The sequence below is a fragment of the Oribacterium sp. NK2B42 genome (assembly GCF_000424445.1).
Classification (GTDB): Bacteria; Bacillota; Clostridia; order Lachnospirales; family Lachnospiraceae; genus Oribacterium.
Genome location: NZ_AUJX01000003.1, coordinates 115,343 through 170,466, shown reverse-complemented (window position 1 = coordinate 170,466; position 55,124 = coordinate 115,343). Strand labels below are relative to the sequence as shown.

Genomic DNA, 55,124 nt, shown 5'->3' with positions numbered 1-55,124 from the left:
GGCACCGGTGGATGACCCGGCGGATAGTAGGGGCTTTTAGTTGTTTTTGAATTTTTTACGGTATGAAGCTGAATTTCGCTTCAGCGATTTTTCCGTCATCCTCAGCATAGCTTATTTCAACTGTGCCGGTCAGTTCCTTCATGGGAAGTACAGCCTCCAGCTCTGCCCAGTCCAGTTCGAGATAGAAGGTTCCCTCAGTTCCTGAAGGAAATACGAAGCTTCCGGTTCTTTGATAAGGTGTACCGTTTACTGCGGCTTCCTTCTGGCTGATCAGGATATCACGGTCTGTGCTGTTTTTCACATAAAATCCCACTGCACTGCTGGCATCGGTGTAAGCCGGGAAAAGGCTTGTGGTTGCCAGCTTGATACCGTCCTTTTCGTAAAAAGTGTTTACCGAGTAGGGATACTTCGGTTCATCTGCCTTTTTCGCCTTACTGGTTTTGATGGTTAGAGGACCTGAAGAATAGAGGACATTACCGGAACCTTTTTCACAGGCCGAGAGCTTTGCCACTATCTCCCCCACAGTTCTTATCTGAAGATCGTAAAGGCTTCTGCGATCCAGAGGCAGGGCTGTATCAACCACATTTCCTGCAGCTGCTTCTGCTGCCAATGCTGTATGCATGGCAGTATTGTTTACCGAAAGTGCATCGCACCGAAGTACAAGATCCTGTGATGTACCGTTATTTATCTTCAGAAACAGTGCAGGCTGTTCCTTCCTGTCACCGTCCATATATCCAAGCTCTATGGCAGACACGATCAGGCCGTCGGTTTCCCATATCTTCTGCTCTTTGACTTTTGCACCGCCAAAGGGCTTCATATCGCTGTCATCAAACATTGAATGAAAAACCACCGCAAAAACCACTGCGACAAAAACGATCATGCCGAGTCCGAGTATCAGCGCTACAGGTAACTTGGATTTTGGTTTAACATTAGCTCCGTTATTCTGGTTATATTCCATACATCTTCCTCCCTCAGCGGAACATAGCAATCTCTCCGATCTCGTTATCTGAGTTAAATACTTTTCCCATTGCATACCGGACGCCGCCTGCCTCTACAAAATCGTAGATCACTACGCCCAGGCCGCCTTCGGTTTCGGCATCGATATAGCCGGCCTCGTCATTCCAGTCGCCCTCCATGACCATAGCACCTATATCCTGCTTTGTTTCAAGTGTGATCATGTCCTCCGGGTTGTTTACCATGAATTCGTAGCGTTCCCTCGGAGTCATAAGGACTGTCACTTTGTATCCCATATACTGGACTTCAACATCACCAACAAGCATTCTGCACTGGTCTCCTTCTTCCTTTGGTGTGACGACGTTGATGATTCCTTTCCATTTTCCGCCCAGATCCTGAAGCTCAGTGAGGACATTGCCGTCGATTGGGAAGTCATCCTCGAAATACCAGCCGAAATCATTCAGGGTGGCTTTGCCGGAGGACTTGCTGCCTTTGTTAATGTTTCCGTCGGACTTTTCTGAAAGAACGGGACGTTCCTCTGTTTGTACTGCCTTAAGAATCTCCTCCCTGGACTGGTTCTCAAAATTCTGAGAGACCTGCTTCTCCTTAACCTTAAGACGGAAAGCTGCATCAAAAGGCTTTGAAAACTCGTCATTGATCCAGCAGGCCACAGTGATCTCCTTTGTGTCAGCCGGTACTTCATAAAGCAGCCAGAGATTCATGCCTACGTTGGCATTTGGTGCATCATAAGGTTTTTCCGAAGTATAGTACTGCTCCGGGTCTGATTTGATCTCAGAAACTGGCATGTCGGTCTTTGGTCTCAGACCCTGCGCACCGAGATTTAGTATCGTACCGTTTCCGTCCTTTGCTTCAATGATATAAAAATGAGATGCATCCGGAATTGTCCTGGTTGTTCCGAAGCCGTAATCGTTTAGCTCAAGTGGTACAGAAATATATTTCTTTCCGGAGGAGAGCCCTGCCTCCGAATCCACCCAGTCCGAAGCTGTTTTCATGGCGATGAAAAGATCGTTATTCTTCATTTGTATCATATTGTCGGACTCATAGATTTCGTTGGGATCGGCAAGGGACACGATGCCTTCAGGCATATCTACTCCGTATTCAGCGGCCATACTCCGGATTGACTTTTCTACATCATCTTTTCCTTCCGGACCGTTTGAGGATGCGCCGCCGGAGACATTACCGGATACTCCGAAAGCGTCAGAGCCGTTTACATTGCCGGTGTCTGAACCTGTGTTGTCTTTTTTGCCGTTGCAGGCAGAAATAGAAAACGCAGCGGTTATGATCACTGTCATAAGGGCAATTCTTCTATGTTTACATTTGTAGTCGGTTTTGATCATTGTAATACCTCCTCTATAAATGCATGTTTTTCTACGTATGTTTCTGACATACAGATGCAGATCTAATTGGCTCCCGAATTACTCTTGCAGTTTTAATAAATATCAATACTCGTCTGAAAGCTTGGTGCCGCTTAGCTTTGATTTAAGTTTGACGAGCTGGTTGTTTACATCCAAATCGCCGGTGAAGGTCATGATGGTTTTCGACGGATTTTTCTTGTCAGGTTCTGATGCGATCTGAAGCACCATACCCGGTGCAAGTCCGAAATCCTTAAGGTCATAGGTTCCACTTTCGATCTTCTTGTGATAATCATTTTGCAGGGCATTATATTCCTTATCTGCTCCGGTAAATGAATACAGAGTATTTTTCCGTTCCAGGGTCAGCTGCATCGTCTTCCGGTTATAGGTACCCTTATAAAGCTCTTCCGGTGCTTCCGGGAACTTAAGGGAAACTTCTGCCACATCAAGCTCTATAGTCGGACGGACGATCATCTTGCCCTTTGATACAGAATTGGAGATCTCATTCTGTTTCTGATAATACTGATCCGTAAAGTCCTTAACCTGCTGCTTTGCTTCCTGAGGAGCGTCCGGACCAAGGTTCTGACGGCTGATGGTCTTGTTCTGAAGGTCCACCATACCGCCAAGGAGAGGTGAGCTGTATTCCTGAATATCTGAAACAAATTCCCAGGTGCCGTAAATGTCATTCTCCAGAGGAACAGGATCCGATTCGGGACCAAGACACGGCTTCCCAGATTTATATGTGTTCTCCACACATTCCTGGATGATCACTACCAGATTCTTTCGTTCTTCATCAGTCAGCTCATTGCCTTTTATTTTAAGCTTGGAAATATCTAGTGTAAGCGGCTTCCCATCTGCGTCCTTGATAGCTTTTTTTGTAAACTGTTGCTGCAGGACGTCGGTCTTTCCGGTACGGAGTGTTACAACATAACTGTCAATTATTTCTTTTTCAGGCTCCTCACCTAAGTCCGGAAACTTCAGTTCAAGTACATTTCCTTTTTTCTCGACCTCAGGCTGCTCCGGCTTCACCATCAGATAAAGTGTATATACGCTAGATTTACTGTTCCAGATCTTATCCCCCATCACAGGTCCTGTTCCACCGTCTACTTCCATCAGATAAACGGTTTCTTTCCCGGATGCTTTCCTGGGTTCAATAAAAATTCCGTCACTGTATATCTTATATTCTCTGTCGCGTCTCATATTCAGGGGTTCAATATCAAAATCAGGCATCACATAGGCATAATTATCATGATATTTCAGTGCCAGGGCATACTCATCTCCTGCTTTCACAAGGTTTTTCGGCTGTACCCTTCGTACTCTGATGGTATAATTCTTGTTCCAAAGATTTATTTCTTTTTTACCATTTAATTCTACTATTGGTGAAAAGACTGTGTTTATGTTTGGTTTCAATGCTTCCAAATAAAATCTTGTCTGATTCCTTTTGGCAAATAACCTGTATGCCTGAGTCAGATCCTTCTCATCGTCACTCAGTCCGAATGCGGTTTTCATGATATAGGTTACTTTTCCGCGTTTCCATGTTTCTCCATAGGAGTTCATTATCTCGGAGTAGGTCTTTTCAGGTTTTACGTACTTTGAGCGCAGAAAAGTAAGGAAGGGTGCAACCGGGTATGAGGCGTCTGCCTTCTTTGATCCTGAAACAGAAATCTTTCCTTCCGGATAGGTTGTACTGAAATCATTTAAAGGTAGTGCAAAATACCATGCATCGGTCAGATTGGTTAGTATCTGATCCTTATTGGAAACAATGATTTTCTTGGTTTTAAAGTAGTCACATGCCATCCCCTCTACATCCTGAGCTGACATTTCATCAAACTTATAATTTGCCATGGTATCCCAGGCGTATTTTCTCTGACTGATATGAAACATCTCATGACAGAGAGTGCATAGAAGCCTGTCATAGGTAAGGCTGGTTCCGCTTCCCAACATACCCATAAAAATGACAATATATGGGTGACCCAGATAAGGACTTAGTGTCACTCCGTAGGAAGTTCGTTCTTCTCCGCTAAGTTCGATTCGTAATTTGTACCATGAAGGCAATTTTACTTTCAGGACTTCTGTCAGCCATGCCCAAGCCCTGACAGCGTGTTCACAAACCTTTTCAACCTGTTCAATTTCCGGAGGAGTCTCTCCTGCTTTAACAGCATCATTATATGCTTTGAGATTAGCCTTAACGCGTACATAATCAGGATCGTTTTCTACTTTATCATTTAGCAGCTTTTTATAGATACTTTTAAAAGTGGAATTGATCTTTGTGGATTCAGCTTCAGTTTCCGGATTATTTCTAAGTTTTACGACATAATTGGAAAAATCCACTGAGGTTTTTATGTTTTTGTCTGATAAATTATGTTTTTTCAGAGTCTCTTTAATCGCATCCAACTTAGCCTGGTCTTTTAGATCATTATAGTAAGTTGTATTGCCTAACAGCAGGATGTCTTTAAACTGTTCGCGGTCCAACATGATCGTCATAACCGCAGTATCTTTATAATAAATCGGGAAAGTTCCGGTAAACGGATTCAGATATGCTCCTCCACTATAATGATAAATCCCGTCTATTATGGCTGTGGCAGCAAGAATCACACCGCCAGTTACCAACGCAGATATAAAGAAACTGTTCTGGTTTGAATTGATAACTGCTTTGTTACCTTCAATCTGACTTGCGTACTCATACCAGATGCCGGAACCATCCACTCTGTAAAAACGAAGAAATGGATATTCATCTTTAGTTACGCCCATTTTATCCAGGTCAAGTTCCAATGTAAAATGTCCGGAAAAAGCTTCATCGTCTTCAAGTCCCGCATCCAGTTCCCAGGCATCCATAATCATTCCCGGTCCTTCTATGTCTTTGACAAACACTTCTTCGAGTTGTTCAATCTGCTCTCCGCTTACGGGTTCCAGTGTAAATGTCCTGTCCTTATCAAGTTCATTCTCCTCGGCAGAGACAGTAACGCCGTAGGGAGTTTCCATACGGAAGGCTTTACTGGTTCCTTTAGGGAGTATCTTCGGCTGCTGCTTCGGTGCCTTTTCGCTGTCATCCGACACATTCCAGCCATCTTCACTGCTATAGAGCCATTTGTACTCCGGGTGCGGATCACTTTCAATGCTTAGATCATCTGCAAATAGAGTTCCGTTTTCTAAAGCCGCATCGATCTCTGCGTATTCCGCTTCCAGTTCTTCTTCTGTGGGGAGATCATATTCTATCTTTAGGTTACCGTTGCTGTTATTTCCTGTGTTTCGTTTGTCGGGATCCTTCTCCGGAGGAGTCAGTATCAAGCCTCCGGTTTCCTTGTCTGAGCCGCTCCCAAACAAACGTGTACGGACGAAACCCGGGTAAACGAAGGACACAAAAAGTGCCAGCACGAGAACTGCAGCAATCAAAGGCTTCAAAGGATTTCGACGACGAGGACCATTGGAATATAGAGTATTACTCTGCTGCCCTGCGTTCCGGTTATACTGCCCATAATCCTGAGGCCTTTGCACCTGAGGCTGATTATTCATCTGTGCCCGGTATTGGTTGGGATTTTGTGGATTGGGCCTGTTTTGAACGGTCGCTTGCTGCCGGATGTCCTGCTGCCCTGCGCCTCCGTCTTTCAGACTTGCTCCGCAGTTTTTGCAGAATGGTGCACCGTTGGTAACAGCACCGCCGCAATAGCGGCAGAAAACGGGGGCTGGCTTTGCCGCCCCCTGATCATCACCGAAAGGTTGTATCTTTTGTTGTTCTGCTTTAGGAACCTGACTTCCGCAGTTCTTACAAAAGACTGCATTATCAGATAGTTCTGTTCCACAATACCTGCAAAAACGAGCCATTCACTTCCTCCCTTCACGCCCGGGGAAGAATCCTGCCGGGCGATCTATCCCAAGAAATGCCGACAGATGGATATTACTTCAAAGTACATTCTTCTGTGATACCTGCCTCAGAAACTATAAGTGTCTTGCCGTTATTAGTTACAGACATATAAGCAATCGTACCGTATTCATTTTCAGCGATATATACTCCGTGTCCAACAGGCGTCAAATCATATACCTGCGGTGTGCCTCCGAATTCTGTATAAGTATGTGTGGCAGTTCCGTATTTACTGTCTTTTGTTATCTTTACCTTCCAGGTAGCAACAAAACCTACATATGTACCGGTCTTAGGCTCGGGATCTTCATTACGCTGTTTAACGCTCTTATCCCATTCTCCGTCAGAACCGCACCAGTAACCGTCAGCACTGTAGTTGTCCTTGATCATGCAGCCGTCAGGTCCTGTGTAATAATATTTACCATTGTCACTGTCTTGTACCCAGACATTTGCCATATAGTCACCGACAGAATTCATGTACATGACTGTACCGTCCTGGAGTATATCTCTTTTACCTTTTTTCGCAAAAGTGGATGGAAGAAACTCCTCCTCATTACTGCTGCTATTACTGCTGCCTGAATTATTTTCCAGATTGTCGGCAATGTCTTTTGCCTTTTGTCCGATCATGTCGGTACTGATGGTATCCGAAGAGCTGTTATCTTGGTTTTTCGAATATTGATAGCCATCGTCAGACTCTGTCGTATTAGCGAAGTAATCATTCCCTTTCGAGGCATCCAGTTCCGCTGCCTGTTCTCTTGCGGACTTTATATCTGTTCCGGTGGTAGTCTGTGTTTCGTAAGACTCACTTTCTAGGATTTGTGTTGTTGGATATATCGTCTGGTCCGGGCTCATGGATGTTTCGATTGTGACATTCTCATCCTCATCTTTTTCGCCTTTGAGTTTCCCAAATATAAGGAAGGCGCCTACTGCTGCAACAACTATTAATGCCACACCACCTATTATTGCCACCTTTGGAAGGCCGGATTTTTTTGGATTTCCGGGGGCAGGCGCATAACCCCGGTTCTGACCAACGTCCTGACCGGTATATTGACCCGGCTGCTGTTCAGGATTCATATAACCCTGGTACTGTGAACCGTTTTGGTTATTATATTGGCCCGGTTGCTGTTTAGGATTCATGTAACCCTGGTACTGTGAACCGTTTTGGTTATTATATTGGCCCGGTTGCTGTTCGGAATTCATGTAACCCTGGTTCTGACCACTGTAAGGGCCATAATTGTTGAATGATCCGGGCTGTTGGTGATTATAATTCTGAACACCGCCTTGATTATAAAAAGATCCAATATTTCCGGACTGTTGATTTTGGTTAAAATATGTCCCCTGTTCCTGTCCTGATGGGGGTGGAACCTGTGATGCAGGAAGTATTTTTGCTCCGCATTCCTCGCAGAATTTGGCATCGTCTGCCAGCTTCGCACCGCAGTTTTCACAAAACATACTCATAATGTTGTCCTCCTATTTTCTTTTTCCAAACACTTTCAAGATCAGATCCAGAATCTGTTTTTTATCAGCATTTTCCGGAAGATTCTTTAACGCCTTTGTGATGTCCTCCAGGATGGATTTAGTCATCTTCTCTTCCAGAATATTTTTAACCCACTCTACATCAGACAAAGATTTCTTACCCATATATATCTGTTCAAATATATAGGAAGCACCTTCTCCCAGGGCAAAAACAATGCTGCCGGCTATAAAAGCATTAACAACTGCCGCCCCGACATTTATCACAGGAATGGATTTCAGACTTCCGGCAAGCAGCTTTCCGGCTGCACCCACTGTGCCCACATCAACTATTGTGTCCAAAAGAGCCTTTGATTGATCATTTTTTTTGATGTCCCATATTTTGGCAATGGATTCTATCTCCAGTGTTTCAGTTGGTGTAAGGATCATGGCATCGGCAAAGGGAAGAGTCACACCGCCAACAGTGATTCCTGCTAATGTTGCAACGCTGACAACAGTTTGTGAAAGTGCACGTTTACGAAGCAGGTTATAGTTTTTGACATCCTGTTCGGCAGCTTTGAAACCTTCAGGCAGAAGCCTGTTTGTAAGCTCTATAAGCTCCGTGATGCCTTCGGGAGGAGCATAGATGCCCTCTCTCAGGGTATAGGGCTCCGCAACAACAGGGATGATGTCATTCAGTCTGTCGACATACTTCTTTCTTGCCGCAAAAGCATCCCTTATCATCTGCTTGTTATCTTCGCGTTCAGGCTCAGAATAGGATTTGGTTATAACAACTACTATGGGAACATTTTTCCACAGGTTTGTGGCATTCATCATTGAATCTATAGCTTCCGGAAACAGTTTTGAAGAAGTTCCGTCAACGCAAAACCATATAACATTAATGCGGGAATCTTCTTTTCCGGCCTTGGTAGATTCTTTTGACCATTTTTTAACTGCATTGATTGCTTTCAATTCTTTGAAAAATCCAGGCTCAAAACCTATGGTATCTATAAGTCGGAAGGATATTCCTTCATTTTCATAAATCTCGAGATCAAGGGTTGTACCCCTGATGCCTTTTCCGGTGACAGCTTTCTTTTCGGCATCCTTCCCCAATACAGCATTGATCAAGGTGGATTTACCTACTCCGGAATTACCTATGACAAGTACATTTCCTTTCACCATTCCGACCTCCTGTGCTTTGATTTATGATAACTGTTTTCATAGCACCATTCTTTGAAAAATCTATTTTTATTTTATAATAAATCGGATATAATATTCAATAACCATCCTGTATTCCTTCCGAATATATTTCCGAACATAGCCTTCATAATGTGTCTGATTATCTAGCATTGCAAAAAACATGCCATGTAAACCGGATTTCTGGTTTAGGCAGGCTGGTTTTCCTGTTTTTTTCTAGCATTTCGTGTTTATAATCCGATTTTAGCACTTACCCTTAGTCTGATAAAAGGTATCCAACTACTAATTCAAAGGCCGACCGGAGGTCGGGCTTCCTTTTTGACATTAAGCCAAGTATCAGAGATGCGTAACGTGCATCTGTAAAATTTATAAAAGTCCTGAAACCCGCTCACAGAGCGGATCGCAGGACTTTTCTCTTCAAAAAGCTGTCAAAGACGGGATTATGAATTCAGGCATCCCGTATGAATTCAGGACTACAGTAGTGAAAGAATTTCATTCCGACGAAGACTTTACGGCAATCGGTGAGATGATCAAAGGAGCTTCCCGCTACTATCTCCAGCAGTTTACCGAAAGGGATACTGTGCCAAATAAAAATCTTACCGCACCATCAAATGATGACATGGTAAGATTTCTTGAGATCGTAAAAAGATTTATCCCATTGGCTGAGCTAAGAGGGCTATAACAGCTTCTTCAGCTCCCCGTACATTATCTTCCCTGCTTCATTTCTGGGAAACTCGTCAATCTGTTTTACCCTTAAGCAGGTTCTGGCTACCGGCAATGCTTTCTTTACAAACTGTGAAACTGCCGTTTTTTCATCCTCTCCGTTAACAAATACAACGAGGTCATCATCGATCCCGGAGCTTACGCTGAAGATGTGAAGTGCTTTCATGATATTTTCATCGATTTCATCAAGGCTTATCCGGTTTCCGGCTATCTTTATGTACCGTTTTATCCTTCCGGTTATATAGTAGTATCCGTCAGAATCTCTTCGCGCCATGTCTCCGGTTTGTACTTTTCCATGCCATTCATCATCCTTGCAAAGGTCCTCTCCTGATAATGCATATCCCATTGTGACATTGGGGCCCTCATAGATGACCTGTCCATCCCGGTCCGGTTCTTTGATCTCGTTCCCTTCATCGTCTGCGAGGTATATTTTCCCTCCCGGAATAGGTATCCCGACTGAACCTGGTTTTTCAAGACAATTCTCAGTTGGAAGATATGCGATATGGCACGTAGTTTCGCAAAGACCGTATATTACCACAAATCTCTTACCGTATTTTTCTGCATAATCGCCTAAATATTTCTGAATTTCATTGGAAAGCTTATTTCCGGCCTGGGTCATGATCTCACATTGCAGCCCTATATATCTTTTCAACCGCTTCTCGGTCCAACGGACGTATCCTTGAGAGCTTCATGGTATCATTCATGGTGGCATCCATGGCAAGTTCCCTGAAATCCTGCTCTGTAGGTTTAACTCCAAGCTCTGTGAGACTTACCGGCATATTTATGGATCTGAAGAAGTTTTCTGTTTTCTCAATGCCTTCCTCCGCAGCCTTCAGGTCATCGGTTTCGGTTACTCCCCAGACTTTTCTGGCAAATCTTGCGAATCTCGGTAATGCTCCTTCATAAAGTTCCCTTGCCCAGGTTCCCCACACTGCAGAGAGTGATGCGCCGTGTGTAACGTCATACTTTGCGGATAATGCATGACCGATCTTATGTACCGAGAAATCCTTGCCTCTTCCGCACTCCGTAAGATTATTGTGAGAAAGGCTGGAAGCCCAGAAAATCTCACTCATAGCATCAAAATCGGCTGGATATTCCATAACCTTAGCACCGTTACTGACCACTGTCCGTATAAGTCCCTCTGCTATTTCATCTGTGAGGTCTGCCTTGATATCCGGAATAAAATAGCGCTCCATGGTATGCATCATTATATCCACAATTCCGGCTGCTATCTGTTTTTTGGGAAGGGTTGCGGCAAGAGCCGGATCCATGATGGCAAACCGGCATCTGTTGAAATCAGTGTTAATGCCAGCCTTTTTACCCAGCTCCTCATTGGTAAGAACTGCTGAATCACTCATCTCGCTTCCTGCCGCAGCTATGGTCAATACAGCACCGACAGGTAATGACTTTTCAAGGGGAACCTTTTTTGTCCAGATGTCCCAAAGCTTATATTCAGGATTTGCTGTACCGTGAGCGATAGCCTTTGCCGTATCTATGGCGCTTCCGCCTCCTACAGCGATAACCATATCAGCACCAAAGGCTACAGCTTCCCTGACACCTTCCTCTGCGTGAGAAAGTGTTGGGTTTGGCTTTGCACCCCCGTATTCTTTGTATTCCATTCCCGCTTCCGTCAGGGATTTTTCAACCCTGTCCAGAAGTCCGCTTTTCCTTACACTGTTCTTTCCAAAAACCAGTAGTGCTTTACTTCCGTATTTCCTTGCAGTTTCTCCGGTTCCTTTTTCCGCATCTTTTCCGAATACCACCTCTGTCGGAGCATAAAATCTGAAATTGTTCATTGTAGCATCTCCTTTCACACAAAAAAAAATTCCTTTTGGGGTTTACCCGTTCATCTATGATCGCTTGTTTTGCAACCTTTAAATCTGACATACAGCTGCAGTTCTGATCGACTCTAAACCACGGGACTCCAAGGATCAAAATAGTTGGCAAACATAAAAACAGGATGTGAATGTCAGATCAAAATGACATCCTCATCCCATTATAACGCTTTATGCTTTAATCTTAAATCGGTAAATGATATTTGGACATTTCGCAGACGTTATGCGGACATTTTCAAAAAAGCCCGTTTTATTCAATGCTAATGGTTATAGTAACATCTCCATTGGAAAGAAGATCAGTCATATCTTCCGTATTCTTATCAGATATATGTCCAAGTCTTGTATATACAGAATGCCAGAAAAATCATTTTCGTTTTCATCGCAACTTCCTTTATTTTAGAGCTTTACCAAATTCGAAGGCTTCGTTTAATTCTTCAGTTTTTTTCGATGCCTCACCCATATCGCCTATGCCTCCGCAGAATAAGGAACCGGAGAATTCTGCCCTTTCAAAACAGTCAACCCATCCCTGAAGTCCGCTTTCAGCCTTTTTAGGCACAAACTCTTCATCCTCAGCCGCAACAGAGAGCATATATACATTCCTAAACTTATAGTCTGAAGGATACAGCGGATTGAGCCTGTCCAAAAGAGTTTTCATCTGACCGCTCATCTCGTAATAATAAATCGGAGTTGCAAATACAAGAGTATCTGCATTCTTTACTTTTTCTGCAATCTCAGCAGCATCATCCTTAATGACACATTTCTGGGTATTCTGACAGGCAAGACAACCTATACAAAAACCGATATTTTTCCCTTTCAGGCCTATATATTCCACATCATGACCTGAAGCTTTTGCTCCCTCTATAAGCTTTTCCGTAAGTATGTCGGAATTACTCTTTGCACGAAGACTTGTAGAAATTACTAACACTTTGCTCATATTTTCCCATCCTTTATTTCTTTTATGTATCTGCCTTATCAAAAAATCCATATTATCAACTTTTTTCTGGCTGTCATGAAACTCATCCATAAGGTGACAACGGCATTTCATAAGATCTCGTAAAAGCATATCAGTATCACCTTCTTTATACATTTTCTTCATGAAGCATATTTGTTTATCGCCACAGCCCATATCTGAAAGGTTTTCAAGATTCTTTACTGTATCTATCTTATTTCTCCTTCCGGTTTTCATATTAAAACCTTGACCTGGTTTTCGCTAATGAATAAAATAAATATCATGATATTCATTTTTGGAATAACACATAAATAGTCAGCTTTATGGAGGACTTCATGGAGATAAAAAATCTCAGATACTTCCTTGCAGTCGCAAGGGAGGAAAATATGTCAAAAGCTGCTGAGCGGCTTCATGTATCGCAGCCTACTCTTTCAAAGGCATTAAAAGCATTAGAAGAAGAACTTGGAAAAAAGTTATTTGTCAGGCACAGCTTCAGTATTTCACTTACTGATGAGGGAATGCTTCTTCGTGACCGCGCCCAGGATCTTGTGGCCATGTCAGATAAGATAGAACAGGAATTTAACTCTCTGGATGATATAACAGGTGGGGATATATTTTTTGGACTGGCAGAAAGCTATCAGATCAGATACCTTGCCAGAGAGATTTATAAATTAAAAGAAAAATACCCTAATTTCACCTATCATATAACCAGCGGAGATACTGAGCAGGTTACTGAAAAGCTTGATAAGGGCATTTTAGACTTTGCTGTACTATGTGAAACTCCTGATAGCAACAAATACGAATATGTGAAATTCCCGGAAGCTGATGTGTGGGGAGCAATCATATCTTCATCCCATCTCCTTGCAAAGAAAAATTCCATCCATGTCTCTGACCTGATAGGGCAGCCTCTGTTTGTCTCAGAACAGAGTTGGAACAATGAAATCAAAGCATGGGCCAAAGACAGATTTAATGAGCTTAAACTTGAAGGCTCTTTTAGACTTTCCTATAACGGCTCTGTATTTGCAAGGGAAAACCTTGGAATACTTCTTACATTCAAAAATCTGATAAATACCGAAGGAACTGACATGGTATTTAAGCCTCTTTCACCGGAACTGAAATCAGAGCTATATCTCATTTGGAATAAGTATCAGACCTTTACGCCTATTGCTGAAAAGTTTCTGGAGCAGATAACAAAGACTTTCAAGTAATTATCAAGAAGATCACAACATAATAAAGCTATGACCTTCTATAGTATAGTGCTCTAATCTTATACGTCACGTAACAAATCTGTAGCCACATCAATCCATACCTGCACCTCAGCAGCTGCAAGGAGATCCGGAGAAACACCAGCTCATGTCATGGCACTGACCATGATCCGGGATACATCATATCGAATAATCTTTAAAAAAAGTCGATACGAGACAAAACGAGTCAATGCCGGTCACATACCTAATTTTTCAAAATCAGGTTTCCAACCTGCAAACTGAATAAGCTGTTCTTCAGTTCTGTGATAATATCTCTCATTCTTATCAAGCTTTGCAATTTCTGCCATTTCTTCATCTGTAAGTTTAAAGTCGAGAATATCTAAATTATCCTTGATGTGATCCACATTTTTACTACCTGGAATAACTACAAATCCCATCTGTGTATGCCAGCGAAGGATAATCTGCGCTGGAGACTTGCCATATTTTTCACCAAGCTCTGCAAATACAGGCTCATTGATAAGAGACTTGTCACCATGGCCAAGAGGATACCAGCTCATGAGTTTGATGTCGTATTTATCCAAAGTCTTACGAAGCTCTGTCTGAGTAAAGTATGGGTGCGCTTCCACCTGAATAAACTGAGGTACTACTTCCCATTTAGTCTCAAGCTCTTCAATGTACTTTCCTTCAAAATTTGAAATTCCGATAGATTTAGCCTTGCCTTCCTTATAAGCTTTTTCAAGCTGTCTATATCCTGCAAGCCAATTCCCAGCAGGTTGATGTATATAAAGAAGATCAACATAATCCACACTAAGGCGCTCTAATGTTTCATTTACAGCATTTTCATTCTCATACTCTGATGGCCAGAGTTTTGTCGATAAAAATACTTCCTTTCTATCTACTCCGCTTTCCTTGATTCCTCGACCTACAGCACGCTCATTTACATATGCATTAGCTGTATCTACAAGTCTGTAGCCTATCTTAAGAGCTTCTCTCACGCTATTTTCTGCATCAGCAGGTGCAAGCATAAATGTTCCGATTCCTACTACCGGGCACTCTAATTTGTTATTTAATACGATGTTTTCCATTATAAATCCTCCTTAGTATGTTGATGCTCTAGAACTTGTAAATTTCCAGCTTCCATTTTCTTTTCTAAGAGTAAAGTCTCCCTGTAATCTCCAGCATCCTTTACTTCCACCGTAGACTGCAGCAACTACTCTGCTTTTACCTGTCATGGTTGCCTCATCACCACGAACACTTACTACAATGTCATCATGATCAGCTGAATAGTAATTGAAGGTACCATTATCTAATCCCTGCAGAAACTCATCAGCAGACTGGCTTACTCCTGTCATATGATAAAGACAGTAATCTGCGGACATAAGTCTTCTGAGACCTTCAATATCTTTCTCTACCATATAGTCCCAGTAGTCTTTATAAAGTTCTGAAATTTTTGCTTTTTCATCCATATATTTATTCCTTCTGTTCTGCCGGATCAAGCATCTTAATCACCTTAGCAGGTACTCTTCCTCCAACTTTTCTTATATCAATCCGTTTGCTTCAAACCATTTTTCAACTACAGCCTTTGCTTTTGCTGCCTGGCTTCCGGTAATTGCAAGACCTTGTCTTACATCTGCGCCCTTTGCATATTTTTTCAAATCTCGTTCGCTGGATCCCATTCCACTTCCTTCATTCGTACAAAGAGGAAGAATTGTTTTACCGGCAAAATCGTATCTTTCTAAGAATGTCGCTACAGCCATTGGAAATGTTCCCCAGTAATTTGGGTATCCAAGGACGATAGTGTCATACTTATCAATGCTATCTAAATAGTTTGTAAGTTCTGGTCTGGCATTATCTCTTAAATCTTTCTTGGCTTCATCTATGCAGGTCATGTAAACAGGTGAATATGGATCCTTCATCTCTATTTTGAATGTATCTGCATCAATCAGTTCATTCATCTGATTAACAACGATTTCAGTGTTACCAACCTTTACATATCTCATTGCACCGCCGAAATAGTTCTCATCTGCTCTTGAAAAGAATGCAATTAATGTTTTTCCCATTTGAATTCCCTCCATTTAACATTTCTATAGATAACTGCTTATGTTAATTAGTTTTGTCCTTTGTTGTTTACATTATCTCACGTCTGCTTTATACTATCCAATAGAAACATCCGATAGTTGATTTAATTTTTAAATATCAAGAGTACGTTATGACAACAAAACAGATAGATTATTGTATAGAACTGGCCCGTACCGAAAGTTTTTCCAGAGCTGCTGAAAATATGTTTGTAAGCCAGCCTACATTTTCATATCAGATAAAGCTGCTTGAAGAGGAAGTCGGCTTTGAAATATTTGCAAGAAACGGGAAAGGTGCGTCCCTTACACCTGCCGGGCAGCAATTTGTAACATATCTTGCCAACATGCGCGAAGAAATGAAACGCGCCATTGAACAGGGACAGAACTTCAGTGCAAAATACCAGGATAATATTACTATCAGCCTTATGGTAAGACAGGCTCTTTACTTTCTTCCTGAAGCAATTAAGGACTTTGAAAAGAATGAGACAGGAGTTCAGATAACTCCCCTATTCCAATACGAAAATGGCATCGACAGCTTTTTAAAAAATGAATCTGATATCGTTTTCGCTTTGGAAGAACAAACAAAACAGCTTGCAGGTACTATAGTCCACAAGCTGTTCAAAAGTCATATCTACTTAATTTGTGACAAGAACGATCCTCTGGCGGCTAAAAATCTCATTACTGATGAAGATATATACGGTCGCACTCTTATGGTCGGTGGTGGTTCGCCGGCACTTCTCCGCTCAGTTCAGCAAAAGCTCATCTCATCTGGTAAAATTGAATACTTTAACAGCCCTGACCATGACACCACACTTACCAATGTCGCTTCTCATAAAGGGATCTGCCTTGCTCCCGGTTTTCTTAATGATCACAGCGGACAGTTTGCCTGGATTCCTTATGACTGCGATGATACTTTTTCATGCGTCCTCTGCACTCATAAAGCGGATCAACGTCATAGCCTTGATGCTTTTATTAAAGTATTACAGAAGTTATACAACGAAGCGGTCGCATTTCCTCTGTAAAAGATAAATAGACTGAACGTAATAATCATTTTAACATAATAAAGATTTCTATATTTTACTATACATCAAAGTCTGCTTGCTCTATTATTTATGATTCATTAACCAGCTTCCCTGTCATATGCTCAGGAATGAGTTCAAGGCACTGTACTCTCGGCAGAGCATTTTTCAATTCCTTTTGTAAATACTCTTCATCATCCGTGAACTTCTTTGTGAGATGAGTACATATCTTTATTGCTGTATCCTCATCCTCTACAAACTTGATTCTGCCAAATACAATTACGCTGTTAATGTTTAAAGCCCAATCGCCTTCTTTCCGATAGCCTTCATCCCATGTACAGAAGCTTACTTTATCACATGCCTTAATTGCATCAATCTTGTGACCTTCCTTAGCCCCATGAAAATAGATTTTCCCATCTTCTTCACAATACCACTGGTTAATCGGTAAGCCATACGGATAACCATCCTCGCCAATCAGGGACAGTACTCCTCTCTTTGAATTTTTCAACACCTCAATGCACTGTTCATCTGTAATCTGTTGCTTAAATCTTCTCATCTTTCTAAACATTGTTCACCTTAATCCTTTGCTAATAATTTTAATCCTGTTAACCAGTTCTTTATCTCATCATCTGTAGCACTTCCGCTAAATCTGTTGCCGGATAGCCAGTTTCCTGTCCCGTTTTTTTCTGAAATATTGGAACTGCTCTTCTCAATACTACTGCTTCCCGAGGTGCAGAATGGTATGATTGTTTTCCCATCGAAATTATAACTTTCTACAAAGGTGTCAATGATTCGTGGCTCTTCGCCCCACCAAATAGGATAACCAAGGAAGATAGTAGAATAATCATTCTCGATATCCAACTCGATATCTTCATATTCAGGTCTTACATCCTTATTATTTTGCTCTTTCGTGGCACGACTGCCATCGTCATTATAATTTAAGTCCTCATCAGTATATGGTTCTTTAGGCTTGATCTCATATAGATCTGCTCCTGTAACTGATGCAATCTTTTCAGCGATTCCCTTCGTTGTTCCTGTAGCAGAAAAATATATTACCAGCATTTTTTTATCAGAGCTTTCATCCACTGTGTCCTTTATATCACTTGTTTCTATTTCATCGTTGACACCGGAAGTCTCTGCTACACTTATTTCTGTCGTAGGCGTATTTACAGTTTCTTTATCCGATGATACTTCAGCACATCCAACAAGCCCTAATACAGTAAATGCTGAGATAAGTAGCATTGAAATTATTTTCTTCATCAGGCACCCTTTCTTATTTTCTTATGAAATCTTTATCCTTATCCGGCATACTGTTGTCAGAGACATACCTTTCTACAGTCATATGAAGATCATATTTTTCGCGAAGCTCCATGATAGTCTGCATCATAGGTGAAGCATGATGGATATCAATAGACTCCTGATCTTCCCAACTGTCTATCAGAAGAATTGTCTCAGGGTCATCCAAAGACTGATAATACTCATACTTAAGATTTCCTGCCTCATTTCGTATTTTTTCAACCGTTCCGCTTTTTGTCATTTCCTCTGCAAATCTTTTTGCAGCACCATCTGTTCCTTTATAACGTAAATTAACTGTAATGCTCATCATAGACCTCCAATCACAGATTTTTACCGGTTTCATATGCTTCAGCCATTACCTTGGTACTCACCACTTCGCCTTTTTGCCAGACGCCTTCTCCAAATATTGTTTTCTTTACAGTATTTCCAAGATGGACAAAAATCGTCTTAAGCTCCAATATTCTTCTTCATTTTAAGTTCCTTCTTTCTTCAATCATAAGATCAGCTTTAAAAACTGATAAGTCATTTCATAAATTGTCACATCCATATGAGAGAGTTTTACCTCATCCATTGCTGATATCTGCTTATCTGTAGGATATGAGTATGGATATATCCCGTACATATAAGGAAAGAATGCATATCTTATCTGTGCGATTTTCTCTTCCGACACACCCAGATGTTTTTTCAGGCATTCATCAAACAGCTCTACGGAATTCTTAAAAACTTTCTTGTATTCTACAAGGAGCTCAGCCCTGCTGTTTTCCTCTATCTCATACAGATTCATGGCAGAAATTTTCAGAAGTGTCTTACGTTCCTCCATAGATTTTGCTATTGCTCTCGCCAAGGTATCTTTATCCATATCAGCTTTTCTTCTGATAATGCTTTTAAGAGCTTCATTCCACTTCATATATTCACGGGTCAAAAGTCCTAAAAAGATTTCTTCCTTAGTCTGAAAATAATTGTATATAGAAGGTCTGGAAAAACTGGTCTCTGTACTGATAACCTTTATGTTAATGCTCTGAAAGCCCATTGTTTCATAAAGCTTCTCACAGGCATCCATTATTTCCTCTCTTCTTTTGTCAATTGTTTCTTTATTTTCTACTGCCATGATTTTTACTCCTTAAACTGTGTATCAATACTTTTATAATATCGCCTGGTTGACACACAGTCAATTGCAGGATAATAAAATTATTCCATCTTCTTCTCCCACATGCGGATAAGATTCAGTTCCAGACTATCTGCTGTATTCTCAAGTACCTTTATTTCATCCTGGGTAAGCTCTACATTGCAGGCTTTCACAGCATCCTCAACATGGCTGACCTTTGTAACACCGATGATAGGTAATGCCCCTTTTGCAATCGCCCATGCAACTGGAATCTGTGCCGGAGCTACATTGTAATTATCTGCTACTTCCTTAAGCTTCGCGTTCATGATCTCAAGTTTATCAAGTACCGGATTGTAAGTTTCTGCTCTTCCCGATCCTGCAGGCATAGGGTTCTTTGTATCATATTTTCCTGAAAGAGCTCCTTGTTCCAGAACCATGTATGCCCAGAACTGAATGCCATTTTCTTTGCAGTAATCAACAATACCTGAATCCTCTGAGGATCTGTTGAGTAAGCTGTAATGATTCTGTACAGCGCCAAGTTTAAGACCGTGCTCTTTTAGGATTTTATCTGCCTCTTTTATCTCGGTAAGATTGTGATTTGAAACACCAATCACAGGTACGTTTTCTTTTCCTTCGAAATACTTTGCAACTTCTGTAATCCACTTTGGAGCATCAACAGGGTTATGCACCCAGTAAATATCCATGTTGTTGATACCAAGTATTTCATATTCAGTCGTTAACATGTCCTCAACCGGAGTTTTGGAAGTGTAATTCGCACACTGAGGAGTCAGTTTGTCTGAAATGATATATGAATCTCTTGGGAGATCTTTTATAAAACTTCCAAGTGTCTTTTCTGATGTTCCCATCCCATAAACATAAGCTGTATCCCAGAGGTTAAGCCCAGCCTTCATTGCTGCATCAAATATAGGCTTAAGCGAATCTGCTGTTAAATTTCCACCAAAGGTTCCATCGTTACCCCAGGCCCATGCGCCAAGTACAATTTTCGGTAATGCTTTTACCATTTTAAGTTCTCCTTTCTGTTGACATTGTGTCAGTTGATGTTTGGATAATATCACTGATTTGACACAGTGTCAACTCTTTTTTTACATATCTTTTTTATAAAAGAGATTTTCCAAATTCATAAGATTACCAACGCATTTATCTGGGCCAGCAGTATTTCCTTTGTCCTATCATCTTTAATCTGGCGAAGGAGCTGCTCTGCCTTTAAGATAAAACTATCATCTGAATTTCCCTCAACCCCCAACAGATAATTCGGTGTGGTATCAAGGTGCTCTGACAGCTCCACAAGCACACTCCCCTTAATATCCACCTTGTCGTTCTCATAAGCAGATATCGTGGACTTAGGAATACACATCACTTCTGCAAGCTGTTCCTGGGTATAACCCTTTCTGATCCTTGCTGCCTTGATTCTCTGTCCCAGTGTTGTTTCATTGATAATGTTCTTCATCTTCTCCCTCTTTCCGGGCCAAAACCAGAAAAAGGAACAAAGAAAAAAGGACGCACAATAAGACTCAGCCTTTAACTGATTTCTTATCATGCGTCCGCGGTGGGCTATACCCCCATATCATGATGCCCTCGTTTAATTGTCATTGTTATGCGCGGATATCCGCGCCTATGTCCTCCCGACATAGTCAACTATAAATCAACAAAATATAAATTCCTACGGGACTATATATCACAATTTTCAATTATCCATTGATGTTAGTTTTTTACTATGGTATATTCCAAATATAAAATCAACCACAGACTAATTTAGTCTGCACTTAAGACAGAAATGAGGAAAACACTATGAACATCGGACAGGTCATTGCACAGAACAGAAAAAATAAAGGCTTATCTCAGATCGATGTGGCAAAAGAGCTTGGACGATTCGACATCCATGTAGGTAATGCTGCCATAAGTGCCTGGGAAAAAGGTATAAACATGCCAACTGCAAATCAGTTCCTTGCACTATGCCAGATACTTGAGATCAACGATATCTATACGGAGTTTATTGGGGAAAATCCAAATGATCCTTTCAGAAATCTCAATGATGACGGAATCATTAAAGTCTACGACTATATTGATCTCCTGGAAGTTTCAGGAAAATTCGATAAGAGGTCATCAAAGATTATCCCTATGGAAGGACGCATAATGAAGATTGCTCTTACCTCTGCATCAGCAGGAACCGGTAATTTCCTTGATGATGAGAACTTTGATGAGATAGAGATCTTTGACCATGTACCAAGAAAGGCTTCCTTTGGAGTACATCTTGATGGTGACAGTATGGAGCCAAGATTTAAGGATGAACAGCTTGTATGGATTGAACAGACAGACTGCCTTGAATCCGGGGACTTGGGACTATTCTTCCTTGACGGACTTACCTACTTCAAAAAATTTGTAAAAAAGGAAACCGGCACCTTCCTTGTATCACTTAACGCAAAGTATAAGCCCATTAAAGTAGGCGAATACAGCACCTTTAAGATATTTGGAAGACTCGCCACAGATTAAGTCCAAATTATAGGACACTCCTTTATTTACAATGATACTTGTGAAATAGTCTGTATTTTTATAAGAGAGGGGTGAACATCTTGAAAGATTTAATCTATTCAAACCGTGTTTATGAACTTCGCAGAGACCTGGGTATCAGCCAGGACAGAATGGCTGCTGACCTTGATATCAGCAGGCGCACAATCAGTAAAATTGAAAACGGCGAGCAGAATCCGTCACTGGATATGGTATACCGGATAGCAGCATACTTTAACCGTATGATACCGGATGTCTTTCCTTTGGCAAAAGAGATTCATCTTGCCTCTTTTGAGGAATATTCAAAAAAATAATATGAACAAAAGTCAGCGAACCTATATCGCTATTGATATGAAAAGCTTCTATGCATCTGTATAGTGTGTGGCAAGAGGACTTGACCCGCTTAAGGCAAATCTTCTTGAGGGTGCAACGACTATAGAGAGAAATAAACAGATCGGAGGACACAGAGCATAAAGCACAGCCTCCGGTCTATTAAAAAACGGAGGAATCAGATGAATAGCGAAAGTTCTGTGATAGAAATACCTTCCAATTTCAGATACAGGGATGTATTTTTAAAAGGTAAACCAAAGCATGACAAGACTGACAGCTTTTCCATAAAGCATCCTGCAATGGACATTGGAAGACGAGCCAAGATATTCAGTCCTTTTGATGCTCTTAAAGGCTTTAGCGATGAACTTGCTAAATCCGAGCAACTAAATGAAGATTACTTTGCCGATAATGGCTATGAAGAGATAGATGAATCCCCATAGGAGTAAAACAATATGTGTACCAGATATGCACTGGAGAAGGATCTCCCGGAGTTAAAAGATATATTTGAGATTGCTTTACGTTCATCTCTAACAAGTAAATTTATAGATACCCACGCAAGGCCTCTGATCACAGATGGAGAAGTACGTCCAACAGATATAGTTCCTGTGATTGCTCCAAATGCCAAAGGAGCAAAAAGTGTGTTCCCGATGCAGTGGGGCTTTCTTGCAAGAGATGGTAAACGTAGTCTCTTTAATGCCAGAGTTGAATCCGCTATGGAAAAGCCCACCTTCAAGGATGCCTGGAAATCACACAGATGTATCATCCCTGCTTCTTACTACTTTGAGTGGGAGCATTTCATAAGCGTAGATGGCAAGGTAAAAACCGGTGATAAGTATGCCATACAGCCAAGAGGCTGCACTGTGACCTGGCTCTGTGGTCTTTACCGTATCGAAGACGGCTATCCTGTCTTTGTGGTCCTCACAAAAGAACCTACAACGGAGCTCTCTAAAATCCATGACAGAATGCCACTCATGCTACCAAAAGAAAGAATAGATGAATGGATAAGCCCTACATCAAATCCGGATGAAATTGTTCCGTTTGCTTTATCAGATATGGTTATTGAAAAAGCTGAAGGCTAGTCCCTCAGCTTTTTTCTATGACTTTCTCCATCTTTACATGCGGAATCCCATCCTCTATGAACGGCTCTGACACAACTTCAAAGCCTTCTTTCGCATAATAACCTATGGCATATTCCTGAGCTTCCAAGTATATCTTCTTAGCCTTAAACTGCTCAGTTGCTACCCTTACACCTTCATGGAGGATCTGTCCTCCGATGCCTTTGCCATGTTCCAGGGTAACAACTCTTCCTATCTGAGCTATGCCGGATGCTTCATCATGGCCGGAAGCTTCATCATGGTCTTTCCAGAATACCCTGAGGCACCCTGCAACTCTCCCGGAATCGTTATAACAAAAGACATGTATCGCATCCTGATCCTTGTATGCATGTACCTGTTTTTAAGCTCGTTATGCTCCCCCGTAAGGAGATTCCTAAGAAATGTCTCCAAAAATGACATATGTACTTGGATACATCATCTCTTATAGATGCCATCAAAATACCTCCCGCTATAATCCCACACATCATTAGTCCGGCTGCTGACCATCATGAGCCTTCCAGACGCACTCTGTTATTTGCATATCTGTAAACACAGCCTTGAAGCTGGAATCTTCCGGACTGCACGCATAGATACCAAATGAAATCGTTCCGGCTCCTTCCCACATATGGCAGACTCTCATTTGAGAATAATCTTTTCCATCGTAGGAACACTCAATACAGTAATCATCTTCTCTCCTGCTAAATCTATACCACATCTGTTTTACATCAGCTGGAATAGCCGTAGTTGCCCAATCGGAATAACCATGGTTTGTAACAACAGAGCCAAGATGCTGAAACTTTTCATTTTCATACTCAACAGAAGCCTTGAGCCAGTTCTCTGAATCAAGATACATGACAATTCCACACTGATCAAAACGATGATGGCTGTCGGTAAAGTCTGTCTTTACCATAAAGGAGAAGAATTTATCATCTGTTTCCATCTGCAAAACAGGAGCATTGTCATTCCTAAAATGATAGTAGGTTCTCTGCCACAAATCTGTGTGCGGCATCGTTGTTACATCAATGCACTTTTCTGTGATTTTATAATCCTCCGGCTCCCTGAGCCATTTCATTTTTTCAATCATCTCACTGCCCCTTATTATTCTGCCTTTAATATGCTTAATCCCTTCACGGATAAAGCGGTTCGATTCCACTATGAATACCGTATCGCCTGCCTTAAATGCTATACATTAACCCTCACACGGTCAACTTCTGGACATCGTGTCCAAAAGTTTCCATTGATACTTCCCAAGAACCACCCTGCCATCCGTCACCTCGATACCATCAGCTTCAAGAAGTTTAGCCTGTTTTCCGGCACCTCCGAAAGCAAATTCCCCGGCAAGCTCTCCCTTAGCGTTGACCACACGAAAGCAAGGTATGTTATCCGGATCGGGATTTTTGTGGAGTGCATTTCCGACTGCTCTTGCCATCCTTTTATCACCGGCAAGCTCAGCTACCTGTCCATAGGTTGCAACCTTCCCCTTCGGAATCTTCTTTACCACCTCATAGATTCTCTTTGTCGGGTTATCTGAGATCAGATCATAGCTTTCCGCAATCATACATTCGATATCTTTATCCGGAATACTCCCATCCAAAATAATCGTATTCCAATGTTCCTTATTCTGGTGATATCCCGGTGTGACTGATTCATAAATATCACGCCAGAAAAACGCCTTATCCGGTTCCACTTTTACGTTAAGATTTATAAATCCATCTCTCTCATATGTCCAAAGGAAAGCTTTCTTATTCCCCTTATACCTTACAAGCTGCCAGTTTTCATCATGAAACGGCGCGTCCTGATAAGTATCTGGAAATGAAAGCCCGTAGCTAAGTGCTTCCTCTCTTGTTCTCATAAAACCGTTTCCTCCCACTCCACGCCCTTGATATCCAACCACTTCTGTGCCTTCTTGCAGGTTGTGCAACGCTCATAGCAAATAAAAGTATTCATAAGCTCATCTCCTTCTTCATTCGTCAGGGTTTAACCCATAATATAGTATTTCGCTGTATCTTAGCATTCAGAGCAACTCTATCGTCCTCTGATCTGGTTTTCCTTCAAAAAACTTATCCAGTACCTTCTGAAAAACTTCTGTCTCTGGTGCCACCTCATGAAACAGTGTCATGGATGAACGAAGCTTCAAGTAATCTGGATATCCCATAACCTCACCTGCATCATTTGACTCAAGCTGCAAAAGAGCCGCGCTGATTTCTACCAGCCGATCCCGTAACAGATCATTCTTTAGGTATTCTTCTGCTTCCTGGCGATCCTTGATTGCATAATACTGAGCTGTAGAACTAAAACCAAGTCCTGCGATCTGAGGAAAAATATACCAGATCCAATGCGACCTCTTATGACTCGAACGGATTTCAGACAAGGCTCTTTTATAATCTGTTTCCTGCGCTTTTAAAAATCTCGACAGATCAGACATTCTTTATCACCTCGCATAGTTTTTCTGCCAATACACTATGTCCCTCCGGAGTCAGGTGAAGCGAATCAACTTCCGAAGGATAAATATATTCTGCTGCATTGAAGAAGATGCATCCATGCTTTTCGGCTGCTGCCCTGTAAAACTCCGGAAACCTTCTTGATTCCGTAATTGCATTTTCATAGAATGCCCCATAGAACGGGGAATTCTTTATCCCTACTCCGATCTCCGGCAAAGTGTTCAAATGATGTGTCAGTTCATAGAAGCATCATAGCTTTTACATTCGTATTGCATCTGATCACTCCTCCCATCCTTTGCAAACATCACACCAGCCGATAGAATCCGTAGCCTTTTCCAGTTCGTCGGGAGACAGCTTCACGGATGTGAACTCATTCCCACCTGCGGGATGGACATACTCAAATCTCTTCATGGATACATCCAACCATATAGGGATACCTGCCGGCACTCCAAAGGGGCACACACCGCCCGGCTGAAATCCTGTCAGTTCCTCGACCTGCTCTCTCGGGATCATGTGAGGTTTTGTGTGAAACTGCGCCTTAAACTTAGAGCTGTTCACACGACCATCCCCTGCCATAACAACGATCACGGGCTTATCTTCCACTATGAAAGACAGCGTTTTAGCAATCTCCGCTTTGCTGCATCCGATCTGCTGTGCCGCATGTTCTACCGTATCTATGGTATCTCCATGCTCCGTCAGCCTGTCCGCAAAGCCTCTCTCGACAAGCCAGTTCTTAACGCTCTCATTTATCATCTTATAGTACCTACATTCCCATCAATTCTCGGCTATAAGCACTGTTGTAAATAGCTTCTTTACCCTGTCTTTTAGTCCTGCACACATGTTATATCCCACAACCGGGATACATCCGGCAGCCATACCGACCACAATGGAGATCACGATCTGGAATAATTTCATGACGATGCCGACCACCGCCAGAGGAATCTGCGCATACTGCTCCTGCCCGAAGATCTCATCCAGAGCGCCATATTTTCGGATCATGTTGTTGATCGCAGCCATTGCGGCGACAAGAGATATCTGTGGCAGAAAGCTGGTCACGCCAAGTACCAGAGTCATCTTCACGATATAACCATTCAATATCACATTTTCGATACATGATGCAAGGGGATTTTTTACCGAATTTCGTATGGCCATGTATATGTGCATTTTGCTCACGCGGTATAGACAGTTCACAAATATTTCACAAATATTGTTAGCACTCCCTCTTGACGAGTGCTAATCTTAGCGTTATAACATAATCGAACAGAGGAACAGAGAAGACCAAAAGAACGGGATGTTCCAATGATCTAATCCCTCCTTCCCCTTGCTCAGTAGCTATTAACAGTATTGAGTGAAAAGGAGGTAAGCATTATGTTAAGACCTAGTATTTTTGGAGAAGATTTATTTGACGACTGGTTCGCATTCCCGGATTTCAGAGATCTGGACAGAACCGAAAGAAAGCTGTACGGCAGGCATGCCGACAGGATGATGAAGACCGATGTTCGTGAGCATGACGATCACTACGAAGTAGATATCGACCTGCCCGGCTTCAAGAAAGAAGAGATCAGTCTGGAGCTGAACAATGGATATCTCATTGTCAGTGCAAACAAAGGTCTGGATAATGACGAAAAGGATAAGAAGGGCAAACTTATCAGACAGGAGCGTTACTCCGGATCAATGCAGAGAAGCTTCTATGTCGGTGAGAACATCACCGAGGAAGATATCAAGGCAAGCTTCAAGCATGGTGTTTTGAATCTTATCCTTCCTAAGAAGGACAAAGAGAGGCTTCCCGAAAAGAAACAGATACTCATCGAAGGATGATGTTAAAATGGGCCTGCGGCTTTCCCGCAGGCCTTTCTTTTCAATGATTCTACGGGAGATAATCCATGACATATTTCAGCCCTGACCGGTGCACACCATCCTCATCAATGAGTGTGATGCCCTGTGCGCCCTTGTTGACCCGGCAGTTCATCTTCTCATTCCAAAGTTCCAGCGAAGCACAGGCTGTCGTATCGGGTCTCTGAGCATAGGTCAGCATCTGTTCCTTGAAGGGGTACTTATACATATAAGATTTACATTACAGAATATCCTTCCCCACTCAACACGCCTAATGCACGCTCAAAGTTTTCTTCTTTCACCAAAATATAATCCGTATTATATGTTGATACAGCAAAAATACCTATCTCATGTTCTGCAAGTATCCATGACAACTTTGATAATATTCCGATCAGTGAAAAATCAAGTATTCCCTGGATTCGAAATCCTCTCCATCCATCATCACGTTCTGTCGTGAGCGAGGGAGTATCCTCAGTCCTGCAGACCAAGGAAATTTCTTCATCAGTCTTCCCCAAAAAGTAAAAGTCCGAATCCATATCAACAGCAGAAATATCTGCCACTTTACAAACAGTCAGTCCATAAGGAATTCTCTTAAGTTCCATATTTACCCCGCCCATAAAATAATAGCAACAGCCGTATAACTCTGTGCCGCAAAAACCTCTGCTCCGCTTTTCGAATTCAATAGTTCCTCCTGCGGAAAAGCGATTCCTTCTTCCACAACTTCGTTCCAAATTCTGATAATCTCCGGCAAATCATTTTCCGTATATCTTCTAATAATCATTTTCCTCATCTCTCATTTTCCTTCAGACATTATAGCATGGCAAGCAGAAACATCAGGATAAATCTGCCCACGCAAAACATTTTGCAGACATTATGCGGACATTTTGCAGACATTACTTAAAACATCCCCAATATCACCATCAATACATATGCTTCTATCTTCAATTTCTTCCGGACAGAATGCTTCACCATAATTTAAGCAGGCATAAACAGCCTTCTCATTTACCAATGTCATCTGCCAGAAAGGATACTTTATTATAACAGGAGTGTTGGCTCCAACTCCAAGTTCAAGATAAAGAACATGCAGATTTTCATGTCTTCTGATGAAATCAGAATATGCTGCGGATGCCCTATACCATCCATCATCTTCCACAAATGAATCATCCGCTCTCAGATTCATGGCAACATTGCTTCCATCATCAGGGCACTTAGGAATCAGTTTAGTTGGTATCCTCATACTGATTTTTCCATCCTCTGGAAGTTGAAAAACGCCGGTTTCATCCAAAATAAAACCTTGGGCTTCCATCGCCTTCATAACCCAATCTTCATTGTCATAGGTATTCCTGACCCTCGGATTGATACTTTGGAACAGGCCATAATCTCCCTGAGTATAGAACAGTCTTTTCTTATCAAAGCCAGACCTTTGGAACTGATGATCAACATTAGTTGTAATCACAAAATAATCTTTTTCTTTAACCAACTCCAGCAGCATATCATATACAGGCTTTGGTGCTCCCATATAGCGGTTGATATAAATATTTCTCGCCCAGTAGGCCCATGAAGTTTCAGGGTCTAACCGCATCACATAAAATCCACCGGAATACATGTCATGAAAGCCATACTGCTCTTCAAAATCGAAAAAGTACTTCTGAAAGCGCTCTCCGCTGTATGTAAATCCTGCAGATGTGGATAAACCTGCCCCTGCACCAATAATAATTGCATCGGCTTCATTAATCTCTTTTTTCAGTCGGCTTATCTGCTCTTCTTTGCTTCCCTTCCCATAGGACATACTTCTACTAAAATATCTCACGGCATTCATTCCTTTCTCTTCACTGCGTCCTTTCAGATATTCATCCTGAACCCGCAGCACATCAGACGAAATATTCCGCGGCATTCGGATGTTCATGAGCGATCTGAGGATCCTCCTTTTACCTTCCGCATCCTTTGGCGTTTCGATATCCTTATATTCCCCGGAATCCGTCTTAAACGCTTCAACCAGATAATCCAGGCGTTCTTCCTGCGTTATATTCTTCATGTCGATCATCTCCTAACCACCGCTCCCACCGGACAGGCCGTCATACAATTTCCGCAGTGACCGGAAGGCCTTCATCATCTACTGTCGCCACGATTGTCCTGTGTATCTCATGAACTACATAGTTAAAATAGTCCTTTGTCTCCATCCTCTTCTCCTTCTTAAAAGGGACCCCGGCTGTTTACCGGAGTCCCTTCTCTTAAGCTTCTTTAGCCAGAAGTTCCTTCATCCCTGTCCGTAGATCCAGAAGCGTGTACTTCTTCATTTCCGCTTCCATCGCATTCTGGATCGCCTTTAGCTTATCATCCAGAAGCGCATGAATGTTCCTTCCAACCGGACAGTCTGGATTTGGTGCTTCATGAAATCGGAACAGGTCGCCGTCTTCCACAGGTTCGATCGCTTCATATACGTCAAAGAAGGTTATCTCTGATAAATCTCTTGTCAGTTCGATTCCGCCGGTTCCCCTGGCTACATTGATCAGTCCGGCATTCTTTAGCTGCGTGAGTATCTTTCTGATTATGACGGGATTAGTATTGATGCTCGATGCCAGAAAGTCACTGGTCACCTTATATTGATCCTTAAATGTATCAACACAGGCAAAGATATGTAATGCCACCGTAAATCTGCTCGAAATCTGCATTATTATGTCTCCATTTCCGATCCGTACCATACTATCCTGTGTACACGGGACACGGTACGTCTCTATGTTCTCATTCTAACGCAGGCTTGTTGTAATTTCAACAGTTACAATCATCTTCACCATGTTAGAACTTTCCGTTCTGATTCTGCCATGTTATTCTTTCCAACCATTTTTTTATACCGCCGATCACTTGCCATCCGGGAAGCTGGTGAAGCATCCTCTCTCAACTTCCGGATAACCGTATTTCACCTTGGCATCAGAAAACGCCTTGATCATAAAGCTCATATTCCGTGCAAGGTTTCTCATGGTCTGAAGTCCTTCCAGATCTTTTTTGACATCATCCGCAGTAAATCCATGTACCTGATTCCAATAAGTTGAAGACGCCACCGGCATACCGCTGATGGTAAAGTATTTGTTCAATACATCAAAGCTTGCCGTATTGCCTCCTCTTCTGCAGCTTACTACTGCGGCTCCTACCTTCATATGCTTTGAAAAATGTGTGCTGTAGAACAACCTGTCCATGAAGGAAATGATATTTCCATTTGGAGATCCATAGTATACCGGACTTCCCACAACCAGACCATCCGCTTCTTCAAGCTTGGGTGCGACTTCATTTACGAGATCATCAAACACACACTTTCCGGTTTCGCTGCATTTGTTACAGGAAATACAGCCTCTGATATCTTTTGTTCCTACCTGGATCAGTTCTGTCCCGACTCCTTCCTCTTCAAACACTTTGATCATTTCATCAAGTGCAGTCGCTGTACAACCGTGTTGATGTGGGCTCCCGTTTAAGATGAGCACTTTATTCATTCGTTCGTCCTCCGTTTAAAGCGAATCTTTAAGAATCTGCCTGATCTCATCATATATACCGTTTTTCTTGATGGATCCGCCTCCATAGATCAGCTGAACATTTTTTCCATACTTGGGAAGTTCATCATTCAGATACTTAAGGGAGTCATCCCCAAAATATAGTTTTGTTGCATTCTTGTAGCTGAAATTACCTAACATTGTTTTTCCTCCGATCTTTATTATTATTTCAGTTTCAATCCGTCCTTAAAGGCTTCGACTGCTCTGCCACTTACATTATAGTAATTTTCTGTCAATACCAATCATGCTTTTCGTCCCGATCCAACAGGAAAATCATCTCCATTTCATCTTCTGTCAGTTCAAACCCGAACAGATCGAGGTTCTCTTTTATATGATCCGGATTTCCTGATCCCGGTATGACCACAATGCCTCTTTGCAGATCCCAACGCAAAATGACCTGTGCAGATGATACTCCGTGAGCTTCTGCGATGGATTTTATAGTCTCATCACCGAGAAGTTCTGATGTATGTCCTCTTCCTCCCAGAGGGTACCAGCACTGAACTACAATACCTTTCTCCTGAATGAACGGAACAACTTCCTGTTCCTGGTAGTATGGATGGATCTCTTTTTGAACAAGAGCCGGAGTAATGGTAATCTGTGGCAGAAAATCCGTCAGCTCTTCCACATACCAGTTCGACAAACCAAGAGACCTGATCTTTCCCTCTTCCACATATCTTTCCATCGTCTTGTATGCTTCCACATCCCCATTCCCGGGATGGTGTAAAAGCATCATGTCGATGTATCCTATATCAAGTTTTTCAAGCGCCATGTCTATAGCAGCTTCAGGATCACCAAACTGGCTTGGATATATCTTTGTGATCACAAATATTTCTTCGCGGGGAATACCGTACTCTTCCATTGCCTGACGGACTCCTTCACCCACAGCGTCCTCATTGCCATACATATATGCCGTATCGATCAGTCTGCCGCCGTTTTGGAGAAGTGCCTTAACTGAACTTACACAGGTATCATGATCAAGGGCATACGTTCCGAGCCCCATGATTGGCATTTCATATCCGCTGTTAAGCATTACTTTTTTTGTTTCAAAATCAAATATACCCATATCTATCATTTCAGTCTCCTGATTTTCTGTTTCCTCCGCATCATCCTCTATCGGCATAGCTGTGTCTGATTCAAAACTGGTCGAAGTGTCTTCGGTCAGTTGCTCTGTTTCTCTGTCAGTATCCTTTCCCGTACAGGCTGAAACAATAAAAAGCATGACAAAAAGCAATAAACCCAGAAATACTCTTTTCATCCCATCACATCCTCTGTACCATCTCACTGATCTTTTCCATAACTCCCTTGTCATGATTCGTAAAAATCCCCATATCCTCAAGTCCAAGATACCCGAGGAAGTCTCCGTCATAAGAGAATTTGGCTCCGTCATACATATCGGGATCACCGGAGGCCAAAAACATGGCTACTTTCTTCAGTCTTCCCGGCGCCTTCTTTAGTCATAATATAATGGCAGATACCCCGTATACGATGGTATCCGCCATACAAAAAGCAATTACATGTTCTCAGTAAAGAACTTCTCTAATTTATCAAACTGAATATAATCCTTATCACCACCGTCATACAGATCTTTATGAAAGACTCACACCCGATGACGTCATTTTCCGTATATCTTCTAATAATCATTTTTCTCATCTATCATTCTTTTATCATCATCAAGGCTACCCCAAGAAGAATAGCCGGTGAGATCCATATTGTTCCAATACCAAACCTTGCGGAAAGTACCCCTCCGATGCCGGCTCCTATGGCAAAGATAAGAATAATGCCAAAGAAATGCAATGCCTTATACAAGGATCTCTTCTCTTTTGATCTGAAATACTGTGACAGGCTTTCCGTACCGCTCCTCAGATTGCCGATACACATCGTACTGGCGTATCCGTACCCATGAACCTTTCTGAAAGTCTGCACCTGCATGGCACATGAAAATGATACCATGATATTTGCAAGCATATTTAACCCTGACGGCATAAATCCTACCGCCAAAAGCATTGCGATCTCTATGAAAAGTATGATCTGTCTCCAATGGATCTTGCTGCATGTCTTAAACCTGCTCTCGACCCTTTCAGCCAGAAAAATACCTGCAGCAAATGATATGAGCGGAAGCATATAATGCAATCCCTTATCCCACTCTCCCTGCATAAAGTTCTGGCTCATCAGTACCACATTACCGGTCTGGGCATTTGCGAATACACCATCCCTCACGTTATAAGTATATGCGTCTTGTAATCCTCCCGAAAATGAAAGCAACGCACTTAATCGAAAGCTCTCGGAGGTCTGCGTTTTTGCAATCGACATCTCTTTTCTCCAAATATGCCTTTTAAAATTACATCGTCATATTTTCCTTCAGATATTATAGCATGGCAAGTTAGAAACATAAGGATAAATCTGCTCAGGTTTGAGCTGACGCTAAATCAGCCGATATTCTTTTGCAAAAGAAATGGACTCGGAAGTGAGGTGTTTTTTGTTTTCCTCATTTCTTTGTCTATTGTAAATATAACACACTCAAAAAAGCCTGAAAACAGACAGCAAGGGGACATTTTGCAGACATTTCTTAAAATCCGCTTATTCCCTGCTAATGGTTATAGTAACATCACCATTAGAAAGAAGACCTGCCATCTCTGCTTCATCTTTATCAGATATATGACCTAGCCTTGTGTATGACCAACTGTTGGAACCATAAAACACCACCATCTGGTTTCCTGAATACAGAACTATATCACCTGATGATGTTGTTGTCTGCTTATCATCTCGTGGCAAGCTCTGTCCTATGGAACCCACCTGTTCAAAACCGCCATACATTGACATCTGAATGGTAATATCACCATCTTTAGCCATATCCCGCAGTCTTTCTACAGCCTGGTTGTCTTCCCACTCCACATTAACTTTTGTATCGCCAATCTTCATTATCATTGTACTATCTTCAATAGCTTCATCATCTACTGATTCATCTTTTTCTGCCAGCTGATACATAGCAGTCCCCTCCGACATGACATTCTCTTCTGAGCTTTCTGTTTCAACATTTTCTGATGTTGATATTTCAGTTACTGCATTCTGATTATCACCAGAGCTTATTGTATTTCCTAAACAGGCGCTCATACAAAACATGATTGTCATGCAGAATACTATCAAAATCATTTTCATCTCAAACATCCTTTATTTCTTTTCTATTGGCACGACATTTTCTATCTTCTTAATCAGTTTTGCGGGAACGCCTCCCACAATTGTGTTTTCCTCTACATCTTTAGTTACAACTGCTCCGGCTGCAATTACAGCACCGTCACCGATCGTAACTCCTCTGGTGATAATGGCTCCTGCTCCAATCCATACTCTGTTTCCAATATGTATAGGCGCGCAGATCAGATGCCTGTCATAAGGATTCAAGTCATGATCCAAAGTTGCTAATACGACCCTATGCCCTATCAAGGTATTATCTCCGATGTAAATGCCACCCTGATCCTGGAAGTTACAGCCGGAATTGATGAATACATTTTTTCCGATATGGATATTTCTCCCAAAATCCGTATAAAAAGGTGGAAACAGCCTGAAGCTTTCATCCACTTCCTCACCTGTCAGCTCTGACATGATCCTGACTATTTCTTCCGGTGTATGATATTTGGTATTTAATTCCATAGTCTGCTTTATGGCCGCCTGACTCTGCCTCATGGAACATTCATGCATCTCCTCTGTCATATCCTCTATTCTATCCGAATTAAGATATTCCAGTATCTCTTCAACCGTTATCATTATTTCAGGTTCTCCTTAAAGAAGCTCTCCAGCTTGTCAAAAGGAATATAATCCTTATCTCCGCCATCATATAGATCAGTATGTACTGCATCAGGGATTATCATTAGTTCCTTGTTACCTGCATACTTGCTGTCTTTGATCATATCTGCATACGCATCCTTTGAGAAATAACATGAATGAGCCTTTTCTCCATGAACAAGTAAAACTGCACTTCTGATCTCGTTGCTGTATTTAAGTATTGGCTGATTAACAAAGGATTCACAGCCGATTACATTCCAGCCACCATTAGAATTAAGGCTTCTCTTGTGATAACCTCTGTCAGTTTTGTAGTAATCATAATAGTCTTTCACAAAGAAAGGTGCATTCTCTGGAAGTGGATCTACTACACCGCCGCCAAGCTTATACTCACCTGCCTTAAGGTCTTCAAGTCTCTGAGCGCACATGGCAGCCCTCTTCTGATACCTTGCTTCCTCGCTGTCCTCGGAGTCAAAATATCCCTTGGCATTTACTCTTGTCATGTCATACATTGTCATTGCAGCTGTAGCTTTGATCCTTGTATCAAGAGCTGCTGTGTTTACAGCCATTCCTCCCCAACCACAGATACCAATGATTCCTATTCTGTCAGGATCAACCTTCTCATTTAAAGAAAGGAAATCTACTGCAGCCATGAAATCTTCCGTGTTGATATCAGGGGATGCCATATATCTTACATTTCCACCGGACTCTCCTGTAAAGGAAGGGTCAAATGCTATCGTCAAAAAACCTCTCTCTGCCATTGTCTGAGCATAGAGACCGGAACACTGCTCCTTTACTGCTCCAAAAGGTCCGCATACAGCAATTGCAGGAAGCTTGTCTTCTGCATTCTTTGGAACATACATATCCGCTGCAAGAGTGATTCCATATCTGTTTACAAATGTGACTTTGCTGTGGTCAACCTTATCACTTTTCTTAAAGGTCTTATCCCACTCGTTTACAAGGTTTAGTTCTTCTTTTCTGATCATTTTACATTCCTCCGTTTTAATCATTTCTCTTTTTGAATCTGTCTTATCAAAAAATCCATGTTATCAACTTTTTTCTGGCTGTCATGAAGCTCATCCATAAGATGGCACCGGCATTTTCTAAGATCTCGAAGAAGCGTATCTGTATCCCCTTCTTCATACATCTTTTTCATAAAGCTTATTTCTTTCTCATCACAGCCCATGTCCGTAAGGCCTTCAAGAATCTTTTTGGTATCCATCTTTTTTCTCCTTCTGACTTCATAGTAAATCCTTGACCATGTTTTCGCTAATGAATAAAATAAATATCATGATATTCGTATTTGGAATAACATATAAATTGTCAGCTTTATGGAGGTTTTGATGGAAATAGAAAATCTCAGATATTTTCTTGCAGTTGCAAGGGAAGAAAATAACCATAATACAAGATCCTAACTGGTCGTGCTGCTATCTGATTATATGAATATATTGACGATTAGTCCTGATGTGAATGAAAACAGCATAACAAACAGGATATATAACAAGAAGCATTTCCACCCTATTGCAATCTTTAAAGCGCCAAGGTTAGTGATTTTTGTAGCCGGACCCGTAATCATAAATGCCGAAGCACTTCCCATGCTCATTCCGTCAATAAGCCACGCCTGCAAAAGCGGTATTGTTCCGCCACCGCAGGCATAGAGCGGCACACCTATGGTGGCCGCCATAAGAACGCCCCAGGCTTCATTTCCACCAAAAACATTTACCATAAAATTCTGCGGAACATATCTTTGAAAAAGTGCTGACAACAGTATTCCGATGAGAAAATATATTCCCGTTGCCTTTACATTTCTCCAAAAATTCAGTAAATAACGAATCACCGGATTCGGATGCGTATCGTGACTCGCAAGTTCCTCAAATCCTTCAAAATCAAAAAAGTCTTTATCTCTGTAAAACAGGAACAATAATAGACCCGCAAAACATCCGCACAGAAAGCATGTAACAATTCGGACAACAAGTGCCGTCATGCCCAAAGCCGCGCTGTATATAATAAGCTGAGGATTTAAAAGAATGGATGCCATCATAAATGCGGCAAGCCAATCCTCACGCATACCCTGTTTTCGAAATGAAGCTGCGATAGGGATTGTACCATACATACACAGCGGTGACAGGATTCCGAGAATACAAGCGGGAATTATTCCAAGAAGTCCAAGTTTCTTTCCCTGAAGTTCTGCAAAGGCTCCATGGATCTTGTCTTTGGCAAACACGGATATCAGTGATCCGATTGCCATTCCGATTATCCAGTACCAAAAGATCTGTCGCAGCTGAATTTCAAAATAGTACCATATATAGATAAATTCTCTTTGAATCAGTGCCATAATATTATTCATCTATGTTCACCAGTTCATAGGTACGGCTTCCCAGACCGATTTCTTCTGCATGTTCCAGTGTATGAACACCGTGCAGTGACTCCATACGTTTGACAAGGGCTTCATTTCCCTCTGCCTGATAGATAAGATCAACGCAGGCCTGATCCAAAGCAACAGGATCAAAGCTTGCAAGGATGCCGATATCATGAATGTCAGGCTCAGCAGGATTCCCATCACAATCGCAATCTACAGAGAGTCTGTTCATAACATTGATATAGACAATATGCTCACTTCCGACATGATCATTAAAACCCTTGACCATCTCTGCCAGGGCTTCCAGCCATGCATCCTGATCGCTGTACCATATGCTTCCGCTTGTCTTGGTTCCTGCCGTATGGACATATACTTTACCACTTGGTGAGGATATGCCTATACCGACATTCTTGATTGCACCACCAAATCCGGCCATGGCATGACCCTTAAAGTGAGAAAGTATTACCCAATCCGTATAGTTCTCTGCATGGCTTCCGACGATGATCCTGTCAAGTCTCTTCCCTCCGGACATGGACCACTCCACTTCGCCCTCTTCATCCATCAGGTCAAAGTCCGCAATGGCGGTAAATCCGTGATCCTCTGCCACCTGCCTGTGCATAGCGGAACTGGAACGCGAACCACCGTAAGCTGTATTGCACTCCACGATTGTCCCGTCAACCTGCTGCACTAAATTACCGATCAGCTCCGGTCTTAAGTAATTGCTGGACGGCGGTTCTCCTGTCGATATCTTCACTGCCACATTGCCAGTTGGTTGCCATTCAAGCTGTTCGTATATCTTGACAAGTCCCTCTGTGGATATATCTGATGTAAAATACACAACGGAATTAGATACATTTTCAGAAACCGTATCCTCTACTGAACCCTGCCTTGTCACATTTGGGTCACCTGTATTATCCTCTATTTGTTCAGGTTGCTTTGTTTCAGCTATTTTTTGAATCATAGCTTCATCACTTATTACCTCCGTTGAAGCTGCGTCTTCACTATTTCCACAGGCACTCAGCGTAAACATTGTAACTATAAGCAGAATGAATTCAAGCATCGCCTTATTCTTCATTATTTACAAACTCCTTCCCAGCCTGTATGCATCTTCCGGATATCTGCTTTTCTTCGTCATCCCAGGACTTCCGCACCCATATCCTAAAACCATGCCTTTATCCTCGAAGTTGATATAACGTACCAGAGTTTTGTAATGCGATTCCAAGGCTTCAAAGGTCCAATCATCCGCATTCCACGCCACCGTAAGAAGCGCCGATTTCAAATGCCTTCTGTTTAAGCTGCTGTTATAAGCGCAGAATCTATCCACTACAGCCTTCAACTGCGCACTCATGCCATAGTAATATAGTGGTGTTGCAAACACCACCATATCTGATGACAGAAGCTTTGCCTTTATCATCTCCACATCATCATTCTGAATGCAAGGTCCTTCGTATCCGCAGGCTACACACCCAATGCAAGGATGAATATTGGCATGACACACATCTATGACTTCACAGGTATGACCGGCCTCCTCTGCACCCCTTTTAAACTCATCTGCAAAAATACTTGTTGAGCCATTTTTGTTGGGGCTTCCCATAAGTATTGTTATCTTCATTTAGTTCACACCACCTTACATCTTTCGCTTCCTCCTGTTATGATTTATGATAATTTTCCATAGTCTGCATCCGATACAGCTTCCAGCCATTCATTGCTCGCCTCTTCACCTGCGACCTCAATTGCAAGATGAGAGAACCACGAATCCGGCGCTGCTCCGTGCCAGTGTTTTACTTCAGCAGGAATGTTTATTACTTTACCGGGTGTCATCTCAACCGCATCTTTACCCCATTCCTGATAATATCCTCTTCCGCCAATGCAGATAAGCATCTGACCACCACCGCTCTTTGCATGATGGATGTGCCAGTTATTACGGCATCCCGGCTCAAAAGTTACGTTAAATACAGATACCTGCTCAGTAGATACAGGAGCAAGATAACTTTGTCCAACAAAGAACTGTCCGTAAGGGTTCGGATCTCCTATAGAGAAACATATCGAATTCTGATATCTGTCTTTTTCTGTCAGTTCGGGCACTTCTTCATTCCATACTTCCTTTGCAAGACGGAATACTGCCCAACCTTTCGGCCATCCTACATACATGGTGGCATGAGTTATAATTGCAGCAATTTCTTCCTTTGTAACTCCGTGCGTCTTCGCATTCTGAAGGTGATATGAAAGCGATGAGTCTGTAATGCCGGATGCCATAAGTGACACTACCGTAATGATGCATTTTGTCTTTACATCAATGGCTTCCTCATTCCACACTTCACCAAATAGTATGTCGTCATTCAAGTGCGAGAACATGGGTGCAAACTCACCAAGCTGCTCTCTTCCTGCTGTCTGTACAATTTTCTCACTCATTACTCTTTACCTCCCTCTATCTTCTGATCTCCTATAGACCATACATGTTTCTTTGATGTGTCAGTTCTCTTATTCTGCGCCATAACACCTGCAAGCGGATGAGGTACATATGGTTCTTCGAGATATTTCAGTTCATCATCCGTAAGTTCAATGTCCACAGCATTTGCTGCGCCTTCTATATGATGGAGCTTGGTCGCAACAACCACATCCTCACGCTTTGCAAAATCTCTGAGTGCACGTCCTACGTACTGCTCACTGGTTCCACTCTGATATGCTATAGCTGTATCATAGAAATTAACTCCAAGATCCAGACCTTTCTTTATGATTTCTCTCGAATGCTCTTCGTCAATCGTCCAGCTGTGCTGTCCTCTCGTCGCATCTCCAAATCCCATACAACCCATGCATATACGGGATACATTCAAATCAGAATTTCCAAGTTTTGTATATTTCATTGCCTGACTCCTTTCCGTTTAAAGTACTTCATCAAGCCACTTTTTAATCACAGCTTCATCCGAGCGATTGATCTGTGTGCCTTTTTCCCACTTCACATCACCCTTTACATTCTTATGAAGTTCTTCGTCACTTCTTCCTACGCCGCTCCCTCCGGATGTGCAGAAAGGAATGATTGTCTTTCCGCTGAAATCATAGCTTTCAAGGAAGGTCTCTATGATCCTCGGAGCCAGTCCCCACCAGATAGGAAATCCAATGATCACCTTATGGTAGGAAGCCATGTCTGATACTGTACTCGAAATCTCAGGCCTCGCAGAGGGATCATTCATCTCAACACTGCTCCTGCTCTGCTTGTTCATCCAGTTAAGGTCATCATCTGTATATATTTCCTTTGGAACAATTTCAAAGAGATCCGCACCTGCGATACTGGCTATCTCTTCTCCTACTTTTTTAGTTACACCGCTTGCTGAGAATACAGCCACCAATGTTTTTCCTGCCATTTTTTCTGTCCTTTCTTCTTATGCATAACAAGCCTCTGACCTTTGCAGGCCAGAGACTTGAAAAATCAGTTCATCTTTCCACAGTTTCCGACCTTTTCTCCGGTAACGAAATACTCATAGGTCGGGAATTCAAACAATACCGGTTTAAAGGTGTGGTAATTGATTTTGCCTTGCTCATTTAAAACTTCTTCATCAGCATAGGTAGCAAGAATCTTGCAGATAAAGTGGTCGAAGTTTTCCAGTTCATAGTTGCCATCAACATCACATTCAATGGAAACCTTAGCCTCATCAATAAGAGGTGCTCCGTTTTCTCCCATTGTCCATGCAAAAGCTTCGGACTTATCTTCTTTGTTTCCGCTGATTGTTCCCATCTTGTCAGCATGCGCAAGCCATGACTCATCTACCACATTTATGGAAAGCTTCTTATTTTCACGGATACCCTTATTGATATAGTGTGCCTGTACCAGTGACACCATCAGATGACTGTGTGCCACAGTTCCTGCATGTGCCACTAGAGTCCATGTGGGTTTATCATTTACCATTGCTCCAACCACGATCACAGGGCATGGATATAATGCCAGTGTTGCTCCGATATTTTTCTTAGCCATATTATTTCATCTCCTTTTCCCAAAAACGAATTACATTTAGTTCCAAACTGTCTGCTGTTTTTTCAAGTGAAGATACTTCCTCATCTGTAAGTGTGATATTTGCAGCCTTTACTGCATCAAGTACCTGATTTTCCTTGGTCACTCCGATGATCGGAAGAGTACCCTTTGCGATTGCCCATGCGCTGTTGTCCTCCTTAACTTTGTTGTTTTGTATCGGTCCGCCTCTCTTTATAAAAGCTTCAGCAGACAGTTGTTTGTTATCTCAAAAATGGACTGGTATACATAGTCCACATTTGCCTGTTTCATGGCTTCCCTCTGCTTATCCGTTACTGCAGTGTATGGATATATCCCAAACATAAAAGGGAAGAATATATAAATGAAATCCTGAATTTCTTTAACCGACTTCTCCGGACAGAACTTTGTGAGGATCATACATACATTCTTCATTGAATCCCCATAGGCAACCTTAAAGGATGTCAGAAGCTCAGGTCTGCTGTTAGCCTCCATATCGTAATTATTCATGGAAAGGAGCTTTAACAGCTGCTGTCTGTTTGCAATGGATGCCGCCAGTTTCTCAGCGATCTGTTCTTTTGCAAGCTTTTCGTTTTCCTTAAGAATAGACGTAAGTTCCTCGTTCCAGCGGATATACTCCCTTTCAAAAAGAGCCAGGAATATCTCTTCTTTTGTCTGATAATAGTTGTATATCGTAGGCCTTGAGAAAGAGGTTTCGTTTCCGATCTCTTTAAGCGTAATATCCTTAAAACTCATGCTCTGATAAAGCTTCTCGCAGGCACTTATGATTTCTTCTTTTCTTGCTGCGGTTCTTTCCGGTGATCCTTTTGGCATATTTGCCCTCCGTAATTTGTATTCTGACTTCGTGTCAAGATGAATTATACATACATTTTGACATCGTGTCAATATGCACTTCCCGATATTCATTCCCTGGATCCGCAAGCTCATATACCTTGACCGCATCACCGTCACATACAAAAAGCATGCTATTTCCGACTGCCATGCCGGTAGGCTGGGTCAGTCCTTTGCCGGGAGCTATAAACATCTGTGTATCTTCGTTTTTCCTGTATAAAACATATCCTCTTGAAAAATCGCCAAAATTGGAAATGAGGATACCGCCGTCATATGGACAGACGCTTTCGGCACGCTTGATATCATCAGAGAACTTCCGCATCGTTAATGAATCTGCTTCCTCATCTGTGTTTCCTTCATCATCCTGTATAGCACTATCCAAAGCATTGCCTGTAACAGGCATTTCTGCAGGTGTTTCATCACCTTCTTGTGTCTCTTCGCCTAAAACAGCTTCGGGACTCTGTACCATCTGATTATTCTTAGTCTGACATGCGGTGAGTCCCACAATGGAAATAGCAAGCATCACCAAAACCAGTATATGAGTCAAATTCAGCTTTCGAAAACACAACCCGCTGTGTTTTCATGGAGCCCTGACGATCTTTCAGTCCTTCAAAATTTATCAAAGCTGTCGATAGGAACAATATTTCAGGAAATTCCCAAAGGCCGGGAGGAAGCTACTTTAAAGCTGCTTTCCGATTATGATGTCTATTTGCTTTGTGGCGATCCGATGATGGATCTGAATGAAATGCATGGAGCCTTAAAACGTGGAAAACAAGGCTTTTCGGGCGTGATCTTTGATATAGAGCCTTACGGACGCGAGGAATGGAAGCCGGATGGAGACAATTCGAAAATTTTGGCTGATTTTGCAGAGCAAGTCCAAAGGGCCTACCAATATGCGAAAGCGCGGAATATAGAAATGCTTCTGTGCATTCCTTTTTGGTACGATGACACGGGCTATTCTGACGAATTAGAGCTTCTGGTAAAAAACAGTGACGGGATCTGCGTCATGAACTACTGGAGAGGAAAAGAATGGGAGCATATGGAATATGAATATGAATATGAACTTGCCGGCAAAGATTGTCTGTGTCCGTATTTTCTTCATACGGTTCCATAATTACCAAAAATGGAATGTTTTCTGGTGTTAAAAAATCTGAAATTTCACTCAAATACTAGCCAGTTGTGAGAAAAAGGCCAAGGTGAGCCTATGATATCGATGGCCTTTCCATCCACATCCCTATACCATGAGTAATTCCATCCGCTTCCCATATCGCAGTAAAGCGCATATCTTACTCCCAGTTTTTCCAGTGCGGAAATAAATTTGCCGTAATGCATTTGAGTCTTTGAATCAATGATGCATATCTGATCATTAAGAATCGCCAGTACTCTGTAACATCTGAACTCATCGCTGTCGTGTCCGCCGTGTTCTCCATCATATAAGACAATGAATTGCTGATATCCGGTCCCGCCCGAAGCAGCCGCATTTTTGATGGCGTCTTCCGCCTCGTCCACATTCCAGATGCGTGCCTCTCCGTCTATATAAGTAAAGGCCCCCAGGTTCTTTTCTGGTTTTCCGCGCTCAAGCCTTCCGTTTATGGAGTGCCAGCCTACGACCTCGTCTTCTTCAAACCTGAGATTATAAGTCGCCTGAAACGCTGCTGCGACGCAAAGCTTTATTGATTCGTCACTTTTGGAGGGTCTTTCTCCGGAAACGAATGTGATATTGCTGTAGTTGGGACAGAAAACATAAAGATCCTCTGCCTCAAAAACAGTAACAGCTTTGTCCGTCTCCTGCATAGCGGATGCAATCTCCTCAGAAGAAGAAATGGCTCTGTCGGGTTTCAGGGGATTATGGTACTGGCTGCTCATTATGAAAATGCTGAGCCCTATCAATACGAATACGCAAACGGAATCAATCAAAAGCAGGACCCGGAGCACTTTTATAAGCCTGCTTTTTGCCATTATCTCATTTTTCAACATCGGCCGCTATTTCTTAATATTCTTAGGCATTTCTAGTTTTATTTCCTTGTTTGGGAGACCTTATTCATAAGTTTTAGCAACAATCTCAAATCGAGGAAGTAGCAAAGAAATATAACCATGTCCCGAAGATATGATTATACCTCTTTTTATCAGTCTATCACGGTATCTTGAGAAAACAGCAGATGTCATGCCTACCTTCTTACATATTTCACTGACTTTGGTCTCATCCTTTTTTATTGCAAGAATGACTGTTCTATCCTGCTTTGATAATGAGGACCATATTTTCTTGTATATTCATTTGGCTGTTTTCCAAAAGTAAGAGTAAATGGATTATTCTTTTTCATAACATGACATCCTTTCATAATTCTTCATAATTCAATATAGTTTTCATAAACTTTCATAATTAAATTACAATGCTTCTATATATTTCCTCGTTTCTGTATCTACAATGTATATCTTCTGGTTACCATACGGATCCCCATTTGAGTATGTTGAAAAAAGATCCAATGTAAGTATTCCTCCCAGGTCAAGAGGCTCTTCTACCGGTGTATGGCCAACAACCTGGTAAAAGAGATCATCCCTGAACATTCTGTAAAAATCAACCTGAGGTCTTGCCCAAATTTTTAAATGAAACAGTCTTAATCCCCCAGCTCAGCTGGGGGATTAAGACTGTTTCATTTAAAAATGGACGTATTCTATTCTTATCTCTCATCTTTTCTCAATCAGTACTTCCCATTTCTTTACGGCTACAGGAACTAAAAGTTTATCAACACTTACACCCAAGAGACCGCTGAGAACATAAAGGTTTTCAATCACAAAAAATGATCCTTTATGGCGCCATTTATTAACTGCCTGTGGAGTAATACCCAATTTTTCAGCAATAGTCTTGTCTTTTAATCCCTTTGAATTAATCAGATCGCACACCCTATTCTTTGTAGCTTCAAGATTAAGACCCTTTACCCTGTCAGGTTCTTCCCAGCATGCTGTGTAATCCAATAGTCCCAGTCTCTGCCGAAATCTATTCATTTCAATGATCTCCATTATTTTTTCATATCCTTAATCCATAAATATTTTCCCTCGTATGCCTACTCTTAATGTAATCTTTTCATCAATCCCAAAGATCCCAAAACCATTCTTTAAACATATCAATAGCTCTGTCCTTGCACTCGTCTCTATATTGGTCAAGCTTCCTATTTTCTTCAAAATATCGGCCTTCTATCTCTTTATATTCCAGCACATCTCCTGGATGATACAACCTGTACAAGCCCTCTTGTTTCTCCCTGGCAATTTCATCCTCTGTTCTTAGTTTTTGTCCATGCTTCCCATATTTTTTTCTAAATTCCTGATATGCCTTACCAGATTGCTTTGTCTGCAAAATACCTGCTTGTATCCTCGCCGGACATCTATACGACATACCTAGAAAACTGCGGCACATTCAGGCACATAAAGCAGGGCTTGATATATCATAAATGCTTAGAGCTCACCCGATGAAGGTGAGCTCTGTTATATTCCGTAAAGATGCGTGAAGAGTTACTTCAATCTAAGGCCATCCTTGAATGCCTCTCCAACTCTTCCATTTACCTTATAGTATCCATGCGTATAAGGATCAAAAGCGATAGCTTCAATAGAATCAATATCCACCTTGCCGTCTTTCATGTTGGCTTCCTCAACAGACGTTCTTAAAACCTTTCCGATAACACCTAGACCAGTATCATCGCTCTGATACTCTATGAACTCACATTCCATTGCGATAGGAAACTCATTGATCACCGGAGCATCCACAAGATCGGATTTTGTAAAGGTCATCCCACTCTTTGCAAACTTCTCCTTTTCGGTATTTCCGCTTGCAATACCGAAATAGTCAGCCTCAACCACATGCTTAGCATCAGCGATATGAACTACGAAGCCCTTTCTTGCCTTGATATTCTGGACCGTCTTGTGCGTCTCTGTAAGGTTAAGGGCTACTTTATCTCTGTCGAGCATCGTGCCCCAGGCTGCGTTCATCACATCCACGCTGCCGTCCTCATTGAATGTCGATATCATAAGTACCGGCATCGGGAAAATCGCTTCTGTTGTCTTGATTTCCTGTTTCATTGCTTAAGTCCTCCTTTTATCCTATAGAAGCTAATCTTCAGCTACAAGGAGCTTCGGGAAAAAACTTCTGGAAACGCAATCCGAATCCTTTCCTTTGGCCGTTACATCCTGCCCGCGCCCGGGAAGATCAGCAAGTTTACTCTGATCAGGTTTCATGTTTCGGATCTCCTCTTCGGAATCAAAAATGCATAAAAGATCCGGTCCCAGAACAGCCTTGACGGGACGAACTCCAAAAGCACTCTCCATTTCATCCGTCACAGGGATCTCCTTCTGTTCATATGTGGGGAAATCCATCTCATACAGGTTGTCATTCTTCTTAACTGTCAGTTTCCCGCTCAGCGTATGAAATTCCACGATATCTTTATCCGGCTCTGCATAGTTCAGGATCACAAACGATGATGCCAGTGTTGCATGTCCGCAAAGTTCAACCTCCGATCCCGGAGTAAACCACCTGAGATGATACCCCTGCTCTTCCTTCACGATAAACGCTGTTTCACTCAGATTATTCTCCATTGCCAGGTTCTTCATAAATTCTTCCGAAGGCCACTTATCCATTACGTATACTGCCGCCGGATTCCCTGAAAATGGCTTATTTGTAAATGCATCTACTATATACTGTTTCATTATGTCATCCTCTGTATATCGGATATTTTTCCTTATCAGCTTCCGTGATCTTACGGATCGCACGACAGGGATTACCTACGGCTATTACTCCGGACGGAATATCCCTGTTTACCACACTGCCTGCACCGATAACCGTATCATCACCAATGGTCACTCCCGGAAGTATCGTTACATTTGCTCCGATCCATACATTGTTTCCTATTGTGATCTGCAGTGCTATTTCAAGCCCCTTGTTTCTCTGTTCCACATCCAGTGCATGACCGGCTGTAGAGATCACACAGTTAGGAGCGATAAATACATAGTCACCAAAAGTAACCTTCGCACCATCCAAGATGGTCAGGTTATGATTTGAATAGAACTTGTCACCAAGAGTTATATTCGTTCCGTAATCGCAGTAAAATGGCTGCGTGATGAAGTAATCTCCTTTGATCTCTCCGAATACCGTATTTAATATTTTTTTCTGCCCCTCAAGATCAGACGGCCTTGCATTATTGAAATCAAAGCATTTTTCCGCACACTCTGCCCTCTTTACACGAAGCTCCTCATCATAATTTGCATCATACAAGTATCCTGCCTGTGCTTTTTCGAATTCTGTCATCCCGAGTTTCTCCGTTTCTTCGTTATTTTATCCTTCCCAAACAAACAACCCTTCCGAAGATGAAATCTCCCTAATCAGATCCATCAGCTCCTTGTCAGGATTAAACAACGTCATATGCGTATCATCCGGCTCAGAGAGGATCATTGAATCCCCAAGCATTATATATACATATCGCTCCATCATAATATCCCTGATCCGTTCCGGTGCCGGGTTCTTCTCTCCGTCGATAGAGATGTCCACATAGCAGTTCAGTTTCAAGATCACACCTATATGCTTCTTCTTGATCTCTGTCAGTTGTTCTTTGAGAAAGAAATCCTCTATCGCAAAGTACTGTCCCGGGCTGTCCTTCGGAACCTGCTTGGGAAGGATATCTATGATCCAGTATGGTTTTTCAAGCAATTCTTCTATCGTCACTTTTCTGTCTCCAGACGCTCCTTCAGCAGCGTGTTTCTCTTTGTCACCCCTTTGTCCATTGTAAATATAACACACTCAAAAAAGCCTGAAAATAGACAGCAAGCGGATATTTTGCAGACATTATGCGGACATTGCCTCTTTGCGGTCATTATACCTCATCAGCAATAGAACTGTTCTGAACGTAATCTCACTGATTCATCCTGGCCGCATATTTCCTTGCCACTGACCTTGGAACGAGTCTGCACATAAAACTCATGCACTTTGTATAGCCGCCAAAATAACTTAAAGTCCCGCTACGCATCATTGCACGTATTCCACCATTTGCAACATCCTCTGCTTTTGCCGCTTTTCTGAACATAGTTGAAGTTTTGCATATATGTTAAACTTATTGTTGCGATATTTTCAATATTGTCTTTCCTTTCGACCCACCGGATGCCACCTTTTTTCAGTATTGCAAACTCCCTCATAAGTTCCCGGTCACCAAGAGTATCCAGCACATAGTCAACATCCGAGAGCACCTTTGAGTAGTCTTCCTTTTTGTAATCAATGAACTTATCTGCTCCCAACTTCCTTACACGCTCTGCACTTGAACCATTTCCGTTTGTTATAACTGTAAGGCCAAAACTCTTTGCCACAGGGATCGACATTGCGCCAAGGCTTCCTGTTCCTCCGGAGATAAAAACGGATTCTCCTGCCCTCGGATGCATCAGTTCAAATGTTTGTAGAGCCGTTAGCTGAACACAGGCAGCTTCTTCATCTGAAAGATACTCCGGCACCTTTGCGATTGCCAAAGAGTCAACTGCAGCATATTCCGCAAATGCACCAATCTTCTTAAGCGGCAATCTGCCATATACACGATCCCCTTCCACGAAGCCTTTTACAGCGCTTCCCTTCTTTTCTATGATTCCAACAAATTCATTTCCCATAACCAGTGGGAAAGAATATGGCACGATCAACTTCACTTCTCCGTGAATGAAACAGTCCCGAAAACATTGGCAGACCAGTATTTGGTTGCAAATTTATCTGGCAAAAGTTCTGACTGGCTCACGATGGTAAAGCAGGCATCAGGGTGAAGCCGAAGATTATCGATCTTCTGTCCACCCTCCGCAGAGCAGTGCATATAAATGACTTGACTTATTTTATCCAGGAGATACCTTTTAAAGAATGTGAACTTATAAAAGACTTATCCCATCCAGCTGACAGGATCATTGAACTATATATGAAGCTTGTAAACAGATACATGGATTTGGGGTTAGATTTCATGAAGAGCTTTTATTCTACCTCTAACTCATCACTCAGTTCCTATATGAGTGAGGTAGATGGAAAGTTCCTTGATGGCACTGTTATGGCAAGATGTGAGGATGAATTAAAAATCTCAAAGGAAGGTGGATACATAAAAAACAATGCAGACGTACACACTATGAGTGTAGACATCTGCACTATTGTTAAAGGCTGTATTTTTGAGTGGTGCTTAACAGATGGAAAAATTGACATTGAAAAATCCATAAACCGTATAATCCATTCTTATTTCTTGCAATATGTATAGTATAGCCAACTATAACTTCGTACCTATTCAGACCGCATTTATTATGCTTCTAACCAACTCTTTAGCATAGCCAGAACTGCGGTCTGCATACCTTTACCGGTACTTCTGCCAGACCCTTTACCAGGTCGTCCTCTACAGCTTCCAACACATCGGAAGTATTTTCAAAATATGAGTAAAAGGTTGTCCTGGCCACAGGTGTGCTGCCGCAAAGACCTTTCACCGTAATCTGGGAGAAGTCCTTATTCATATATTCCTTCATAAACTGAGTTTTTATGGCTTCTTTTGTACCCAAATCGTAATCCTTCCTACTATCAATATCCAGAGCAAATAGCTCTTTAGATAGTTAATTTCTCCATCTTCACATGCCCGGAAGGACATGAAGTAAACAGCACTTATTATGAATCCCGGGATCAACTCAGGATTTCACATTCAAGTTGTCATTGCAACGGATGTCCTCATCAGAAAGAGTGTAATCCAAGTCTCGGTAAAAGAGTTGCCAGTCTTCTTATGCCCATGAAAACAATCAGAGCAGAAAAGCGTAACTCCGAACTTGACCCTGAGACTCGAAAAATGATAGGTCGGATAAGAAACCGAGTTGAAACAGTTCCATCGGTCATTCGAAATAAATATTAAGAGCTGACCATAATGGCCAGCTCTTAAGACCGTATAATGTCTGTTTAATTTGTTATATTAGCTGACATAATACTTAGTCAGGAAATAGGTTCTGTCCCAATCGACGATATTCATGGCTGACTCCTTCTCAGCACGGATGTCATGCTCGTCAAAAACCATCACTTGCTTATCCTTAAGATCGTAGAGCGGCCAATCATAATCCTTCCCGTCAGGCGAGATGTCGCCAGAAAGGGAAGGATTACCGCATTTGGCGAACTGTACCCACATTTTTCGCATGATTTTGGAGAAATTCTTATCGAATTCCCTTCCTGTAACTAAGGTATCCTCCGCATGGTTGAACAGTTCCGAGAGTTCTATCGCATGCCCGCTCTTCAACAGCGGAACAGCGGACTCTACCCTGAAGTAATAGACATATGTCTTGCCACCGCCCCTGACCTGATTCTCTGCCGTTCTGATAAGCGGTGCATTGAACCAGTACTGGTCAAGAAAGCTGCTGAGTTTTTCATAATCCTCTCCCAGGCTGTTCTCGAAATAGCCTTCTACCAATGCCTTTTCCTCATCCGTACACTGTGCGAGCTTCTCGGCCTTACAGTTCTTTGCCCAAGGCATGAAGCCCTCTACTCCAAAACCGGCCACGAAATAGCTGCATTCATCCTTAGTGCAGCCCTGCATGAAGTCGAGGTCCTTGGCAGCTCCGGCTTCGTAGGCGTCGAATGCCTCCAGTGGAAGAAACCTGCCGTCGCGCTCAGGAGTTGTAAGAGGCATTGAGATTACCTGGGATGCCACCTCTACGATCTTGTTAATTTCAATCTTCTGAAGATCGGCTACTGTTTTGCAGTCCAGTGCTTTCAGCAGGGCGTTCGTGCAGGCGATGGACTGCTCTTTGGATCTGCAAAAAGCGGGCGATCCGCTTTGGGCGATGACACGCTTGAAATACCGGTGCGAACCCTTCACCAAAGGCAGCAGAGAAACTGAACCGCCCCCGGCAGACTGGCCGAAGATGGTCACTTTATCAGGATCACCACCGAAGCCCTCAATATTCTCATGAATCCATTTCAGCGCTGCCAATTGATCCATTAGCCCTAAGTTCTGAGCGTCCGGGTAATCCGCTCCGTCAGGCAGATGCGACAGACGAAGGAACCCGAGTGCGTTAAGCCGGTACTCGATAGAGACGAGGATTATATCCGGATTTTCATGCACGAAGTTGGTTCCCTCCTCCCGTGGCTCGGTTGTAGCTCCAAGTTCATAGGCACCGCCGTGAATCCACACCATTACCGGCTTCTTCCCGGATCCCTCATCATCAGCCTTCCACAGGTTCAGATGAAGACAATCCTCACCCTGTGGGTAGAGTGAACCCATCTGCCCGACATTGCCTATCTGGCAGGGAATCTTCCCGAAGTAATACGCTTCGTACACGCCATCATCCGGAACTACGTCAACCGGTGCCTTCCACCGCAGATCCCCGACAGGCTGCTTTCCGACAAAGGGTATACCCTTATAGGCAATGATATTGTCCGTCTTTTTCCCGACAAATGTGCCGTTGATACATTTGACCGCCAGCGACTTGTCATAATCACCATTGGTTATTTTATTGTTCTCGCCATACAAAGCCTGCATCCTGGACGTGGCTTCACTTATACTCACACTATCCAACATACCCATTTTCAGATTTCCTTTCTCTCATACGTAAATCTATGCGTTTGCGAAACGCTAATTAACTCTCTTCCCTGCAAAATAAACATCAGTCGGTTTGTTGTAACTGAAGTGTTGTATTCGGGATTTTGCATTCTTAATGATCTTATCTGCTTTCAAATTATTCTCCTTTCGCTGTCAAGCCTTATAGACCTCTTCCCCGTCCACAATGGTTGCTACAAGGTTTGCCTGTGCAACATTTTCAATATCGTCATGGAGGAAGTCGCAATCATAAACAGTCATATTGGCGATCTTGCCGAACTCGATGGAGCCCAGACGATGCTCCTGGTGCCAGGCGTACGCGACATTTATGGTCAGGGCACGCAGGGACTGTTCACGTGTGATCGCTTCCTTGACATTGAGCGGTAACGTTTCTATACCTAATGTCTTTGGCGCATTACGTGTTTCAGCCATGTAAATGCTGTTTCTGATACTGATGGACGGTGAAACAGGATAGTCCGAATGGAACACGGTACATGCGCCCGCATCAAAGAAGGACTTGATCGGGTATGAGTTTTCTGCCAGTTCCTTACCGACATAAGATTCCTCAATCTCATAGAAGCCCGGAATTTTCGCAGTCCACAGCGGAGGAACTGCCGGAATGGAGCGGGTTTGGCCCATGCGGCGGATATCCTCGTCAGTGACAAAGTGCAAATGAGCCAGAACATTGCGCTGATCCATATCACCGGTAATTTTTTCCGCGTCCTCGATGCAGCCCAGCATGAAATGGGTCGCGCCGCCGCCCTCGGAGTGAACGTGTACCGGAAGTCCCTCGGCATCTGCCGCTGTGATCAGCTCTACCATCTTGTCATGATCGTTGAAGCGTTCATTACCGTGGTAGCCCGGCTGATCGGCGTAATCCTGGTTCTGCCAGCCTGTGTGCGCTTCGGTCACACCATCTAAGAATGTCTTTACACCGACTACATGGAAGTATTCACCGCTGTATTTTGCGCGGGTCGCGGCGATGCGAGCGACCTCCGCCTTCGGATCCTCCGGATTGTCCGGACACATAAGATACGCATAGGTACGCAGCTTAAGCTTGCCCTCCTGCTCCAGCTCATAGAAAGCCTGAACAGCTATCTCATTGGTAACCTCCGTACCGGCATCGGCCACTGCTGTATAGCCGTTTGCAAGTGCCATATCCTGCCATGCGAGCAGATAGTCCTTGGCATTCTCGAGTGTAGTCGGGAGCTTGGGATACACTTCAAACACAGGTGCTTCACAGATGTAGCCGTCTGGTTCTCCGTTTTCATCCACGTGAACCAGATCGTAGCCCATTTTCTTTGCATAAGCCGCATCAATGCCCGCCCATTCCATCGCCTTTGTATTGAGCAGCATGGAGTGACCGCCGCCGGTCTGCATAAACAGCGGCTTATCGCTGCAGATCTCGTCCAGATACGCTTTGGAAACATATTCGTCATTTTCGGTCCACCCTGCTGCCAGGTAGAACTCACGCTGCGGATTCTTTTTTATGAAATCACTGATGATCTCCCGGTATTTGTCGTAGTCAGTTGGGATAACCTTGGCGAGATTAGCCTGCCCGATCGCGCGGTCGCCTGCCAGGTAACAGTGGCAGTGGGATTCCAGAAAACCGGGATAGATGAAGTTCTCACCGTAATCCAATACCTGGGCATCTGCACCGGCAAGCTTTTTTACTTCCTCCGCATCACCGATGTAGGCGAACACGCCGTCCTTAACAAGTGCCGCTTTTGCAGTAGGCCTCTTTTTATCCATGGTGATGATGTTGCCGAGAACAATTGTCTGTTTCATCTGTAAAACCTCCTCATAATGTTAATTTACTTTCTTTCCTGCAAAATACACATCAGCCGGTTTATTATAGCTGAAGCCCTCATGCTCTGCCATAAAGTCAAGTATACCCTGTTTGCCTTCACTAAAAATCGGTACGCCCAGCTCGGCATACTCAAAAGCAGCCGCCATGGTGACATGTACATGGCTGTCAATGATGCCGGGCATAATAAACTTCCCATCGAGATCCGTGCTCTCTCTCTCATAAGCCGAGAGCCCGTCTTCATCGCCCACATATACAAATTTGCTATCCTTTACCGCAAGGGCTGTAGCCCGCAGGGCTTTCGTGTTCGATGTAAAGATTTTTGCGTTTCTTATGATTATGTCTGCCTTCATAGCGCATCCTTTCATTAAACCAAAAAATATACAGTCATTGTACTTAAATAAATGTTAAAAATCCGTTAAAACATAAAAGTGATGAGGGTGCATTAACAGTCTTAAGTTATTAAGACTGTTAATGCACCCTCACCAAAACCAAAAAGAGGTTATCTATTTGCCTGGTTTTAACAGATTGTTTCCATGCACCCAGTCATACTGGGACATATAAGCACCATAATAAAGATTCACGGCACCCGGCTTTCCGTCAAGATAGTCAAAATAGTCACACCGTACCTTTTTTCTGTCGATTCCCAGCACTCCCCATCCCTGGATCGATCTTTATCAGCCTCATCTTCATTTCCTTTGACACATACCTTTCGGATTTATACTATATTTACGTAAAAATGACAGTTCTTTACTGCTGCGAAAGACAGAGGCTGTTATCTTCGTCCTCTATAAACTCCACCTTTATGCTTGCAATTCTCCCTGCGCCGATCCTTTGGTCCCGATAGTCCCCTCTTTCGATAAAAATATATCTGACAAAAGAATCCGCAAACAACCAGAATAACACATAGAAAAATTCCTGTGGAATATCATCAAGGTATTTTCCAATTAATGCAAGGAGAATGCCTGAGATCACGGTACCAATCACCATTTCTCCAAAAACGAGCCGATGATGTCTGTTCTCCTGTATAATCTTGCCAAGTTCATAGTCTCCGTCCGAAGTGATCGTGTCAACAATGATCTTTTTTTGATCCTCGGTAAACTTTGACCCGTATATCTCAAGAACGATAGGATACTTTGTCGGAATACACTCAATAAAATCAGTAATATAATCCGAAAACTCAGAGTTAAGGCTCACACAATCCCTAATGCTGTATTTGCATATGATATCTTCCATATTCTGTACATAACATGGAATATAAGCTATCCCCTCTTCAAGAACCTCCTTATTCAAACGATGCTTCAGGAATGACTTTTTATTCAGAAATTTTTTTATGGTATTATCCGTTTTCATCTTTTCTTTTCTATCCAAGGCTTATATCACCACTTCCTTATTTGCCTTGAGAATAGCACAGAGATGCTGATTTTTCCACAAAAATTCACGATTTCTAATGGTTATCCTGCTTTCCGCCACCGGAATCGCCCCTAAGATTAAGATTTTCAAGCCACACAAGATTGCATCTTTCCTTTGCCCTGTCAATAATTGCCTCAACATCGGTAATTCCTGGAAAGATTGGCGAAATAAAATAACCATTTCATTCTCCAAATAATCATCTGTCACAAAATCCAAGCGATTCCCTTAGCAAGCCGAATATCAGCATCCTTAAAGTGATTTCCCGGATTCAACTCAAAAACCGTATCTATACCGCTGCCTTTGTAATGCTCATAAATCTCTTTCGTTTTATCTTCAACCGTGCCAAGCAGATTATTTCTTGTTCGTGCCTCTTTATCTCCAAGAGAGAAATATATCCTGTCAGGTTTTTTTACAAAATCATTTTTACTGGCATATTCCACAAAATCAGGAAACCACATGGACCCCGATGCACTTACGACTCTTGAAAATATATCCGTCTTATACAGGCTATAGACAGCAAACAACCCAGCCAGAGAATAACCAGATATAGCTATATATTCAGGTTCTACAGC

Annotated in this window: 73 protein-coding genes and 4 pseudogenes (1 of these 77 cut by a window edge); 12 read left to right on the top strand and 65 right to left on the bottom strand. The window is 42.4% G+C overall.

Annotated features, from left to right (window positions below):
• Positions 1-55: 55 nt before the first annotated feature.
• The 5 genes from G625_RS0100995 to G625_RS17805 form a co-directional block, all read right to left on the bottom strand.
• Positions 56-958, bottom strand: coding sequence for a hypothetical protein (locus G625_RS0100995; protein WP_029199615.1), 903 nt, complete (start codon positions 956-958; stop codon positions 56-58).
• Between the two features lie 13 nt (positions 959-971).
• Positions 972-2,312: a hypothetical protein gene (locus tag G625_RS0100990; protein WP_029199614.1), complete on the bottom strand. Its 1,341-nt coding sequence runs from the start codon at positions 2,310-2,312 to the stop codon at positions 972-974.
• Positions 2,313-2,414: 102 nt separating this feature from the next.
• Positions 2,415-6,149, bottom strand: a complete 3,735-nt coding sequence (locus G625_RS0100985; protein ID WP_029199613.1) for a zinc ribbon domain-containing protein — start codon at positions 6,147-6,149, stop codon at positions 2,415-2,417.
• Positions 6,150-6,222: 73 nt separating this feature from the next.
• The gene (locus G625_RS0100980) at positions 6,223-7,641 is read right to left on the bottom strand and encodes a zinc ribbon domain-containing protein (RefSeq protein WP_029199612.1); all 1,419 of its coding nucleotides are present in this window, start codon (positions 7,639-7,641) and stop codon (positions 6,223-6,225) included.
• Positions 7,642-7,653: 12 nt separating this feature from the next.
• Positions 7,654-8,817 (bottom strand): GTPase, encoded by a 1,164-nt coding sequence (locus tag G625_RS17805; RefSeq protein WP_049895537.1) that lies wholly within the window; start codon positions 8,815-8,817, stop codon positions 7,654-7,656.
• A 457-nt stretch (positions 8,818-9,274) separates the two neighbouring features.
• On the opposite strand from G625_RS17805, the gene G625_RS0100970 reads away from it, so the two are divergent.
• Positions 9,275-9,514 (top strand): hypothetical protein, encoded by a 240-nt coding sequence (locus G625_RS0100970; protein ID WP_029199611.1) that lies wholly within the window; start codon positions 9,275-9,277, stop codon positions 9,512-9,514.
• On the opposite strand, the gene G625_RS17800 is transcribed toward G625_RS0100970, so the two are convergent.
• The 3 genes from G625_RS17800 to G625_RS0100955 form a co-directional block, all read right to left on the bottom strand.
• The gene (locus G625_RS17800; RefSeq protein ID WP_156884985.1) at positions 9,509-10,207 is read right to left on the bottom strand and encodes an AMP-binding protein; all 699 of its coding nucleotides are present in this window, start codon (positions 10,205-10,207) and stop codon (positions 9,509-9,511) included. The two genes, G625_RS0100970 and G625_RS17800, sit on opposite strands and share 6 nt — an antisense overlap.
• Positions 10,179-11,351, bottom strand: a complete 1,173-nt coding sequence (locus G625_RS0100960) for an iron-containing alcohol dehydrogenase (protein WP_029199610.1) — start codon at positions 11,349-11,351, stop codon at positions 10,179-10,181. Before G625_RS0100960 ends, G625_RS17800 begins: the two co-directional genes overlap by 29 nt.
• A gap of 430 nt (positions 11,352-11,781) precedes the next feature.
• Positions 11,782-12,576, bottom strand: coding sequence for a flavodoxin family protein (locus tag G625_RS0100955; RefSeq protein WP_330364927.1), 795 nt, complete (start codon positions 12,574-12,576; stop codon positions 11,782-11,784).
• Positions 12,577-12,674: 98 nt separating this feature from the next.
• On the opposite strand from G625_RS0100955, the gene G625_RS0100950 reads away from it, so the two are divergent.
• Positions 12,675-13,547 (top strand): LysR family transcriptional regulator, encoded by an 873-nt coding sequence (locus tag G625_RS0100950; protein WP_029199608.1) that lies wholly within the window; start codon positions 12,675-12,677, stop codon positions 13,545-13,547.
• A 233-nt stretch (positions 13,548-13,780) separates the two neighbouring features.
• Here G625_RS0100950 and G625_RS0100945 read toward each other — a convergent pair whose 3' ends face one another.
• The 3 genes from G625_RS0100945 to G625_RS0100935 form a co-directional block, all read right to left on the bottom strand.
• Positions 13,781-14,629 carry an aldo/keto reductase gene (locus G625_RS0100945; RefSeq protein ID WP_029199607.1) on the bottom strand — a complete coding sequence of 283 codons (849 nt, stop codon included), beginning with the start codon at positions 14,627-14,629 and terminating at the stop codon, positions 13,781-13,783.
• A gap of 12 nt (positions 14,630-14,641) precedes the next feature.
• Entirely contained in the window at positions 14,642-15,010 is a 369-nt protein-coding gene (locus G625_RS17795) for a nuclear transport factor 2 family protein (RefSeq protein ID WP_156884984.1), read from the bottom strand.
• A 72-nt stretch (positions 15,011-15,082) separates the two neighbouring features.
• Positions 15,083-15,604, bottom strand: coding sequence for a flavodoxin (locus G625_RS0100935; protein WP_198014790.1), 522 nt, complete (start codon positions 15,602-15,604; stop codon positions 15,083-15,085).
• Between the two features lie 149 nt (positions 15,605-15,753).
• On the opposite strand from G625_RS0100935, the gene G625_RS0100930 reads away from it, so the two are divergent.
• Complete coding sequence (locus G625_RS0100930; protein ID WP_029199605.1) at positions 15,754-16,641, top strand: LysR family transcriptional regulator; 888 nt, start codon at positions 15,754-15,756, stop codon at positions 16,639-16,641.
• A gap of 88 nt (positions 16,642-16,729) precedes the next feature.
• On the opposite strand, the gene G625_RS0100925 is transcribed toward G625_RS0100930, so the two are convergent.
• From G625_RS0100925 to G625_RS20825, 7 genes are all read right to left on the bottom strand, one after another.
• Positions 16,730-17,206 carry a pyridoxamine 5'-phosphate oxidase family protein gene (locus G625_RS0100925; protein WP_029199604.1) on the bottom strand — a complete coding sequence of 159 codons (477 nt, stop codon included), beginning with the start codon at positions 17,204-17,206 and terminating at the stop codon, positions 16,730-16,732.
• Between the two features lie 8 nt (positions 17,207-17,214).
• Entirely contained in the window at positions 17,215-17,898 is a 684-nt protein-coding gene (locus G625_RS0100920; protein ID WP_029199603.1) for a flavodoxin, read from the bottom strand.
• Positions 17,899-17,911: 13 nt separating this feature from the next.
• Complete coding sequence (locus tag G625_RS0100915; protein WP_029199602.1) at positions 17,912-18,241, bottom strand: putative quinol monooxygenase; 330 nt, start codon at positions 18,239-18,241, stop codon at positions 17,912-17,914.
• Positions 18,242-18,254: 13 nt separating this feature from the next.
• Positions 18,255-18,392: a hypothetical protein gene (locus G625_RS22230; protein ID WP_156884983.1), complete on the bottom strand. Its 138-nt coding sequence runs from the start codon at positions 18,390-18,392 to the stop codon at positions 18,255-18,257.
• A 35-nt stretch (positions 18,393-18,427) separates the two neighbouring features.
• Positions 18,428-19,042, bottom strand: a complete 615-nt coding sequence (locus G625_RS0100905) for a TetR/AcrR family transcriptional regulator (RefSeq protein WP_029199601.1) — start codon at positions 19,040-19,042, stop codon at positions 18,428-18,430.
• A gap of 80 nt (positions 19,043-19,122) precedes the next feature.
• Positions 19,123-20,061 carry an aldo/keto reductase gene (locus tag G625_RS0100900; RefSeq protein ID WP_029199600.1) on the bottom strand — a complete coding sequence of 313 codons (939 nt, stop codon included), beginning with the start codon at positions 20,059-20,061 and terminating at the stop codon, positions 19,123-19,125.
• A gap of 116 nt (positions 20,062-20,177) precedes the next feature.
• Complete coding sequence (locus G625_RS20825) at positions 20,178-20,507, bottom strand: helix-turn-helix domain-containing protein (protein WP_049895533.1); 330 nt, start codon at positions 20,505-20,507, stop codon at positions 20,178-20,180.
• A 341-nt stretch (positions 20,508-20,848) separates the two neighbouring features.
• Here G625_RS20825 and G625_RS0100890 point away from each other — a divergent pair, with 341 nt between their 5' ends.
• The 5 genes and pseudogenes from G625_RS0100890 to G625_RS0100875 all read left to right on the top strand — a co-directional run bounded on the left by G625_RS0100890 (position 20,849) and on the right by G625_RS0100875 (position 22,974).
• Positions 20,849-21,550, top strand: coding sequence for an XRE family transcriptional regulator (locus G625_RS0100890; RefSeq protein ID WP_029199599.1), 702 nt, complete (start codon positions 20,849-20,851; stop codon positions 21,548-21,550).
• Between the two features lie 80 nt (positions 21,551-21,630).
• Complete coding sequence (locus G625_RS17785; protein ID WP_242826564.1) at positions 21,631-21,879, top strand: helix-turn-helix transcriptional regulator; 249 nt, start codon at positions 21,631-21,633, stop codon at positions 21,877-21,879.
• Between the two features lies 1 nt (position 21,880).
• A pseudogene (locus G625_RS23585) lies at positions 21,881-21,985 on the top strand (UV damage repair protein, ImpB/MucB/SamB family); the annotation flags it as partial.
• A gap of 92 nt (positions 21,986-22,077) precedes the next feature.
• Positions 22,078-22,335, top strand: a complete 258-nt coding sequence (locus G625_RS0100880) for a hypothetical protein (protein WP_029199597.1) — start codon at positions 22,078-22,080, stop codon at positions 22,333-22,335.
• 12 nt (positions 22,336-22,347) lie between these two features.
• The gene (locus G625_RS0100875; protein ID WP_029199596.1) at positions 22,348-22,974 is read left to right on the top strand and encodes an SOS response-associated peptidase; all 627 of its coding nucleotides are present in this window, start codon (positions 22,348-22,350) and stop codon (positions 22,972-22,974) included.
• A gap of 4 nt (positions 22,975-22,978) precedes the next feature.
• On the opposite strand, the gene G625_RS21770 is transcribed toward G625_RS0100875, so the two are convergent.
• The 7 genes from G625_RS21770 to G625_RS0100830 form a co-directional block, all read right to left on the bottom strand.
• Positions 22,979-23,317 (bottom strand): GNAT family N-acetyltransferase, encoded by a 339-nt coding sequence (locus G625_RS21770; RefSeq protein ID WP_084152698.1) that lies wholly within the window; start codon positions 23,315-23,317, stop codon positions 22,979-22,981.
• A gap of 159 nt (positions 23,318-23,476) precedes the next feature.
• Positions 23,477-24,073 (bottom strand): DUF1349 domain-containing protein, encoded by a 597-nt coding sequence (locus G625_RS0100860; protein ID WP_029199594.1) that lies wholly within the window; start codon positions 24,071-24,073, stop codon positions 23,477-23,479.
• Positions 24,074-24,193: 120 nt separating this feature from the next.
• A complete protein-coding gene (locus G625_RS0100855; protein WP_029199593.1) occupies positions 24,194-24,841 on the bottom strand; it encodes a methylated-DNA--[protein]-cysteine S-methyltransferase in 648 nt (215 codons plus the stop codon).
• A 162-nt stretch (positions 24,842-25,003) separates the two neighbouring features.
• Positions 25,004-25,414, bottom strand: a complete 411-nt coding sequence (locus G625_RS0100845; RefSeq protein WP_029199592.1) for a DUF1810 domain-containing protein — start codon at positions 25,412-25,414, stop codon at positions 25,004-25,006.
• A complete protein-coding gene (locus G625_RS0100840; RefSeq protein WP_156884982.1) occupies positions 25,407-25,655 on the bottom strand; it encodes a hypothetical protein in 249 nt (82 codons plus the stop codon). The genes G625_RS0100845 and G625_RS0100840 overlap by 8 nt, the downstream gene beginning before the upstream one ends.
• 54 nt (positions 25,656-25,709) lie before the next feature.
• Positions 25,710-26,183 (bottom strand): YbaK/EbsC family protein, encoded by a 474-nt coding sequence (locus G625_RS0100835; RefSeq protein ID WP_029199590.1) that lies wholly within the window; start codon positions 26,181-26,183, stop codon positions 25,710-25,712.
• Positions 26,184-26,204: 21 nt separating this feature from the next.
• Complete coding sequence (locus tag G625_RS0100830) at positions 26,205-26,594, bottom strand: MATE family efflux transporter (protein ID WP_029199589.1); 390 nt, start codon at positions 26,592-26,594, stop codon at positions 26,205-26,207.
• 204 nt (positions 26,595-26,798) lie between these two features.
• On the opposite strand from G625_RS0100830, the gene G625_RS0100825 reads away from it, so the two are divergent.
• Positions 26,799-27,248, top strand: coding sequence for an Hsp20/alpha crystallin family protein (locus tag G625_RS0100825; RefSeq protein ID WP_029199588.1), 450 nt, complete (start codon positions 26,799-26,801; stop codon positions 27,246-27,248).
• Between the two features lie 49 nt (positions 27,249-27,297).
• Here G625_RS0100825 and G625_RS0100820 read toward each other — a convergent pair whose 3' ends face one another.
• The 24 genes and pseudogenes from G625_RS0100820 to G625_RS0100695 form a co-directional block, all read right to left on the bottom strand.
• Positions 27,298-27,492: a hypothetical protein gene (locus G625_RS0100820; protein WP_029199587.1), complete on the bottom strand. Its 195-nt coding sequence runs from the start codon at positions 27,490-27,492 to the stop codon at positions 27,298-27,300.
• 7 nt (positions 27,493-27,499) lie between these two features.
• Entirely contained in the window at positions 27,500-27,865 is a 366-nt protein-coding gene (locus G625_RS0100815; protein ID WP_029199586.1) for an ACT domain-containing protein, read from the bottom strand.
• Positions 27,866-27,867: 2 nt separating this feature from the next.
• Positions 27,868-28,044, bottom strand: a complete 177-nt coding sequence (locus tag G625_RS0100810; RefSeq protein ID WP_198014789.1) for a hypothetical protein — start codon at positions 28,042-28,044, stop codon at positions 27,868-27,870.
• A 90-nt stretch (positions 28,045-28,134) separates the two neighbouring features.
• Complete coding sequence (locus tag G625_RS0100805; RefSeq protein WP_084152709.1) at positions 28,135-29,082, bottom strand: hypothetical protein; 948 nt, start codon at positions 29,080-29,082, stop codon at positions 28,135-28,137.
• Between the two features lie 412 nt (positions 29,083-29,494).
• Positions 29,495-29,935: an Rrf2 family transcriptional regulator gene (locus G625_RS0100795; protein WP_029199583.1), complete on the bottom strand. Its 441-nt coding sequence runs from the start codon at positions 29,933-29,935 to the stop codon at positions 29,495-29,497.
• Between the two features lie 186 nt (positions 29,936-30,121).
• Positions 30,122-30,748 (bottom strand): flavodoxin family protein, encoded by a 627-nt coding sequence (locus tag G625_RS0100790; protein WP_004604708.1) that lies wholly within the window; start codon positions 30,746-30,748, stop codon positions 30,122-30,124.
• A gap of 27 nt (positions 30,749-30,775) precedes the next feature.
• A pseudogene (locus tag G625_RS17775) lies at positions 30,776-30,946 on the bottom strand (iron-containing alcohol dehydrogenase); the annotation flags it as partial.
• 91 nt (positions 30,947-31,037) lie between these two features.
• Positions 31,038-32,060, bottom strand: coding sequence for an aldo/keto reductase (locus G625_RS0100780; RefSeq protein WP_084152697.1), 1,023 nt, complete (start codon positions 32,058-32,060; stop codon positions 31,038-31,040).
• 4 nt (positions 32,061-32,064) lie between these two features.
• The gene (locus G625_RS21765; RefSeq protein ID WP_242826563.1) at positions 32,065-32,223 is read right to left on the bottom strand and encodes a hypothetical protein; all 159 of its coding nucleotides are present in this window, start codon (positions 32,221-32,223) and stop codon (positions 32,065-32,067) included.
• 235 nt (positions 32,224-32,458) lie between these two features.
• A complete protein-coding gene (locus G625_RS0100765; protein ID WP_029199581.1) occupies positions 32,459-33,115 on the bottom strand; it encodes a YoaK family protein in 657 nt (218 codons plus the stop codon).
• A gap of 267 nt (positions 33,116-33,382) precedes the next feature.
• Positions 33,383-33,961 (bottom strand): cyclophilin-like fold protein, encoded by a 579-nt coding sequence (locus G625_RS22215; protein ID WP_242826562.1) that lies wholly within the window; start codon positions 33,959-33,961, stop codon positions 33,383-33,385.
• A gap of 12 nt (positions 33,962-33,973) precedes the next feature.
• A complete protein-coding gene (locus tag G625_RS23390) occupies positions 33,974-34,561 on the bottom strand; it encodes a DapH/DapD/GlmU-related protein (RefSeq protein WP_029199579.1) in 588 nt (195 codons plus the stop codon).
• A gap of 2 nt (positions 34,562-34,563) precedes the next feature.
• Positions 34,564-35,565, bottom strand: coding sequence for an alpha/beta hydrolase (locus G625_RS0100750; protein ID WP_029199578.1), 1,002 nt, complete (start codon positions 35,563-35,565; stop codon positions 34,564-34,566).
• Positions 35,566-35,585: 20 nt separating this feature from the next.
• Positions 35,586-35,801, bottom strand: coding sequence for a hypothetical protein (locus tag G625_RS0100745; RefSeq protein WP_029199577.1), 216 nt, complete (start codon positions 35,799-35,801; stop codon positions 35,586-35,588).
• 213 nt (positions 35,802-36,014) lie between these two features.
• Complete coding sequence (locus G625_RS0100740; RefSeq protein WP_330364925.1) at positions 36,015-36,926, bottom strand: permease; 912 nt, start codon at positions 36,924-36,926, stop codon at positions 36,015-36,017.
• The gene (locus G625_RS0100735) at positions 36,919-38,013 is read right to left on the bottom strand and encodes a DUF362 domain-containing protein (protein ID WP_029199575.1); all 1,095 of its coding nucleotides are present in this window, start codon (positions 38,011-38,013) and stop codon (positions 36,919-36,921) included. Before G625_RS0100735 ends, G625_RS0100740 begins: the two co-directional genes overlap by 8 nt.
• Before the next feature lie 3 nt (positions 38,014-38,016).
• Positions 38,017-38,550 carry a flavodoxin family protein gene (locus G625_RS0100730; protein ID WP_029199574.1) on the bottom strand — a complete coding sequence of 178 codons (534 nt, stop codon included), beginning with the start codon at positions 38,548-38,550 and terminating at the stop codon, positions 38,017-38,019.
• Between the two features lie 44 nt (positions 38,551-38,594).
• Positions 38,595-39,350, bottom strand: a complete 756-nt coding sequence (locus G625_RS0100725) for a carboxymuconolactone decarboxylase family protein (protein WP_029199573.1) — start codon at positions 39,348-39,350, stop codon at positions 38,595-38,597.
• A gap of 188 nt (positions 39,351-39,538) precedes the next feature.
• Positions 39,539-39,802 (bottom strand): annotated as a pseudogene (locus G625_RS23580) (aldo/keto reductase); the annotation flags it as partial.
• 18 nt (positions 39,803-39,820) lie between these two features.
• Positions 39,821-40,300 carry a flavodoxin gene (locus G625_RS0100715; RefSeq protein WP_029199571.1) on the bottom strand — a complete coding sequence of 160 codons (480 nt, stop codon included), beginning with the start codon at positions 40,298-40,300 and terminating at the stop codon, positions 39,821-39,823.
• A gap of 65 nt (positions 40,301-40,365) precedes the next feature.
• Positions 40,366-40,908, bottom strand: coding sequence for a flavin reductase family protein (locus G625_RS0100710; RefSeq protein WP_029199570.1), 543 nt, complete (start codon positions 40,906-40,908; stop codon positions 40,366-40,368).
• 1 nt (position 40,909) lies between these two features.
• Complete coding sequence (locus G625_RS22670; RefSeq protein WP_330364933.1) at positions 40,910-41,080, bottom strand: hypothetical protein; 171 nt, start codon at positions 41,078-41,080, stop codon at positions 40,910-40,912.
• Between the two features lie 56 nt (positions 41,081-41,136).
• Positions 41,137-41,754, bottom strand: a complete 618-nt coding sequence (locus G625_RS0100700; RefSeq protein WP_029199569.1) for a TetR family transcriptional regulator — start codon at positions 41,752-41,754, stop codon at positions 41,137-41,139.
• A 34-nt stretch (positions 41,755-41,788) separates the two neighbouring features.
• The gene (locus tag G625_RS0100695) at positions 41,789-42,319 is read right to left on the bottom strand and encodes a hypothetical protein (protein WP_156884981.1); all 531 of its coding nucleotides are present in this window, start codon (positions 42,317-42,319) and stop codon (positions 41,789-41,791) included.
• Here G625_RS0100695 and G625_RS0100690 point away from each other — a divergent pair.
• Positions 42,311-42,886 carry a hypothetical protein gene (locus G625_RS0100690; protein ID WP_029199567.1) on the top strand — a complete coding sequence of 192 codons (576 nt, stop codon included), beginning with the start codon at positions 42,311-42,313 and terminating at the stop codon, positions 42,884-42,886. The two genes, G625_RS0100695 and G625_RS0100690, sit on opposite strands and share 9 nt — an antisense overlap.
• A gap of 44 nt (positions 42,887-42,930) precedes the next feature.
• On the opposite strand, the gene G625_RS0100685 is transcribed toward G625_RS0100690, so the two are convergent.
• From G625_RS0100685 to G625_RS17750, 9 genes are all read right to left on the bottom strand, one after another.
• Entirely contained in the window at positions 42,931-43,731 is an 801-nt protein-coding gene (locus G625_RS0100685; RefSeq protein WP_156884980.1) for a hypothetical protein, read from the bottom strand.
• Positions 43,732-44,157: 426 nt separating this feature from the next.
• Positions 44,158-44,337, bottom strand: a complete 180-nt coding sequence (locus tag G625_RS0100680; protein ID WP_029199565.1) for a hypothetical protein — start codon at positions 44,335-44,337, stop codon at positions 44,158-44,160.
• Between the two features lie 120 nt (positions 44,338-44,457).
• Entirely contained in the window at positions 44,458-44,790 is a 333-nt protein-coding gene (locus tag G625_RS17765) for a helix-turn-helix domain-containing protein (RefSeq protein WP_156884979.1), read from the bottom strand.
• A gap of 67 nt (positions 44,791-44,857) precedes the next feature.
• The gene (locus G625_RS17760; RefSeq protein ID WP_049895529.1) at positions 44,858-45,124 is read right to left on the bottom strand and encodes a hypothetical protein; all 267 of its coding nucleotides are present in this window, start codon (positions 45,122-45,124) and stop codon (positions 44,858-44,860) included.
• Between the two features lie 155 nt (positions 45,125-45,279).
• The gene (locus G625_RS0100665) at positions 45,280-45,843 is read right to left on the bottom strand and encodes a flavin reductase family protein (RefSeq protein ID WP_029199564.1); all 564 of its coding nucleotides are present in this window, start codon (positions 45,841-45,843) and stop codon (positions 45,280-45,282) included.
• Between the two features lie 30 nt (positions 45,844-45,873).
• Complete coding sequence (locus tag G625_RS17755) at positions 45,874-46,467, bottom strand: PhzF family phenazine biosynthesis protein (RefSeq protein WP_084152696.1); 594 nt, start codon at positions 46,465-46,467, stop codon at positions 45,874-45,876.
• Positions 46,468-46,471: 4 nt separating this feature from the next.
• Positions 46,472-47,065, bottom strand: a complete 594-nt coding sequence (locus G625_RS0100655) for a sugar O-acetyltransferase (protein WP_029199563.1) — start codon at positions 47,063-47,065, stop codon at positions 46,472-46,474.
• A 27-nt stretch (positions 47,066-47,092) separates the two neighbouring features.
• On the bottom strand, positions 47,093-47,479 hold the full coding sequence (locus G625_RS0100650; protein WP_029199562.1) for a hypothetical protein: 387 nt from the start codon (positions 47,477-47,479) through the stop codon (positions 47,093-47,095).
• A 293-nt stretch (positions 47,480-47,772) separates the two neighbouring features.
• Positions 47,773-48,483, bottom strand: a complete 711-nt coding sequence (locus G625_RS17750) for an NADP-dependent oxidoreductase (RefSeq protein WP_442852562.1) — start codon at positions 48,481-48,483, stop codon at positions 47,773-47,775.
• Positions 48,484-48,548: 65 nt separating this feature from the next.
• On the opposite strand from G625_RS17750, the gene G625_RS17745 reads away from it, so the two are divergent.
• Positions 48,549-49,025 (top strand): hypothetical protein, encoded by a 477-nt coding sequence (locus G625_RS17745; protein ID WP_049895528.1) that lies wholly within the window; start codon positions 48,549-48,551, stop codon positions 49,023-49,025.
• 61 nt (positions 49,026-49,086) lie between these two features.
• Here G625_RS17745 and G625_RS0100630 read toward each other — a convergent pair whose 3' ends face one another.
• A complete protein-coding gene (locus G625_RS0100630) occupies positions 49,087-49,317 on the bottom strand; it encodes a TetR/AcrR family transcriptional regulator (protein ID WP_029199561.1) in 231 nt (76 codons plus the stop codon).
• A 47-nt stretch (positions 49,318-49,364) separates the two neighbouring features.
• Between G625_RS0100630 and G625_RS23575 the strand changes: the two genes are divergently transcribed.
• Positions 49,365-49,658 carry a transposase gene (locus G625_RS23575; protein ID WP_084152695.1) on the top strand — a complete coding sequence of 98 codons (294 nt, stop codon included), beginning with the start codon at positions 49,365-49,367 and terminating at the stop codon, positions 49,656-49,658.
• Positions 49,659-49,715: 57 nt separating this feature from the next.
• Here the strand turns inward: G625_RS23575 and G625_RS0100625 are convergent, their stop codons facing one another.
• From G625_RS0100625 to G625_RS0100590, 6 genes and pseudogenes are all read right to left on the bottom strand, one after another.
• Positions 49,716-51,320 carry a carboxylesterase/lipase family protein gene (locus G625_RS0100625; RefSeq protein WP_029199560.1) on the bottom strand — a complete coding sequence of 535 codons (1,605 nt, stop codon included), beginning with the start codon at positions 51,318-51,320 and terminating at the stop codon, positions 49,716-49,718.
• Between the two features lie 168 nt (positions 51,321-51,488).
• On the bottom strand, positions 51,489-53,120 hold the full coding sequence (locus G625_RS0100615; RefSeq protein WP_029199559.1) for an amidohydrolase: 1,632 nt from the start codon (positions 53,118-53,120) through the stop codon (positions 51,489-51,491).
• A 21-nt stretch (positions 53,121-53,141) separates the two neighbouring features.
• Positions 53,142-53,492: a hypothetical protein gene (locus tag G625_RS0100610; protein ID WP_029199558.1), complete on the bottom strand. Its 351-nt coding sequence runs from the start codon at positions 53,490-53,492 to the stop codon at positions 53,142-53,144.
• 397 nt (positions 53,493-53,889) lie between these two features.
• Positions 53,890-54,510, bottom strand: coding sequence for a hypothetical protein (locus G625_RS0100600; protein ID WP_029199557.1), 621 nt, complete (start codon positions 54,508-54,510; stop codon positions 53,890-53,892).
• 109 nt (positions 54,511-54,619) lie between these two features.
• Positions 54,620-54,724, bottom strand: a pseudogene (locus G625_RS23385) (radical SAM mobile pair protein B); the annotation flags it as partial.
• A gap of 31 nt (positions 54,725-54,755) precedes the next feature.
• Positions 54,756-55,124: the 3' portion of an alpha/beta hydrolase gene (locus G625_RS0100590; protein WP_029199555.1), read on the bottom strand. Its footprint extends 300 nt past the window's final position; the window shows 369 of its 669 coding nt (coding positions 301-669); its start codon lies off the right edge, out of view; it ends in the stop codon at positions 54,756-54,758.

What these genes read in the sequence shown, in the direction of transcription:
- G625_RS0100925 (WP_029199604.1), bottom strand. Translation starts at nt 17,206, where the DNA reads ATGTTTAGAAAGATGAGAAGATTTAAGCAACAGATTACAGATGAACAG.
- G625_RS21765 (WP_242826563.1), bottom strand. Translation starts at nt 32,223, where the DNA reads ATGTTTTTGGCCTCCGGTGATCCCGATATGTATGACGGAGCCAAATTC.
- G625_RS0100905 (WP_029199601.1), bottom strand. Translation starts at nt 19,042, where the DNA reads ATGGCAGTAGAAAATAAAGAAACAATTGACAAAAGAAGAGAGGAAATA.
- G625_RS17765 (WP_156884979.1), bottom strand. Translation starts at nt 44,790, where the DNA reads ATGGAGATCATTGAAATGAATAGATTTCGGCAGAGACTGGGACTATTG.
- G625_RS0100995 (WP_029199615.1), bottom strand. Translation starts at nt 958, where the DNA reads ATGGAATATAACCAGAATAACGGAGCTAATGTTAAACCAAAATCCAAG.
- G625_RS0100735 (WP_029199575.1), bottom strand. Translation starts at nt 38,013, where the DNA reads ATGAAGAATAAGGCGATGCTTGAATTCATTCTGCTTATAGTTACAATG.
- G625_RS0100845 (WP_029199592.1), bottom strand. Translation starts at nt 25,414, where the DNA reads ATGTCTGATCTGTCGAGATTTTTAAAAGCGCAGGAAACAGATTATAAA.
- G625_RS0100710 (WP_029199570.1), bottom strand. Translation starts at nt 40,908, where the DNA reads ATGGCTAAGAAAAATATCGGAGCAACACTGGCATTATATCCATGCCCT.
- G625_RS17795 (WP_156884984.1), bottom strand. Translation starts at nt 15,010, where the DNA reads ATGGATGAAAAAGCAAAAATTTCAGAACTTTATAAAGACTACTGGGAC.
- G625_RS0100950 (WP_029199608.1), top strand. Translation starts at nt 12,675, where the DNA reads ATGGAGATAAAAAATCTCAGATACTTCCTTGCAGTCGCAAGGGAGGAA.
- G625_RS0100700 (WP_029199569.1), bottom strand. Translation starts at nt 41,754, where the DNA reads ATGCCAAAAGGATCACCGGAAAGAACCGCAGCAAGAAAAGAAGAAATC.
- G625_RS0100765 (WP_029199581.1), bottom strand. Translation starts at nt 33,115, where the DNA reads ATGTCGATTGCAAAAACGCAGACCTCCGAGAGCTTTCGATTAAGTGCG.
- G625_RS0100970 (WP_029199611.1), top strand. Translation starts at nt 9,275, where the DNA reads ATGAATTCAGGCATCCCGTATGAATTCAGGACTACAGTAGTGAAAGAA.
- G625_RS17755 (WP_084152696.1), bottom strand. Translation starts at nt 46,467, where the DNA reads ATGAAACAGTATATAGTAGATGCATTTACAAATAAGCCATTTTCAGGG.
- G625_RS0100750 (WP_029199578.1), bottom strand. Translation starts at nt 35,565, where the DNA reads ATGATCAGAAAAGAAGAACTAAACCTTGTAAACGAGTGGGATAAGACC.
- G625_RS0100810 (WP_198014789.1), bottom strand. Translation starts at nt 28,044, where the DNA reads ATGATTATTAGAAGATATACGGAAAATGATTTGCCGGAGATTATCAGA.
- G625_RS0100820 (WP_029199587.1), bottom strand. Translation starts at nt 27,492, where the DNA reads ATGTATAAGTACCCCTTCAAGGAACAGATGCTGACCTATGCTCAGAGA.
- G625_RS0100685 (WP_156884980.1), bottom strand. Translation starts at nt 43,731, where the DNA reads ATGGCAAAAAGCAGGCTTATAAAAGTGCTCCGGGTCCTGCTTTTGATT.
- G625_RS0100665 (WP_029199564.1), bottom strand. Translation starts at nt 45,843, where the DNA reads ATGAAACAGGAAATCAAGACAACAGAAGCGATTTTCCCGATGCCGGTA.
- G625_RS0100860 (WP_029199594.1), bottom strand. Translation starts at nt 24,073, where the DNA reads ATGATTGAAAAAATGAAATGGCTCAGGGAGCCGGAGGATTATAAAATC.
- G625_RS0100730 (WP_029199574.1), bottom strand. Translation starts at nt 38,550, where the DNA reads ATGAAGATAACAATACTTATGGGAAGCCCCAACAAAAATGGCTCAACA.
- G625_RS0100875 (WP_029199596.1), top strand. Translation starts at nt 22,348, where the DNA reads ATGTGTACCAGATATGCACTGGAGAAGGATCTCCCGGAGTTAAAAGAT.
- G625_RS0100780 (WP_084152697.1), bottom strand. Translation starts at nt 32,060, where the DNA reads ATGAAAAGAGTATTTCTGGGTTTATTGCTTTTTGTCATGCTTTTTATT.
- G625_RS0100745 (WP_029199577.1), bottom strand. Translation starts at nt 35,801, where the DNA reads ATGGATACCAAAAAGATTCTTGAAGGCCTTACGGACATGGGCTGTGAT.
- G625_RS0100690 (WP_029199567.1), top strand. Translation starts at nt 42,311, where the DNA reads ATGAGTCAAATTCAGCTTTCGAAAACACAACCCGCTGTGTTTTCATGG.
- G625_RS0100890 (WP_029199599.1), top strand. Translation starts at nt 20,849, where the DNA reads ATGAACATCGGACAGGTCATTGCACAGAACAGAAAAAATAAAGGCTTA.
- G625_RS0100920 (WP_029199603.1), bottom strand. Translation starts at nt 17,898, where the DNA reads ATGAAGAAAATAATTTCAATGCTACTTATCTCAGCATTTACTGTATTA.
- G625_RS0100880 (WP_029199597.1), top strand. Translation starts at nt 22,078, where the DNA reads ATGAATAGCGAAAGTTCTGTGATAGAAATACCTTCCAATTTCAGATAC.
- G625_RS0100725 (WP_029199573.1), bottom strand. Translation starts at nt 39,350, where the DNA reads ATGAGTGAGAAAATTGTACAGACAGCAGGAAGAGAGCAGCTTGGTGAG.
- G625_RS0100855 (WP_029199593.1), bottom strand. Translation starts at nt 24,841, where the DNA reads ATGAGAACAAGAGAGGAAGCACTTAGCTACGGGCTTTCATTTCCAGAT.
- G625_RS17805 (WP_049895537.1), bottom strand. Translation starts at nt 8,817, where the DNA reads ATGGTGAAAGGAAATGTACTTGTCATAGGTAATTCCGGAGTAGGTAAA.
- G625_RS0100825 (WP_029199588.1), top strand. Translation starts at nt 26,799, where the DNA reads ATGTTAAGACCTAGTATTTTTGGAGAAGATTTATTTGACGACTGGTTC.
- G625_RS0100680 (WP_029199565.1), bottom strand. Translation starts at nt 44,337, where the DNA reads ATGTTCAGGGATGATCTCTTTTACCAGGTTGTTGGCCATACACCGGTA.
- G625_RS0100955 (WP_330364927.1), bottom strand. Translation starts at nt 12,576, where the DNA reads ATGAAAACCGGAAGGAGAAATAAGATAGATACAGTAAAGAATCTTGAA.
- G625_RS0100915 (WP_029199602.1), bottom strand. Translation starts at nt 18,241, where the DNA reads ATGAGCATTACAGTTAATTTACGTTATAAAGGAACAGATGGTGCTGCA.
- G625_RS0100790 (WP_004604708.1), bottom strand. Translation starts at nt 30,748, where the DNA reads ATGAATAAAGTGCTCATCTTAAACGGGAGCCCACATCAACACGGTTGT.
- G625_RS0100655 (WP_029199563.1), bottom strand. Translation starts at nt 47,065, where the DNA reads ATGACAGAATTCGAAAAAGCACAGGCAGGATACTTGTATGATGCAAAT.
- G625_RS0100610 (WP_029199558.1), bottom strand. Translation starts at nt 53,492, where the DNA reads ATGAAGGCAGACATAATCATAAGAAACGCAAAAATCTTTACATCGAAC.
- G625_RS0100945 (WP_029199607.1), bottom strand. Translation starts at nt 14,629, where the DNA reads ATGGAAAACATCGTATTAAATAACAAATTAGAGTGCCCGGTAGTAGGA.
- G625_RS0100990 (WP_029199614.1), bottom strand. Translation starts at nt 2,312, where the DNA reads ATGATCAAAACCGACTACAAATGTAAACATAGAAGAATTGCCCTTATG.
- G625_RS0100805 (WP_084152709.1), bottom strand. Translation starts at nt 29,082, where the DNA reads ATGAATGCCGTGAGATATTTTAGTAGAAGTATGTCCTATGGGAAGGGA.
- G625_RS0100815 (WP_029199586.1), bottom strand. Translation starts at nt 27,865, where the DNA reads ATGGAACTTAAGAGAATTCCTTATGGACTGACTGTTTGTAAAGTGGCA.
- G625_RS0100625 (WP_029199560.1), bottom strand. Translation starts at nt 51,320, where the DNA reads ATGGGTATGTTGGATAGTGTGAGTATAAGTGAAGCCACGTCCAGGATG.
- G625_RS20825 (WP_049895533.1), bottom strand. Translation starts at nt 20,507, where the DNA reads ATGAAGAACATTATCAATGAAACAACACTGGGACAGAGAATCAAGGCA.
- G625_RS0100615 (WP_029199559.1), bottom strand. Translation starts at nt 53,120, where the DNA reads ATGAAACAGACAATTGTTCTCGGCAACATCATCACCATGGATAAAAAG.
- G625_RS0100930 (WP_029199605.1), top strand. Translation starts at nt 15,754, where the DNA reads ATGACAACAAAACAGATAGATTATTGTATAGAACTGGCCCGTACCGAA.
- G625_RS22215 (WP_242826562.1), bottom strand. Translation starts at nt 33,961, where the DNA reads ATGAAAATGATTTTGATAGTATTCTGCATGACAATCATGTTTTGTATG.
- G625_RS0100795 (WP_029199583.1), bottom strand. Translation starts at nt 29,935, where the DNA reads ATGCAGATTTCGAGCAGATTTACGGTGGCATTACATATCTTTGCCTGT.
- G625_RS0100985 (WP_029199613.1), bottom strand. Translation starts at nt 6,149, where the DNA reads ATGGCTCGTTTTTGCAGGTATTGTGGAACAGAACTATCTGATAATGCA.
- G625_RS0100835 (WP_029199590.1), bottom strand. Translation starts at nt 26,183, where the DNA reads ATGATAAATGAGAGCGTTAAGAACTGGCTTGTCGAGAGAGGCTTTGCG.
- G625_RS0100740 (WP_330364925.1), bottom strand. Translation starts at nt 36,926, where the DNA reads ATGAATAATATTATGGCACTGATTCAAAGAGAATTTATCTATATATGG.
- G625_RS0100935 (WP_198014790.1), bottom strand. Translation starts at nt 15,604, where the DNA reads ATGGGAAAAACATTAATTGCATTCTTTTCAAGAGCAGATGAGAACTAT.
- G625_RS0100960 (WP_029199610.1), bottom strand. Translation starts at nt 11,351, where the DNA reads ATGAACAATTTCAGATTTTATGCTCCGACAGAGGTGGTATTCGGAAAA.
- G625_RS0100980 (WP_029199612.1), bottom strand. Translation starts at nt 7,641, where the DNA reads ATGAGTATGTTTTGTGAAAACTGCGGTGCGAAGCTGGCAGACGATGCC.
- G625_RS0100715 (WP_029199571.1), bottom strand. Translation starts at nt 40,300, where the DNA reads ATGGCAGGAAAAACATTGGTGGCTGTATTCTCAGCAAGCGGTGTAACT.
- G625_RS0100830 (WP_029199589.1), bottom strand. Translation starts at nt 26,594, where the DNA reads ATGCACATATACATGGCCATACGAAATTCGGTAAAAAATCCCCTTGCA.
- G625_RS0100900 (WP_029199600.1), bottom strand. Translation starts at nt 20,061, where the DNA reads ATGGTAAAAGCATTACCGAAAATTGTACTTGGCGCATGGGCCTGGGGT.